General features: G+C 41.8%; 53 protein-coding genes, 1 tRNA gene and 2 pseudogenes (1 of these 56 only partly in view). 17 read left to right on the plus strand and 39 right to left on the minus strand.

Features of this window, described 5'->3' with window-relative positions:
* Positions 1–187: 187 nt before the first annotated feature.
* The 3 genes from RMY00_RS18845 to RMY00_RS18855 form a co-directional block, all read right to left on the minus strand.
* The gene (locus RMY00_RS18845; protein WP_322648995.1) at positions 188–1,483 is read right to left on the minus strand and encodes a folylpolyglutamate synthase/dihydrofolate synthase family protein; all 1,296 of its coding nucleotides are present in this window, start codon (positions 1,481–1,483) and stop codon (positions 188–190) included.
* A gap of 175 nt (positions 1,484–1,658) precedes the next feature.
* Entirely contained in the window at positions 1,659–1,784 is a 126-nt protein-coding gene (locus tag RMY00_RS18850) for a photosystem II protein Y (RefSeq protein ID WP_012411301.1), read from the minus strand.
* A gap of 204 nt (positions 1,785–1,988) precedes the next feature.
* Entirely contained in the window at positions 1,989–2,516 is a 528-nt protein-coding gene (locus RMY00_RS18855) for a gamma carbonic anhydrase family protein (protein ID WP_322648996.1), read from the minus strand.
* A 238-nt stretch (positions 2,517–2,754) separates the two neighbouring features.
* Between RMY00_RS18855 and RMY00_RS18860 the strand changes: the two genes are divergently transcribed.
* The 5 genes from RMY00_RS18860 to map all read left to right on the plus strand — a co-directional run bounded on the left by RMY00_RS18860 (position 2,755) and on the right by map (position 8,587).
* Positions 2,755–3,267 carry a TIGR02652 family protein gene (locus RMY00_RS18860; protein ID WP_100902734.1) on the plus strand — a complete coding sequence of 171 codons (513 nt, stop codon included), beginning with the start codon at positions 2,755–2,757 and terminating at the stop codon, positions 3,265–3,267.
* Positions 3,268–3,339: 72 nt separating this feature from the next.
* The gene (locus tag RMY00_RS18865; protein ID WP_322648997.1) at positions 3,340–3,783 is read left to right on the plus strand and encodes a VOC family protein; all 444 of its coding nucleotides are present in this window, start codon (positions 3,340–3,342) and stop codon (positions 3,781–3,783) included.
* Between the two features lie 139 nt (positions 3,784–3,922).
* Positions 3,923–6,742, plus strand: a complete 2,820-nt coding sequence (locus tag RMY00_RS18870) for a pitrilysin family protein (RefSeq protein ID WP_322648998.1) — start codon at positions 3,923–3,925, stop codon at positions 6,740–6,742.
* A gap of 213 nt (positions 6,743–6,955) precedes the next feature.
* Positions 6,956–7,480 (plus strand): cupredoxin domain-containing protein, encoded by a 525-nt coding sequence (locus RMY00_RS18875; protein WP_322648999.1) that lies wholly within the window; start codon positions 6,956–6,958, stop codon positions 7,478–7,480.
* Between the two features lie 279 nt (positions 7,481–7,759).
* Positions 7,760–8,587: a type I methionyl aminopeptidase gene (gene map, locus RMY00_RS18880; protein WP_322649000.1), complete on the plus strand. Its 828-nt coding sequence runs from the start codon at positions 7,760–7,762 to the stop codon at positions 8,585–8,587.
* 260 nt (positions 8,588–8,847) lie between these two features.
* Here map and RMY00_RS18885 read toward each other — a convergent pair whose 3' ends face one another.
* Together RMY00_RS18885 and RMY00_RS18890 are read right to left on the minus strand one after the other, a co-directional pair.
* Complete coding sequence (locus tag RMY00_RS18885; protein WP_322649001.1) at positions 8,848–9,285, minus strand: hypothetical protein; 438 nt, start codon at positions 9,283–9,285, stop codon at positions 8,848–8,850.
* 198 nt (positions 9,286–9,483) lie between these two features.
* Positions 9,484–10,191 (minus strand): hypothetical protein, encoded by a 708-nt coding sequence (locus RMY00_RS18890; protein ID WP_322649002.1) that lies wholly within the window; start codon positions 10,189–10,191, stop codon positions 9,484–9,486.
* A gap of 291 nt (positions 10,192–10,482) precedes the next feature.
* Between RMY00_RS18890 and RMY00_RS18895 the strand changes: the two genes are divergently transcribed.
* Both RMY00_RS18895 and RMY00_RS18900 read left to right on the plus strand, forming a co-directional pair.
* The gene (locus RMY00_RS18895) at positions 10,483–11,880 is read left to right on the plus strand and encodes an amidase (protein WP_322649003.1); all 1,398 of its coding nucleotides are present in this window, start codon (positions 10,483–10,485) and stop codon (positions 11,878–11,880) included.
* An 8-nt stretch (positions 11,881–11,888) separates the two neighbouring features.
* Positions 11,889–12,587, plus strand: a complete 699-nt coding sequence (locus tag RMY00_RS18900) for a Crp/Fnr family transcriptional regulator (RefSeq protein ID WP_322649004.1) — start codon at positions 11,889–11,891, stop codon at positions 12,585–12,587.
* An 84-nt stretch (positions 12,588–12,671) separates the two neighbouring features.
* On the opposite strand, the gene RMY00_RS18905 is transcribed toward RMY00_RS18900, so the two are convergent.
* The 4 genes from RMY00_RS18905 to RMY00_RS18920 form a co-directional block, all read right to left on the minus strand.
* Entirely contained in the window at positions 12,672–13,076 is a 405-nt protein-coding gene (locus RMY00_RS18905; protein ID WP_322649005.1) for a cupin domain-containing protein, read from the minus strand.
* 240 nt (positions 13,077–13,316) lie between these two features.
* Complete coding sequence (locus tag RMY00_RS18910) at positions 13,317–13,496, minus strand: hypothetical protein (protein ID WP_322649006.1); 180 nt, start codon at positions 13,494–13,496, stop codon at positions 13,317–13,319.
* A gap of 54 nt (positions 13,497–13,550) precedes the next feature.
* Entirely contained in the window at positions 13,551–14,093 is a 543-nt protein-coding gene (locus RMY00_RS18915; protein WP_322649007.1) for a class I SAM-dependent methyltransferase, read from the minus strand.
* 83 nt (positions 14,094–14,176) lie between these two features.
* Positions 14,177–14,716, minus strand: coding sequence for a GNAT family N-acetyltransferase (locus RMY00_RS18920; protein WP_322649008.1), 540 nt, complete (start codon positions 14,714–14,716; stop codon positions 14,177–14,179).
* Positions 14,717–14,837: 121 nt separating this feature from the next.
* On the opposite strand from RMY00_RS18920, the gene RMY00_RS18925 reads away from it, so the two are divergent.
* Positions 14,838–15,266, plus strand: a complete 429-nt coding sequence (locus tag RMY00_RS18925; protein ID WP_322649009.1) for a thioesterase family protein — start codon at positions 14,838–14,840, stop codon at positions 15,264–15,266.
* 100 nt (positions 15,267–15,366) lie between these two features.
* Here the strand turns inward: RMY00_RS18925 and RMY00_RS18930 are convergent, their stop codons facing one another.
* From RMY00_RS18930 to menA, 3 genes are read right to left on the minus strand one after another with little or no spacing between them, the layout of a single operon-like run.
* Entirely contained in the window at positions 15,367–16,791 is a 1,425-nt protein-coding gene (locus tag RMY00_RS18930; protein WP_322649010.1) for a 2-succinylbenzoate--CoA ligase, read from the minus strand.
* Entirely contained in the window at positions 16,776–17,795 is a 1,020-nt protein-coding gene (locus tag RMY00_RS18935) for an o-succinylbenzoate synthase (protein WP_322649011.1), read from the minus strand. Before RMY00_RS18935 ends, RMY00_RS18930 begins: the two co-directional genes overlap by 16 nt.
* A 44-nt stretch (positions 17,796–17,839) precedes the next feature.
* On the minus strand, positions 17,840–18,736 hold the full coding sequence (gene menA, locus RMY00_RS18940) for a 2-carboxy-1,4-naphthoquinone phytyltransferase (RefSeq protein WP_322649012.1): 897 nt from the start codon (positions 18,734–18,736) through the stop codon (positions 17,840–17,842).
* Positions 18,737–19,143: 407 nt separating this feature from the next.
* Between menA and RMY00_RS18945 the strand changes: the two genes are divergently transcribed.
* The 4 genes from RMY00_RS18945 to RMY00_RS18960 all read left to right on the plus strand — a co-directional run bounded on the left by RMY00_RS18945 (position 19,144) and on the right by RMY00_RS18960 (position 22,026).
* Positions 19,144–20,556 (plus strand): isochorismate synthase, encoded by a 1,413-nt coding sequence (locus RMY00_RS18945; protein WP_322649013.1) that lies wholly within the window; start codon positions 19,144–19,146, stop codon positions 20,554–20,556.
* Positions 20,557–20,638: 82 nt separating this feature from the next.
* Complete coding sequence (locus RMY00_RS18950; RefSeq protein ID WP_322649130.1) at positions 20,639–20,875, plus strand: element excision factor XisH family protein; 237 nt, start codon at positions 20,639–20,641, stop codon at positions 20,873–20,875.
* A gap of 104 nt (positions 20,876–20,979) precedes the next feature.
* A complete protein-coding gene (locus RMY00_RS18955) occupies positions 20,980–21,315 on the plus strand; it encodes a XisI protein (RefSeq protein ID WP_322649014.1) in 336 nt (111 codons plus the stop codon).
* 285 nt (positions 21,316–21,600) lie between these two features.
* The gene (locus RMY00_RS18960; RefSeq protein WP_322649015.1) at positions 21,601–22,026 is read left to right on the plus strand and encodes a hemerythrin HHE cation-binding protein; all 426 of its coding nucleotides are present in this window, start codon (positions 21,601–21,603) and stop codon (positions 22,024–22,026) included.
* A gap of 779 nt (positions 22,027–22,805) precedes the next feature.
* Here the strand turns inward: RMY00_RS18960 and RMY00_RS18965 are convergent.
* On the minus strand, positions 22,806–23,798 hold the full coding sequence (locus tag RMY00_RS18965; protein ID WP_322649016.1) for a hypothetical protein: 993 nt from the start codon (positions 23,796–23,798) through the stop codon (positions 22,806–22,808).
* Between the two features lie 561 nt (positions 23,799–24,359).
* On the opposite strand from RMY00_RS18965, the pseudogene RMY00_RS36205 reads away from it, so the two are divergent.
* Positions 24,360–24,476: pseudogene (locus RMY00_RS36205) on the plus strand (chorismate-binding protein); the annotation flags it as partial.
* Between the two features lie 43 nt (positions 24,477–24,519).
* On the opposite strand, the gene RMY00_RS18975 reads toward RMY00_RS36205, so the two are convergent.
* The 5 genes from RMY00_RS18975 to RMY00_RS18995 all read right to left on the minus strand — a co-directional run bounded on the left by RMY00_RS18975 (position 24,520) and on the right by RMY00_RS18995 (position 30,603).
* Positions 24,520–25,470, minus strand: a complete 951-nt coding sequence (locus RMY00_RS18975; RefSeq protein ID WP_322649018.1) for an L-lactate dehydrogenase — start codon at positions 25,468–25,470, stop codon at positions 24,520–24,522.
* A complete protein-coding gene (locus RMY00_RS18980; RefSeq protein ID WP_322649019.1) occupies positions 25,467–25,760 on the minus strand; it encodes a hypothetical protein in 294 nt (97 codons plus the stop codon). The genes RMY00_RS18975 and RMY00_RS18980 overlap by 4 nt, the downstream gene beginning before the upstream one ends.
* A 158-nt stretch (positions 25,761–25,918) precedes the next feature.
* Positions 25,919–27,220 carry a glutamate-5-semialdehyde dehydrogenase gene (locus tag RMY00_RS18985; protein ID WP_322649020.1) on the minus strand — a complete coding sequence of 434 codons (1,302 nt, stop codon included), beginning with the start codon at positions 27,218–27,220 and terminating at the stop codon, positions 25,919–25,921.
* 814 nt (positions 27,221–28,034) lie between these two features.
* Positions 28,035–28,283 carry a hypothetical protein gene (locus RMY00_RS18990; protein ID WP_322649021.1) on the minus strand — a complete coding sequence of 83 codons (249 nt, stop codon included), beginning with the start codon at positions 28,281–28,283 and terminating at the stop codon, positions 28,035–28,037.
* A 25-nt stretch (positions 28,284–28,308) separates the two neighbouring features.
* Positions 28,309–30,603 (minus strand): ATP-binding protein, encoded by a 2,295-nt coding sequence (locus RMY00_RS18995; RefSeq protein ID WP_322649022.1) that lies wholly within the window; start codon positions 30,601–30,603, stop codon positions 28,309–28,311.
* Between the two features lie 287 nt (positions 30,604–30,890).
* Here RMY00_RS18995 and RMY00_RS19000 point away from each other — a divergent pair, with 287 nt between their 5' ends.
* The 3 genes from RMY00_RS19000 (at position 30,891) to RMY00_RS19010 (ending at position 32,449) form a co-directional block, all read left to right on the plus strand.
* The gene (locus RMY00_RS19000) at positions 30,891–31,013 is read left to right on the plus strand and encodes a hypothetical protein (protein WP_322649023.1); all 123 of its coding nucleotides are present in this window, start codon (positions 30,891–30,893) and stop codon (positions 31,011–31,013) included.
* Positions 30,979–31,191: an aldehyde dehydrogenase family protein gene (locus RMY00_RS19005; protein ID WP_322649024.1), complete on the plus strand. Its 213-nt coding sequence runs from the start codon at positions 30,979–30,981 to the stop codon at positions 31,189–31,191. Before RMY00_RS19000 ends, RMY00_RS19005 begins: the two co-directional genes overlap by 35 nt.
* Positions 31,192–31,258: 67 nt before the next feature.
* Positions 31,259–32,449, plus strand: coding sequence for a transporter substrate-binding domain-containing protein (locus RMY00_RS19010; protein ID WP_322649025.1), 1,191 nt, complete (start codon positions 31,259–31,261; stop codon positions 32,447–32,449).
* Positions 32,450–32,574: 125 nt separating this feature from the next.
* Here the strand turns inward: RMY00_RS19010 and mazG are convergent, their stop codons facing one another.
* Together mazG and RMY00_RS19020 are read right to left on the minus strand one after the other, a co-directional pair.
* Positions 32,575–33,399, minus strand: a complete 825-nt coding sequence (gene mazG / locus RMY00_RS19015) for a nucleoside triphosphate pyrophosphohydrolase (RefSeq protein ID WP_322649026.1) — start codon at positions 33,397–33,399, stop codon at positions 32,575–32,577.
* Between the two features lie 3 nt (positions 33,400–33,402).
* Positions 33,403–34,023: a metal-binding protein gene (locus RMY00_RS19020; protein ID WP_322649027.1), complete on the minus strand. Its 621-nt coding sequence runs from the start codon at positions 34,021–34,023 to the stop codon at positions 33,403–33,405.
* A gap of 113 nt (positions 34,024–34,136) precedes the next feature.
* Between RMY00_RS19020 and RMY00_RS19025 the strand changes: the two genes are divergently transcribed.
* A tRNA-Val gene (locus RMY00_RS19025) sits at positions 34,137–34,209 on the plus strand.
* 303 nt (positions 34,210–34,512) lie between these two features.
* Here the strand turns inward: RMY00_RS19025 and RMY00_RS19030 are convergent.
* The 19 genes and pseudogenes from RMY00_RS19030 to RMY00_RS19120 all read right to left on the minus strand — a co-directional run.
* Positions 34,513–36,249 (minus strand): Calx-beta domain-containing protein, encoded by a 1,737-nt coding sequence (locus tag RMY00_RS19030; RefSeq protein ID WP_322649028.1) that lies wholly within the window; start codon positions 36,247–36,249, stop codon positions 34,513–34,515.
* 208 nt (positions 36,250–36,457) lie between these two features.
* A complete protein-coding gene (locus RMY00_RS19035; RefSeq protein ID WP_322649029.1) occupies positions 36,458–37,213 on the minus strand; it encodes a DevA family ABC transporter ATP-binding protein in 756 nt (251 codons plus the stop codon).
* A 106-nt stretch (positions 37,214–37,319) separates the two neighbouring features.
* Positions 37,320–38,486, minus strand: coding sequence for an ABC transporter permease DevC (devC, locus tag RMY00_RS19040; protein ID WP_322649030.1), 1,167 nt, complete (start codon positions 38,484–38,486; stop codon positions 37,320–37,322).
* Positions 38,487–38,508: 22 nt separating this feature from the next.
* Entirely contained in the window at positions 38,509–39,708 is a 1,200-nt protein-coding gene (locus RMY00_RS19045) for an ABC exporter membrane fusion protein (RefSeq protein ID WP_322649031.1), read from the minus strand.
* A gap of 33 nt (positions 39,709–39,741) precedes the next feature.
* A complete protein-coding gene (hemF, locus tag RMY00_RS19050) occupies positions 39,742–40,773 on the minus strand; it encodes an oxygen-dependent coproporphyrinogen oxidase (RefSeq protein WP_416212079.1) in 1,032 nt (343 codons plus the stop codon).
* 299 nt (positions 40,774–41,072) lie between these two features.
* Complete coding sequence (hemB, locus tag RMY00_RS19055) at positions 41,073–42,065, minus strand: porphobilinogen synthase (RefSeq protein WP_322649033.1); 993 nt, start codon at positions 42,063–42,065, stop codon at positions 41,073–41,075.
* A gap of 342 nt (positions 42,066–42,407) precedes the next feature.
* Entirely contained in the window at positions 42,408–43,415 is a 1,008-nt protein-coding gene (gene hemC, locus RMY00_RS19060; RefSeq protein WP_322649034.1) for a hydroxymethylbilane synthase, read from the minus strand.
* A gap of 6 nt (positions 43,416–43,421) precedes the next feature.
* The gene (hemE, locus tag RMY00_RS19065; protein ID WP_322649035.1) at positions 43,422–44,474 is read right to left on the minus strand and encodes a uroporphyrinogen decarboxylase; all 1,053 of its coding nucleotides are present in this window, start codon (positions 44,472–44,474) and stop codon (positions 43,422–43,424) included.
* 208 nt (positions 44,475–44,682) lie between these two features.
* Positions 44,683–45,759 (minus strand): aromatic ring-hydroxylating dioxygenase subunit alpha, encoded by a 1,077-nt coding sequence (locus RMY00_RS19070; RefSeq protein ID WP_322649036.1) that lies wholly within the window; start codon positions 45,757–45,759, stop codon positions 44,683–44,685.
* Positions 45,760–45,912: 153 nt separating this feature from the next.
* A complete protein-coding gene (locus tag RMY00_RS19075; protein WP_322649037.1) occupies positions 45,913–46,977 on the minus strand; it encodes an aromatic ring-hydroxylating dioxygenase subunit alpha in 1,065 nt (354 codons plus the stop codon).
* A gap of 215 nt (positions 46,978–47,192) precedes the next feature.
* Positions 47,193–48,479: pseudogene (locus tag RMY00_RS19080) on the minus strand (glutamyl-tRNA reductase); the annotation flags it as partial.
* Positions 48,480–48,706: 227 nt separating this feature from the next.
* A complete protein-coding gene (locus RMY00_RS19085) occupies positions 48,707–50,296 on the minus strand; it encodes an FAD-binding protein (protein ID WP_322649038.1) in 1,590 nt (529 codons plus the stop codon).
* 201 nt (positions 50,297–50,497) lie between these two features.
* A complete protein-coding gene (locus tag RMY00_RS19090) occupies positions 50,498–51,133 on the minus strand; it encodes an L-2-amino-thiazoline-4-carboxylic acid hydrolase (protein WP_322649039.1) in 636 nt (211 codons plus the stop codon).
* 351 nt (positions 51,134–51,484) lie between these two features.
* A complete protein-coding gene (gene hemF / locus RMY00_RS19095) occupies positions 51,485–52,483 on the minus strand; it encodes an oxygen-dependent coproporphyrinogen oxidase (protein ID WP_322649040.1) in 999 nt (332 codons plus the stop codon).
* A 203-nt stretch (positions 52,484–52,686) separates the two neighbouring features.
* The gene (locus RMY00_RS19100; protein WP_322649041.1) at positions 52,687–53,685 is read right to left on the minus strand and encodes a spondin domain-containing protein; all 999 of its coding nucleotides are present in this window, start codon (positions 53,683–53,685) and stop codon (positions 52,687–52,689) included.
* A 42-nt stretch (positions 53,686–53,727) separates the two neighbouring features.
* A complete protein-coding gene (locus RMY00_RS19105; protein WP_322649042.1) occupies positions 53,728–54,633 on the minus strand; it encodes a hypothetical protein in 906 nt (301 codons plus the stop codon).
* A gap of 92 nt (positions 54,634–54,725) precedes the next feature.
* Positions 54,726–55,787, minus strand: coding sequence for a cupin domain-containing protein (locus tag RMY00_RS19110; RefSeq protein ID WP_322649043.1), 1,062 nt, complete (start codon positions 55,785–55,787; stop codon positions 54,726–54,728).
* Positions 55,788–55,846: 59 nt separating this feature from the next.
* Complete coding sequence (locus tag RMY00_RS19115; protein WP_322649044.1) at positions 55,847–56,983, minus strand: 3-oxoacyl-ACP synthase III family protein; 1,137 nt, start codon at positions 56,981–56,983, stop codon at positions 55,847–55,849.
* On the minus strand, positions 56,980–57,671 hold the final stretch of the coding sequence (locus RMY00_RS19120; protein WP_322649045.1) for a ScyA-related TPP-binding enzyme. It continues 1,129 nt past the right edge of the window; the window shows 692 of its 1,821 coding nt (coding positions 1,130–1,821); the start codon falls outside the window, past its right edge — the gene reads right to left on this strand; its stop codon occupies positions 56,980–56,982. Before RMY00_RS19120 ends, RMY00_RS19115 begins: the two co-directional genes overlap by 4 nt.

The following is a 57,671-nucleotide window of genomic DNA, read 5'->3' on the forward strand; positions in this document are numbered from 1 at the left end:
GCTTAAGTATTTGCAAGAAATGTATAATCATTTGCTGCAATTACTTTAACCTTTGTAACAAATGTTATTCCATATATAAGAAAGGCTTAAGTATTTGCAAGAAATGTATAATCATTTGCTGCAATTACTTTAACCTTTGCAGCAAATGTTATTCCATATATAAGAAAGGCTTAAGCAATTGCAACAATCATTGTAGTGAATTTATAGATATAGCTGTTGCTAAAAAATCGCCGACTAAATAAAGGGAACCACATACAACGATTAAATCGTCTGTGGTTGAGGTTGCGGCTTCTAGTGCTGTGAATAAATCTGGATGGATTTGGCGATCGCTTAATTCGGCACAAATATTATAAGCTAGGTTTGCTAAGTAGTCTAAATCAGCAGAAGTTCTACCTGGCCAAGATTCTGTTGGTATTGGTACTAAAAAAAGGCGATCGCCTGGGCGCAGTAGGGCAGTAAAAATATCAGCATGATCCTTATCGGAAAACATTCCCATAACCCAATTGACTGGCTTGGGGTTAATTGCGTCTAAGCTATCGACATACTGGCGAAGAACTTCGGCGGCGGCGGTATTATGAGCGCCATCAAGTAATAATTTATGGTTTTTCCAAGTAACCCATTGCATCCGCCCTGGCCATTTAGTTTTTGCCATACCGTTAGTTATGGCTTCTTGAGAAATCTGCCAACCTTGTTGTTGGAGAATTTCTAAAGCTGCTATTGCCAAAGCTGAATTTGCTAATTGAATTTGTCCCGCTAATGGCAAAGGGTATTGAATTAACTTTGAATTTTGAATATTTTGATATTCTGCCCATCCTGTAGCGATTTGACGGGCGGGTTGAGGCGTAAAAATCGGGCATTGTAATTCTAAAGCACGCGATCGCACAACTTTCTCTGCCTCTGGTGGCAATGCTCCAACCACAACGGAGCATCCAGGTTTGAGGATACCAGCTTTTTCTCTAGCAATGTCAGCAACGGTAGGGCCGAGTTGCTGCCAGTGTTCCCGACTGATGGAAGTAATGATCGTAACGAGGGGTTCTAGACAAACATTGGTAGCATCCAAGCGCCCTCCTAGTCCGACTTCTACCACAGCCACATCAACTTGCTGCTGGGCAAAATATAACCAAGCAGCCGCCGTAATTACTTCAAACTGAGTTGCCGATTCATCTTCAGGGCGAATAACCCCTTGGACTTGTTGGAATAATTGACTCAATTCTTCAGAAGAAATTGGCTGTTCATTCAGACAAATACGTTCCGTCCAATCGACTAAATGGGGGGAAGTGTAACGTCCTGTACGATAACCAGCCTCAGTAAGTACCGAGGAAAGATAGGCACAGACTGAACCTTTACCATTAGTGCCAGCAACATGAATTACCGGGACTTGCTGATGAGGATTACCAAGATTTCCTAAAAGGTTGAGGATGCGATCGAGTCCCAGATGGACACCAAAGCGTTGCAGGGGTTGTATTACAGAGTCGATATCCAAGGAACGGGGGAGTGGGGAGAAATCAATTTAAAATTCAAAATTCAAAATTCAAAATTGAATAAAAAGACTGGGGAAGATATAGCTTTATCTTCTCGCAGGGTAAGACACAAGGGCACAGGAACAAGGGGCACTACTAAACCCAATGCCTAATGCGCCCCATGCTCGATTAATGAATTTAAGCTTCTCTATCCAAAAAGCCTTGAATTTGTCTTAAAGCCGCAGCGCCAATATTAAATACTGCCCAGCTAGCAGCAATGACAACTGGTGCTAAAACGATCGCTATACGGTAATCGATATCCATATCTAGAACCCCTCTCTTAAGTAGAAATTAAAGTTTTGTCAACTGCTCTCATTTTTATTTTTAGCTGAAGTGGGCAACTTTTCCAAGTAGATATGTAAAGAATGTTTAAATTATTGGGTATTGGGCATCGCTGAAGAATCAATAGTTCTTCTTCCTCTGCCTCCCCTGCTCCCCCTGCTCCCTCTGCTCCCCACTCCCCACTCCCTAAGCCTTACTAAACCCGATATCAGTCCCCTTACCAGCATGAACTAAAGCTAACTTTTGGTAACGTTTAGCGTGTTCAATCTGTTCTGCGGCTTCAGCCTCTGTTACTTGGCGTAGTATTTTGCCAGGAATACCGACAACTAAGGACAAAGGCGGTACATTTTTAGTTACCACTGCACCAGCACCGATAATGCTACCAGCACCCACTCTTACCCCGTCCAAAATCACTGCGCCTATGCCAATCAAACTTCCACGCTCAATATAAGCGGAATGTATCACAGCGCGATGTCCTACAGTGACATGATCTTCTAAAATTGTGGGAAAACCAGGATCGCAATGTAAAATTGCACCATCCTGAATATTTGTGCATTCGCCAATTTCAATGCGTTCCACATCTCCCCTAACCACTGCGCTATACCAAATGCTTACCCCTGCTGCTATATTTACCGAACCCATAACAACAGCGTTGGCTGCGATAAAGGCAGCTTGAGAAAAATCAGGAGATGTCCAGTAAGAAGCGGTAGACACGATAGAATATGAATATGGTACCCAGGAACACTGGAGAAACTCCAACCTTTGAGGCTGGTTGCACAACTAGGATATCACAGCGTCAAGCCTCTACACTGAGGAAAACACTAGTGAGCATTGTTGCTGCCGCAACTCCGTGTCTGTGCAGCAGTGACCAAATAACCCAAAGTGATGGAGCCAAAGTGTATATACAATACACTAGCGCTGGTGAAGACAAAATTATGTTTCTACGCACTTCATGATGAATCCAGGCTTGCAGTACCCGATGTTTGGGCCTGAAATACAGTGTCCCCATTGTCGCCAGACTATTCCGGCGCTGACATTAACAGATACCTATTTATGTACGCGTCATGGCGCGTTTGAAGCTAATCCTAAAAATGGAGAGTTAATCCATTTGCAATCGGGGCGTCATTGGCGGAGGTGGAATAATGAATGGTATAGACAGCATACTCATCCCGATGGTATTCGCTTTGAAATTCACGAAGCATTAGATAAGCTTTATACCCAAGGCTTTCGAGCAACAAGAGTAATTATTGCTCGGCGCTATCAGGAATTGATGAGTGGCTATTTGGAACGCAGCACGCCTTGGCGTTCTGGACAACCAGAAGCTACTGCTGCGCGTTTATACGGTTTACCTGTGGAGTTTAGCCCCGATACCTCAGATGATCCCTGTTGGGAAGTAATTAATTTTGACTTGGAAAAAGAACCTGGCGTCCCTGTACGCTACCCTTATTTCAGGTTGTTTGAGTAATGGTCATTAGTCATTTGTCATTAGTAAATAACAAAGGACAAGTGACTAATGACTAAGGACTAAGGACTAATTATGCACCACGCTTCTATTCGGACTGCGAATATTCATCGAGCGATCGCCTTCTACGAATACTTAGGGTTTACAATCTCAGAACGCTTTACTACAGGCTACACCCTAGCTTGTTGGATGGAAGGATTGGGCGGCAGAATTGAACTGATCCAAATTCCCGAACCAAAACCAGCCCCAGATGCCTTTGCTGACGAGCATTATGTGGGGTATTATCATCTCTCGTTCGATTTAACTGAAATTACACCAGATTTACCTAGCTGGTTGACAAATTTACAAGAGCGTGTATTTCTGGCGGCTGAGAGTCAAACTGAAGAATTACAACCGTTGAAAGTACTTTTAGAACCGACACAACAGCAAATAGGCGATCGCATTTACGAAGTGGCTTTCATCGCCGATACCGATGGCTTACCTTTGGAATTTATTCGGGTTTTAGCAAAACTCCCATAATTTAGCTTTTTTATCACCTTTATTGCTAATATATTGTTTTTCTGTATTGTTACTGAGGCTACAGATTTTTTGGACAGATTAAACTAACGTCACTTTCCAAAATAATTATGTAATTTAATTTACATAATCTGCTAAATACATGTATGGATTTTCCAGATTTTATAAATATCCTTTGCCATTATTATTTTTAAGCTTATGGCTAGTAGCGGTTTTTTTGTTAAGCAATAAACCTGCTCATAGCCAACATGCAGCCATATCTAACAAAGAAAAATATCAATCAACCTTGCTAGTAAAAAGAATAATGCCCTCAACACTGACACAAAATGTCCGTAAGACAGTGCTGGAAAATGGTCTAACTGTCCTGACAAAGGAAGTGCATACTGCGCCAGTAGTGACGGTGCAGGTGTGGTACAAGGTTGGCTCACGCAACGAAGAACCGGGCGTAAATGGCATTGCCCACCAGTTGGAACACATGATGTTTAAAGGTACTCTAAACCGTCCAATTCAATTTGGCCGTTTGTTTAGTGCTTTAGGTAGTGATTCCAATGCTTTCACCAGCTACGATCAAACTGCATATTACGGTACTGTGGAACGAAATAAGCTAAAAGCGCTCTTAGTGCTGGAGGCAGACAGGATGCAAAATTCCCAGATTGAGCCAGAACAACTGGCGAATGAGAAGCGGGTAGTAATTTCCGAGTTGCAGGGTTACGAAAATAGCCCCGAATATCGCCTCAACCGTGCCGTTATGAAGGCGGTATTTCCCAATCATGCTTATGGATTGCCTGTAGGTGGTACCAAAGCTGATGTCGAGAAATTTGAGGTTGAGCAAGTAGAGAAATATTACCGCAATTTTTACAGTCCCGATAATGCCGTCTTAGTAATTGTTGGAGATTTTCAAACTGCAAATACCCTGGAAACAATTAAAGAGGTGTTTGGCAAAGTATCCAGGAGGCAGAGGGCAGAAGGCAGAAGGCAGGAGGCAGGAGTTATTTCTTCCTCATCTCTCTCATCGCCGATAATATTGCGAGAAGCGGGAGCAGGGCGGCTGTTACAAGTTGTGTATCCGCTACCGGATGCAAATCAACCGGATGTGCCTGCGCTGGATGTAATGGATTACATCTTGACAGAGGGACGAAATTCTAGACTTTATCAGGCATTGGTGGAATCAGGTTTAGCTAGTGAGGTTACAGCCTCCGTTAACAGTTTGCGAGAATCTGGCTGGTATGAGGTGTTGGTGACGGCTGGTTCTAAACAAGATTTGAAAAAAATTGACTCAGTGTTCAGTAGTGCGATCGCTAATGTAGCAGAAAAAGGCGTGACTTTTGAAGAAGTAGAACGAGCCAAAACCCAATTAACAGCAGATGTAATTTTGAGTAATCGTGATATCACCTCTCAAGCAATGCGCTTGGGCACTGATGAGACAACAGTTGGTGATTATCGCTACACAGACCGCTATTTAGCTGCTGTCCGTCTGGTGAAGCCGACGGATATTGTCGCTGTAATTAACAAATACCTGACAAAAGAAGCCAGGACAGTAGGCTTTTTTGAACCAACTCAGAAGCTGGTAACAGGAGTTGGTGATAAACCAGACTCAGCCCAAACTACAGAGAATTTTTCTCCTGGCGCACCTGTGCTTCCTTCTGAGGTGATGAAGTACTTACCGCCTGTGGATTTGGCTACAGATGCAATCGCCCAAGTGTTACCACAGGAATTTAAATTTACTAACGGTTTGCGGTTATTACTGTTACCCGATCATAGTACTCCCACCGTTACCTTGAGCGGTCACATTCAAGCTGGGGCGGAATTTGATCCAGACGATAAAGCTGGACTGGCTGCTTTTGTAGCAGATAATTTGTTAAATGGCACAAAGAGCAAGGATGACTTAACTATTGCCAAACTCTTGGCAGAACGAGGAGCGAGTTTAGACTTTCACTCCTACCGCGAAGGTGTGCATATCGAAGGTGATAGTTTAGCACAGGATTTGCCGATACTCATTGAGATATTGGCAGATGTTGTTAAAAATAGTACCTTTCCAGCCAAAGAGTTGGAATTACATCGCCAACAAACTATAACTGACTTGCAACAGGAATTAGATGAGCCATCAGAAGTAGCCAGAAGAGTATTTGTTCAGTCAATTTACCCGAAAAAACATCCCTTACATACTTTTCCCACAGAGGAGAGTTTACAGCAGATTCAGCGCCAGGATGTGATTGATTTCAAAGCTAAACATTATCGCCCAGACACGACAGTGTTGGCGCTGGTGGGAGATTTTGATCTAGACAAAGTGCGATCGCTGATTAAAAATGAGTTTGGTAACTGGGAAGTTAGGGGGCAAGCACCGACATTAAAATATCCTCCGGTGTTAATGCCGCAGAAAATAATCAGTGTCAACCCAGTTTTACCAGGTAAAGCCCAAGCTGTGACATATATGGGTTATACAGGTATTAACCGTTACGATCCTCGGTTTCACGCAGCCTTAGTATTGAACCAGATTTTGGGAGGCGATACCTTATCTAGTAGACTAGGTGCAGAAGTGCGCGATCGCCAAGGTTTGAGCTATGGAATTTATAGCTCCTTCCAAGCCGGGAAGAATGCAGGCACATTTTTGATAGAAATGCAAACTAGTCCTGAAGATAGCAGAAAAGCGATCGCTAGCACCCGGCAAATACTACAACAAATTCATCAACAAGGCGTTACGGCACTGGAAGTAGAAACAGCTAAACGCACTCTCATCAGTAACTACAACGTTTTGCTAGCAAACCCAGAGGAATTAACAGATAGAATTCTGATGAATGAGGTGTATGGACTAGATAAAGGAGAATTGCACGCCTTCACTGACAAAATCCATAAAGTCAGCCTTACCCAAGTTAATCAAGCGGCTCGTGAGTTACTCCACCCAGATCAAATCGTAGTAGTTACTGCTGGGCCATCTGTGTTAGCAGAAAAAAGCGTTAGGTAGTACAATATCTAAGCTATATCTAAGCTATTGAGGGTTTATAGTAAGCACTTTAGTGCTTAAAAACAAGGACTTTAGTCCTTACTACAAACTTCTTTACCCATCAATTTAAACTTGACCAGTAGTAAAGATAGGCATTAGGCATGGATAATATAAAGAATGGGTAAAGTGGTTTGCCCCCTACCTATTAATAGCATTGCCTTTTGATAACTACTGATGAAAATTTACAACCATTTATGTCAAATTATAATTGCATCTCTTACTTTCCCTATTAGTGCTTGGCTGCAAATATTACGGCGGAACTACGTGATATTAACGTTGTTTCTCAGCTTAAATTTCATCGCTACTACTCCAGCAATGGCGGCAAATTTGTCTGGGGATTTACTCAAGCAACCAGCCACAGAAATTACAGTTAGCTTGGGTAATTCAGCCAACGAACTCAAGTTTGAGCCAAATCATTTGGAATTCGAGGCTGGCAAACGCTATCAACTACGGCTTACCAATCCCAGTCAACTGAAGCACTATTTTACTGCTAAAGATTTTGCCGATGGCATCTGGACACAAAAAGTCCAAGCAGGCAAAGTAGAAATCAAAGGAGCCATTCACGAACTCGAACTTAAGCCGGGTGCTGAGGCAGAATGGGTATTTGTGCCCCTGAAATCTGGCACTTATAGCTTACGTTGTCCAATACCGGGACATACCGAAGCAGGTATGACTGGAGAAATTGCCATCAAGAATTAAAAATTATCCGACTCAGTATTTGACAGCGATCTAATGTTTCAATTAAAGAAAATTTATCTCAGCCCTATAGTGTGCAGGGAAAATAATTTATGGCAATTTTGATTCAATCTCAACATATTAGGAGTAGCCGAACGTGTTATTATATATACGTTAACGGCTAAATTGGAAGAATCCCTATCAGGGATTAAAATAATTTAAATTATAGATATTATTTCTCAATTAATCTAGAGAAAGCATTGATACCTCAGCGTCAGAGCCACCAGTAATTATTAATTTCCCATGAACATTTTCAGTAACTTACTTTCCCAAGCGACTCAGCCTGCACCAGCGAAAAAGCAACGTCGAGGAATTGAAATTAAATCGCCGCGTGAAATTGAAATCATGCGGCAATCAGCGAAAATTGTGGCAACTGTCCTAAAAGAAATTTCTGAGCTAGTAAAGCCAGGAATGACCACGGCTGATTTAGATGCTTATGCAGAAAAACGCATCCGCGAAATGGGTGCAACACCTAGTTTCAAAGGATATCACGGTTTTCCAGGTTCTATTTGCTCCAGCATTAACAATGAAGCAGTGCATGGAATTCCTAGTCCCAAGAAAGTAATTCGGGTGGGGGATGTATTAAAGGTAGATACAGGCGCTTATTATCAAGGCTTTCATGGTGATTCTTGCATTTCAATTGCTGTCGGTGAAGTGACCCAAGAAGCTGCTAAATTAATTCGCGTAGCAGAAGAAGCTTTATATAAGGGTATTGAGCAAGTTAAGGCTGGTGTATACCTGCTTGACTTAGCTGGAGCAATTGAAGATCATGTGAAATCTAACGGCTTTAGTATAGTCGAAGAATTTACTGGACACGGTGTCGGTCGTAACTTGCATGAAGAACCTTCAGTATTCAACTACCGTACCCGCGAGATGCCAAATGTTAAACTCCGTGCGGGGATGACGCTGGCAATTGAGCCAATTTTAAATGCGGGTTCTAGACACACCCGGACATTATCTGACCGTTGGACAGCAGTAACTGTGGATAATTCTTTGTCGGCTCAGTTTGAGCATACAGTTTTGGTGACAGAGACTGGTTATGAGATTTTGACTGACCGTTCTAAGGTTTAATTGTTAGTTGTTATTATCTGTTGTTAAGAGAGGTGAAGCTTCAAAAGAAAGCGATTTGCCTCTTAATTTTTTACAAAAATCGAAGGGAAAAGTGTCATTCCTATACTAAAACTCCACATTGCCAAAACTTTCGTTTGTGGCCGACTTAGATGTGGTAGCTTTTGGCTAATGATCGCAATCTAACGTTTAAATACAAATCTTTGCTCATGACCCGCTTTGTGTCACGACGATTTATATCAACATCTGATTCTTCAAAATTCCTACCGAACTAATAATGAATGAGGCGAATTTTGTACAAATAAATTAGCTTCTATTGCTAGTTTTTGGGCTGACTCTAAGTTTGCTAAGGCTTTTTTTTCAATTAACACTTTTTGACTTATAGATTTATAGTTAATTCGATAGTAAGCCAATTTCCTCTTTGCTCGCTCAGAAACTGATGTTTCATTAGGAATACTATCTAATAAGATTATTGCCTGATACCATTTGTTTTGTGCTTCTTGCCAGACTTGTAAAGGATGGGGCGGATTTTGAGCCAGAGAAGCAGCCTCCATACCAAGTTTTTGAGCAGATTTAAACTTTGCGATTGCAGCACTCTCTTCTTGAGCTAAACTTAGACTCATCTGCTGTAATTGTAGACTTTGCTCTTTAATTTTCCAACCACCAAAACCCAAGATTAGTAAACTTGAGGCTATGAACAAAGTTGAACGTACTATTTTTTGGATCGAAAACTTTGTTACTATTTCTACATGCTGGCTAATAATTGGTTCTTTACTACTTCCTTGTTCAATCCTTTTTAGGGTTTGTTCTGCCTGTTCTCTTAAAGTATCACCCTGAATAAATAAAGCAGTAATTTGTTCTTGGAAATAATCACAATCATTGAGAATATCTGTTAATTCTTAAAATTTGCCATCGCTCGATATAATTAATTCGTGGTCATCATCTAACCACTCTAAGGTGAAACCAGATTTTCCACAGAAAGCAGACACACCTAATAGAATATTTAATAAACTACGGCTATTTTTAATAGTATCAAAAACATAATTTAATTTCTGTTGCAGTTCTAATAATTCATTTTGATAATTGCTAATTTTTTGAATTTGACGCTCTAAAATATTAATATTTTCAAAAATTAAGTTATTTTGTAAATTTTCAGCAATAATCTGAAACTTGGTGCGTATGCTTAGATGATTAATATCAGAATTGAGTTGATTTACAAACAGAATATCACTGAGAATATCAGTAGCTATTGCTTGCAAAAAATAACCCCATTCAATCCAATCATCAATTTTTGATTGTAATTCAGTTAATGAAATTTGAGTTTTTAAGTGGCCAAATTTTTCTGCGATCGCAGGATCTACTAATTCCATATTAGGTATAAATAAAGTAGCTACAGTACCTATCCGAGGAAGTGTAGCGATCGCAGAATTTTTGATATTCTCAAATTTCAATTCCTGAGCAATTAATTTCTTAATATTTCGTAGTTGTTCCTGAGCATTATTGATCAGGATAATTTGCTCCATGATTTGATTAGAATCGCCAATAGTCAGTTTTAGGCTCTGAATCAGTGTTGGTAATTCACTAACAAGTTTTTCTAGGTTAGCCATAAATACCCCTTAGGGATTTGTCGAAAGTTTATGCGAAACAATTAAAATGGCTTGAAAAAGACGAAAGGGAGTAGGGACAATACGGTTCGGTTAACAAAGTTATTTGTTGAGGCGAGCAGGGCAAGAGAAATTGCTGAATAATAACTCTCTTTCCTCCCCTGCTCCTCCTGCCTCTTCCTTAGGTGGCAAATCTCAGCAGCTATAAAATGTATAGTTCCCGCAAATGCTGGTAAAGTAACAACTTAAGTTTAAAAATCCCAGAGAAAGCCAAAATTACCCATTCACTAACTTATGAATGAAGTTGATTTAGCATTTACCCCAGCGCTAGAGTTGGCGCAATTAATCCGTCGCCGGGAAGTATCACCGTTAGAGTTAGTGGAAATATATTTAGAACGGATTGGGCGGTTGAATCCCCAATTAGGAAGCTATTTTACGGTGACGGCAGAATTAGCGATCGCAGATGCCAAAGCCAAAACAGAATTATTGACAACTACCTCAGAACTACCGCCATTTTTTGGTGTACCGATTTCCATTAAAGACCTCAATGCTGTAGCAGGTGTTACCTGTACTTATGGAAATCCCGCATTGCTGAACAATATCCCTGATTATGATGATTGGGTTGTGACGCGGATTAAGCAAGCTGGGTTTACTATTCTCGGTAAAACAGCCACTTCCGAATTAGGTTCGTTTCCATACAGCGAGCCTATGGGTTTTCCCCCAGCCAGAAATCCGTGGAATTTAGAATACACTCCTGGCGGTTCCAGTGGTGGGGCGGCGGCGGCGGTAGCAGGGGGATTGTGTGCGATCGCTCAAGGTTCAGATGGCGGTGGCTCAATTCGAGGGCCTGCGGCTTGTTGTGGTTTGGTGGGAATTAAGCCATCCAGGGGCAGGGTAAGTAAAGCACCCGTAGGTGAACGCCTCGCTGGCATTGCCGTCAACGGCCCGATCGCCCGGACTGTGGCTGATGCTGCTGCGCTTTTGGATACTATATCTGGCTATACAACAGGCGATCCTTACTGGTTGCCAGATCCTGAACCATCATTTCTCGCCGCTACTGGGACAAAACTTGGTGCTTTGCGAATTGCCTTTGACACTAGTATTTCTCCTTTGGGAGAAGCTGATGCTAACTGTCAGCAAGGTGTCCGGCAAACAGTTGAGTTATTAGAACAACTCGGCCACCACGTTGAACAGAAATCTCCAGATTTTAGTGGTTTAGTTGAACCATTTCAAATCGTCTGGCAAGCTGGGGTAGCTGCATCAGGACTTCCTGTTGAAGCCTTGCAGCCAGTGAATCGCTGGTTATTTACACGCACAGGTTCTGTTGCTGAGTACCTCAAAGCAGTTTCTCAAATGCAGGTAGTGGCACGGCAAATTGTGGCGTTTTTTGATAGTGTGGATGTGCTGGTATTGCCAGTTTATTTACATTCACCTATCCGCGTTGGGGAATGGGCTTCTCTGAGTCCAGAAGAGACATTCCAAAATATTATTGAGTGGGTTGCCCCTTGTCCGCCTGCGAATGCAACTGGACAACCTGCGATCGCAATTCCTGTAGGTTTTGATAGTAATGGTTTGCCCATGAGTGTGCAGCTAATTGGTAAACCTGCTGCTGAAGCTACACTGATCAGCCTAGCAGCACAATTAGAAGCAGCTAACCCTTGGATTCATCATCGTCCAGCCTTTGCAATATAGGGTTGATCATGCAGGCATCCCTAGAACAACTTTCACAAATAATTGTGTTTACAGGTTTAAAAACACCAGAAAAGATAAGTTTGCAACCTCATACTCAGGTGCAACTGTATCGCAAAGGTGAGATTATTCTGCATGAGGGCGACGTATTACCAGCAAAACTCTATGCTGTTGTAAGTGGATCAATTCAAGTTACCAAAACAGCAACAACAGGTAAAGAAACGATTCTCCGTGCCTTAGCTGCTGGGGAAATTTTTGCGGCTCCTGCTTTGTTGGGAAATGGAATTTCTCCGGCAACTGTGACTGCTGAATCTGATTGTGAAATACTCACTGTAGAGCGAGATGCTTTATTAAAAGCTATTGGGCAAAATCCTGAAATTGCATTACGAATGCTGATGGTTTTTAACAGTCGAATTCAGCAATTACATGAAACAGTCCACGGCTTAGTTTCTGAAAGAGCTATTGTTCGACTTGCAAGATTAATTCAATATTTTGCTGCTGAATCTGGAACTGAATCAACTTCACAAGGCGAGTGCTTAAAAGTCAAATTATCTTATTATCGCATGGCTCGAAGTAGTGGCATTACTTACGAAGAATGCGTGCGATTAATTAAAAGTCTTAAACCAGTAATTGCCTATAGTCGGGGAGGGACGATTACAATACTTGATGCGGATAAATTGGATGCGATCGCATCTGGAAATATAGATTAGAGCATCTGACGAATACAATTCGCGCTTACACAGAGAAAACCTGCGGGGGCAGGTTTCACAAGGTTAATTTTCCGTAAAGAGTTCTCAGACTGCTACAGCTGCTCTATCTTCATCGCGTGCAGCGACAACTAAAACTAAACATAGAGCCGCGATCGCTTTTTGCCATTCTTGCCAAACTTGCGCGTCTTTGACACCTTCAAACATCCCTATCAAACGTGCATTAGCAGGCATAAAGACAAAAACACCAGTTTGAAGTGTAATATCTTCTCCAGACAAAGTAAGTAAACCTCTACCTTCGATTACGTTGATAGTGGCATTACGAGTAGAGGTATGCTCCGAAATATCAGTGTTACCTGCTAGACAAAATAGAGTGTATTGACAAGCGTTATCTTTTAGCAGTACTTTGCTGAGAACTCCCGCGCTAGGGTATTCAATTTTTTCTCGTAGTTGGGTAATAAAACATGAGCTATTTGTGATTGAATTTGTCATAGTATTTTTAGATTATTAACCATAAACAAAGATTGAAAATCATTCAAAAATCATCGGTATTTATCAAGTGATATAGCAGTCCTAAATCATTCGTGAAAATTATATCTCTCTTTATTTCTTTCCTTCCTTTGCGTCCTTCTCTGACGAGACGCTGCGCGAATGCGTCCTTGGCGGTTCGTTTCCTAATCTATATTTTTCACAACCCAAATAGGATTGCTATAGTTTTGGCAATAAATTATCCTACAAGGCAACAGCACACAAAATGATGTAGCCTAATTCGTGTTGGTATTTATGAAAAACTTGGTGAATTTCTAAAACCCGTTTGCGAATATTTCTCAGCGCCAATATATTCCACAAAATCCGAATTGTGTTAAAAATACCTTCATCTTGAAACATCCGCCTTAAATTCAATAAATTCATTGAGCCAGTTTGGCATTTCTCTACTTGCAATCCTGCTGTTCCAAAAGCCGTAATTCAGTTGGATTCGGAAAGGGGTGTAGAATTAACTCGAATTACTCGTGCTAAGTCAGCATGAATTTGTTCTTCTTTGTCAGTGGCTAACAGTTCATGGGAGAGAAATTTACCTCCCGGTTTGAGCCGATTATGAATTTCAGCTAAAATCTTGGCTTTTCCCAATGGGGATTGCATTGTGAGAATGGCTTCTGCCAATACATAATCAAACTTTCCTAAGATTGCCTCTAGGTTGAAAATATTACCTTCAATTATTTCGACTTGATTTTCTAACCCAGCAGCGCAGATATTAGCACGCGCACAAGCTACACTATCAGGATTTTTTTCAACGCCTACTACTTTGACATGGTAGCTTTTTGCTAAAGCGATCGCACTATATCCAAAGCTAGAACCTAGCTCTAAAACTGTTTCTCCAGGCTGAAAGTTTGCCCACTGAAATAATTTCTCCGTGGCTATTCGTCCACCAGGACGCAGATATTTTTTACCTGCTGCTGCTAAAATTTCATGTCCGGTAGCTGTTTGGAAATTGAGGATAGTGTTGGTCATGTCTGTGACCCTCTGAACTTGTCTTATCCTCAATTTCCCAGCAATTTACGATATTGTCTCTGAGGTAGCTCATAGAGACAGTATTACTTTGCTTTCCACTCGTGGTCAAGGATAGCGTAAATAAAATTGTCGTACCACTTGCCTTTAATTAATTCTTTTTTTCTCAGATGACCCTCACGACGCATACCAATTTTTTCTAATACCTTTACAGAAGCAACATTCTGTGCAACACAACAAGACCAGATACGATGCATTCTCAGTTTTTCAAAGCCGAATTTTAAAATGGCTTGTGCTGCTTCTGTTGCATAACCTTGTCCCCAATACTGAGTGTTTAATTCATAACCGATATTTGCTTCCCGCATTTCCGGGTCGTTTACACGGATACCACAATTACCAATAAGCTGATTTTCTGCTTTGAGGATAATAGCTAACTGAAACTTTGTTCTAGGTTGCTCTTTTTGCTGATCAATAAACATCTGGACAAATTCACAAACATCCTTTTGTGTGCGATGCGTCCAATAGCTGTAACGCAAGTACAAAGGATCGGATTGATAGGTAAAAACCGCCTGCCAGTCTGCCTCTACAAAATCACGCATTAGCAAGCGGTGGGTTTCTAAGATCATGTTTTTTCTCTATACGCAACTTAGCGATCGCTTCTGGTAGAATACTTAGTTAAAATAAAATTGGTTTGTACAGGCGATAAACCTGCTATTTTTTTATATTTAATTAATTTAATTGTCAAAAATGTCTTTTACTTATAACCGCACAGTTCGTTTTCAAGACACTGATGCTGCTGGGGTAGTTTATTTTGCTAATGTTTTGAGCATTTGTCATGAAGCTTATGAAGAATCTCTCGAAGCATCAAGTATTAATCTCAAAGATTTTTTTACTAATCCATCTGTAGCTTTCCCTATTGTTCATGCTAGTGTCGATTTTTTGCGCCCTATGTTTGGCGGGGACAAGTTATTGATTAGCTTAATTCCCCAAAAAATAGGTGGTGATAAGTTTGAAATTACTTACGAAATTACAGTGGCTGAGGTGATAGTTGCTAAGGCTATTACTAGGCATGTTTGTATTGATGCAAGTAGTAGAAGTAAGCAGCAATTACCTGATGAGGTTATTCAGTGGTTGGAAACAAACCACAGAGATGCAGAGAAGCCAGTGCGTTGGTGAGGCAGTCCGGTCTTGGGGGTTTCCCCCAGAAGGAACTGCCGAAAGGGTTCCCCGACTTGAAGCAACTGGCGCGGCGCAGAGAGAAGAAAGTCGAGAGAGGTTATGTAATGGAATTTTGCAGGAATTCTCTGGCTATTTGCTGTAATTGTTGGCGGTTAATTTTACCTTGGGAGTTGCGAGGTAGGTTTTGCTGAGAAATCCAATATTTTGGAATTTTAAATTTGCTGAGTTTGTCTTTGAGTAGGGTTTGGATTTTTAAAGCAGAGGTATTTGGTTTTTTGGGAATGTAAATTGCTGTTAGAGCTTGTCCCCAATGTTTATCTGGGATGCCGATTACACAAATATCGGCAACTAATTGAGTTGCTTGTATAGCTGATTCAATCTCTGCTGGGTAAATATTTTCTCCACCTGTAATAATTTTGTCGCTGTTACGCCCAACAATATTTAAATGACCTTGCTCGTCTAAAAAGCCTAAATCATCTACTTGAAAATCAGCTTGATTTTCTCTGGTTGTAGGATAGTACCCAAAGGCTAAAGATTGAGCCTGAATGGTGATATTTCCGATTTGATTGTAATCTAAAATCTTGCCTTGCTGATTGCGAATAGTTACTTTTGCATGGGGAAGAATTTGACCACTACTAATTTTACCGTTGAGAAAATCATCTGGTTTGAGGGTAGCAATTTGAGAGGCTGTTTCTGTCATGCCATAAGTAGGCGCTAACCGAATGCGATGAAATCTAGCTTTTTCTAGTAGTTCGTTCCATGCTGGCGCACCTCCCAGAAGTACAGTATTAAATTGGGTTAGCCATTGAGTTAATTCGGGATTTTGCAAGATTCTTTGTAACTGCGTTGGGACTAAAGATATTAAAAAATCTGAATGTTTAATATTGAATATTTGACCTGTTTCTACTGCTTTGAATGGCAGAATAGCCAGTTGACCTCCGGTGGTGAAAGAGCGCATAAATTGCATTAAACCGCTAACGTGGTAAAGCGGTAATACACAAAATGAATTGACTTGTTTTAGTTGAAAGTATTCTGTAAATCCTTGTACAGATGCGATGAGAGTTTCCCAATTATGAATGGCAAATTTAATCTGTCCCGATGAACCACCTGTGGGAATTAGGATGAATGGGGAGTGGTGGGATGACGGGGATATGATAGTAATTTCTTTGCAATTCCGATTTTCTATTCCCCATTCCCTATTCCCTATTCCCCACTCCCTATTCTCCATTCCCCAAATAATATCTGGTTTTACTAAATCAAAGACTTGCTGCCATTCTTGTGTTCCCCAGTCGGGATTACAAAGAAAAATTGGACAATTAGCTGCACAAGCGGCAATGAAACTTGCTAGAAATCTTAATGGTTCGCGTTCGGCTAAGATAATTTTTGGTGGTATTTCACACGCTGATAATTGTGTTAGTTCTAAATATAATTCTTGAGCTATTTGATTAAATTGATGGCTGTTATAACCGATAAGCCAATCATTTTCAGCTAGGTTATTAAGACAGTTTAAAGGTCGTTCCATAGACTTTGAAGCCAGGTATCTTTTTGTTCAAAAAAATGGTCGATGCCAAAACCAACTGCCCTATTGTTTCGGGATAATTCTGCCGCTAGCTGGAGTGCTGCAAGTCTACCGATCGCAGTTTCAAATACTGACGAAAATACAGTATCAATTTTATGCTGGTAACAAAACTTTCTCAGACGAGATGGCGATCCAACTATCCCAGGCTTAATCACAAAAATCCCTCGCCAACCTTGTTGATGACAGGCGGCGAGTTGCCTAAGTGTGGCGACAGATTCATCTATAGCGATCGCAGTTTCATAACTTAGACTCAATTTCAACATCTGCTGAAATTGCTCAACGGGTAACGGTTGTTCGATAAATTCAATTTCTACGGGTAGTTCTGCATTCGCCTTAAAATTGTCGCAAGTTTGCAGCCATAAGTTAGCCTCTTCATAGCTGAGTCCACCGTTAGCATCTAATCGCAGTCTGGTAAAGACTGGTAAGGTGTGTATGAGTGACTCAAAAATTTCTAGTTCATCAGCGATCGCATACACACCAATTTTCCACTTAAATGTGTGATATCCCTGCTGCCATAGAGTTTTCCATTGATTTAAAGCCGCTTTCCCAGATGTTAATAAACCGCTATAGCGCAAGGAGTGAAATGCTGAGGATAAATTTAAATTCTTCTCCTCTGCTCCCTTGCTCCTCTGCTCCTCTGCTCCTCTGCTCCCCCACTCCCACCCTGACTCAAAGCCAAATTGACAAGCAGGTAACTCATCTGGGATGGAGAAAATTATTTCGTCTGTGATTTCTTCTGGGAGTTGGCGACAAAAATCTAAGGCTTGTTCTAGGGTTTCGGAACCGAACCAGCTAATAGGGGCGATTTCTCCCCAGCCGATTTTACCTGATTCATCAGTAAGCCGGAGGATAATACCTTCACGAATATCCCAATTACCATGATTGGTAGTAAGCCGCACAAATCTTCGCTGATAAGGACGAAATTCAAATCTGTAGCCATTAGTCATTAGTCATTCTCCCTCTGCTTCAATGCCTAATGTCTAATGTCCAACTAAAGCATAAATCCTAGTCCAAGTAGCAAACAAGCCCAGAAATGCACGGCTACGGCGATGAATTTACAGTTACTAACTTTGTCTGGCTGGTTGTGATTTTCTTGGACATGGCGGCATAATTTGACAGCAAACGGTAAACTTACCCAACTTAATAACGTCCAAGCTGGAGAAATTCCCAATAGCACAAACAGCAAGGTGAGGGGATAAATACTACCAGTAAACCAAACTAGGAGTTGGGCCCCTTTCGCTGTTCCTAGACGGACGATAGGCGATCGCTTGCCTGCGGCTATGTCATCCTTAACTTGGTGAAAGTGTGAGCAAAACAAAATTAAGGTTGTGGCAATCCCGACAATAACTGAGACTGCTAAACTTGTCATTGACCAAGTTTGGGTTTGGCTGTAGTATGCTGCTTCCACTGCCAAGGGGCCAAAGGCAAAAAAGCAAAGAATCTCGCCTAAACCCTGATATCCTAAGCGAAAGGGAGGCCCTTGGTACATATAGCCTAAACCACAGCATAGTAAAATGATGCCAATAACAGTTAGGTCTTGTTGCCAAAGAGCGATCGCTAGTATGCCCAGCAACCCCAAACCTAAACACAAATTTCCTATCCAAAATATTAATGGCTTATTGTCTGTTAAATTAACCAGAGAATGGTGCTTATTTTGATCGATACCTGTTTCGGAATCAAAAACATCATTACTGATATTTTCCCAGGCGAGAATTAAGATTGCCGCAGCTATAAAAGTAGAAAATACTGTACCATTAAAAATTTTAGTTTCGGCAAATGCTACTGCTGTTCCTACCCAAATGGGCATAATGGCAACACTGTACATTGGCGGTTTAATCGCTGCCATCCATAACTTAGTGTTGGGATATAAAATCTGCTTGGTTGTCATTAGTCGTGATTAATTAAATTACCTGAAAATTACTTACACTTGGGATTTTATAATTTAAAGAGACGTACCGCTACGCGGAAGTCAAAAGTCAAAAGTTAAAAGTCAAAAAACTTATGATTTGGCTTTTTGAACTGTTGGGATGGTAGCTTTTTTAGGTTGTGCTGTACTAGATATTTATGGGCTAAAAACAACTGCTACTTTGACTGTGGCTCGTTAACCTTGTGTTGTTAACACTCTACTCTCATGTTCCAGCTTGGGCTGGAACTGGCTTGTCAGAGACTGGGAACACCATAAACAACGCAAATCCTACGCTGGTGAAATGATAACTTAATATGTTACCTGTAGAAATACGACCACGATTAATTACACTTTAGGAAGTTAACTTAAAAAAAATTTACTATAGATCCATGACAGTTTCACCATGTCGTAACAACCTCTTTGTACACAAAGATTTATATCAATTTTTGGTAGCAGTGCAAGAAAAGTGCGTCAAAAGTAATTGCAGGCAAATTGTCAGTATCTCTCAGGAGATCGATTTAGTTGACCCTTTACTTGTATTAGATAAACTAACACAAGCAAATGAAATAAATTTTTACTTTGAGGATAAAGGTAAAGGAGAAGCGATCGCGGCAATTGATGCCGTGGCAAAATTACAAATTGATGGTGTAGATCGTTTTACTCAAGCTGAATATTTTATCAAATCTTGTCTAAAAAATATAATTAATTTTAGTAACGCTAACCAAGGATTTTCTGGGCCTCACTTTTTTTGTTATTTCAGCTTTTTTGATCAAAATGTCCAAGTAGATTATCCTTTTCCATCTGCTACCATTTTTCTTCCCCGTTGGCAAGTAGCTGTGAAAAATCAGCGTTGCATATTAGTAACAAATATAATTATCAATAAAAATGCAAATATTCCAAAGTTATTGGAGAATCTGCAAAATAAAATTCAATTTATCCGATCTTTAGAATACTATTCTACTAATATTGATTTTTTTCCAGCAAAATTATACAAGAAATCTATTACTAATGCTAATGGATTTAAACGTTCAGTAATCTCTGTTTTGGAAAAAATTAAGTCTAGTCATTTAAGCAAGATTGTCCTCGCAGATATATTAGATGTAAAATCAAGCCACAACTTTGACTTAGTTAAATCTTTAATTAATCTTAGAAAAATACATCCTAATTGTTATATTTTTTCTACTAGTAATGGCAAAGGACAAAACTTTATTGGTGCAAGTCCAGAAAGATTAATTAGTATTAATAATCAGCAGTTAATCACGGATGCTTTAGCAGGTTCTGCACCACGAGGTAAAACCCCTGCTGAAGATGCAGCTAATGCCAATCGATTGCTGAATAGTGAAAAAGAAAAACACGAACATTCACTAGTGCTTGATTTCATTACACAACGCCTATGCCAGCTAGGTTTATTACCGCAAATATTAGCACCACGGCTGCGACAATTATCGAATATCCAGCATTTATGGACACCAATAAGTGCTATGGTTCCAGCTAATATACATCCATTAAAAATTGTCGCTCAATTGCATCCGACACCAGCCGTTGCTGGTGCAGCACGAGATATAGCTTGTGCGGAAATTCGGCGTTATGAAAACTTTGAAAGAGGTTTGTATGCTGCGCCTCTGGGTTGGATAGATTCTCAGGGAAACTGCGAGTTTATTGTGGGAATTCGTTCAGCATTAATTGATGGCGATCGCGCGAGATTGTATGCTGGTGCTGGTATCGTTGCTGGTTCTGATCCTGACAAGGAGTTTGCAGAGGTGCAGCTTAAACTTCAGGCGTTATTGAAAGCATTAGTTTAAAGTTAATTACTAATCTTGTATGCCAGCTAAAGATGTTTATTACAATTCTGTTAGAAACGCCCTTGAAAAAGAGAGTTAGCATATTACCAATGATCCATTTATCTTAAGATGGGGTGCAAGAGATTTATATATTGATTTAGGTGCCCAAAAGCTAATAGCAGCAGAAAAAAGCGGACATAAAATAGCAGTAGAAGTTAAAAGCTTTATCGGTGCTTCTCCAGTAACCGATTTAGAAAAGGCTTTGGGACAATATATTTTATACTACGATATTCTCAATCGTTTAGAACCAGACCGCCGTTTGTATCTTGCTATTCGTTAACAAACATACTCAGAATTGTTCCAAGAACCAATTGGTAAGATATTGATAGAAAATCAGCGTCTTTGTTTACTCGTCTTCGATTCAGAACTAGAGGTGATTCTAGAATGGATACCTTAGATAATTATCGCAAAATAATTGAAAAAATATTAGCCGAATATGCCCAATTTCCCTACGCTCATGGAGAATTAGAAAGACAGCTAATTATTGATGAAAATGCAAACCATTATCTGCTACTCACACTTGGCTGGGAAAACAAACAACGGGTACATGGATGCCTTATCCACATTGATATTATCAACGATAAAATTTGGATTCAAAGAGATGGAACCGAAAATGGTATCGCTAATGAACTCGTCAGTGCCAGTATTCCTAAAGATCATATCGTTCTAGCCTTTCAACCTACCGAGGTAAGAAAGTATACTGATTTTGCTGTTACATAAATTTTAAATCTAGCGATCGCGCACTAAACATACTTACCAAACTTGATATAAATCTTTCTGAAGAGGGACGGACTTACTCAAACCTCACGAGAATATGGAAAAAGTGAGTTTGCTTTTAATAACCAATAAAATCTGTAGTCTGGAGTTAATAATACAATGGCCGATCTGACAAATATAGCGACTAAGCTTGCCGATCTAAAGCTTTTTCAGAATGTTCTGTTGGAAAGTGAGCAAAAGTTAATAGAACAGACGGACGACAATACGATTTGCGAGCGGCTCGAAAAAATGATAAGCACCGATCGCGAAAATCTCGGCATCATCGAAGCAGTTGTTTCTAAATACGACAACGCAGCAGAACCTCGCGACATTACTCAACAACATGCCCAGAAGGTAAGCCAAATGATGAGCGGCTCTGAGCTAACTCTGTATGACAAGTACCTACAGCTTGAGTTGCTAAAGCATCAACAGACAATGACTGGGCTGGTTCTACACAAGGTTGCCCAGTCCTTGAACGATGATCTTCAAAATTTGATGGAACCGCTCAACCGAGTTAATTTTGAAAATCGCGCTCACCAAGAGATTCTTAAAGGCGTTCTTTACTTCGTCGGAACGCGAGAGATAGCTGGTAAGGAACCTGATATGGGTCTGTGGGCTAGCATTGAACAGGGAATTGCCGCCCTTAAGGGTGTTGTAAGCAGCGCCGTAAGCTAGTAACAATGAGTGGCAGAGGGCGCGTCATTCATGAAACGTAATAGATTCAGATAATTTATGCTACATTGAAGCATATTTTTCAGAAGAACAAAGCGATCGCCTCAACCTTGAACGCTTTGTAGAGAGGGCATTTTTTGAGGCAGGTAAAGCATTGGCTCAATTGCGCGTTGTCCTTGACGTTGCCGGGGATTAGGAAAAATATTTAGCTTTTAGCAGTTCCTAATCCTTAGTCTCTAATCCCTTGCCATAGAATAAATTGCAAGGCTTAAGCTCGACTTTATCCATTTTTGATTTACTCAGGCAGCGTAAACAGCAATATCCCTCAAACGCTCAAATAAAAGACGAGGGACTTTTATTTGAGTGGTTTCGGAAGATGTGGAAAAAGTGCTGCGAGCAAAAAATCACCTAACTAAAGCCAATGCATCGGAAAAAGTAGGCAAAGCTTTGGAGTACCAAATTGTTTGATTGTGCAAGAAAAATTATACTTGCTCACAACGGAGGTTAAGAATCAACGAAAAATCAGCATTTATCGTTTGATTTATTTTCACAGCTTCAAAGCGATGTCTATGACGAGCTATGCCTAAATTTTTGTCAATAAGCATCGACTAATGCGACTTTTTTTGAGTTTGTTCAGAATTACAGGGTCTTGTTGAGATAATGCGTTTGTCCTGATTTGATACTGAGTAAACTGCTAGACCCCTAATTAGTTGCTGGAATACTTATGTGCTTATATTTTGTTAAATTTTAAAAACAGTATTTCTTCAGCTGTAAATAGTGGGTCACATCAGATTTACACAAAAGATTTTAGGCAAAGAAGCTGCTATCTGCTTCCACGTAAAGCCAGCATCATTCGAGAGGAAGATTTGACCATCACAAGTTCCGAAAGCAGCTATATTCCTGAAAGTGGCAAGGGTTCCTGTGTTGATATTATCTTTTAACCACTCTGGTAGCCCTGGCTCACACTTCTCAAATGTGCCTGGCTCATCAAGTAGACGGCGATAGATGGCTGCTTTGTTACCTGATGGGCCCATAGAAACAGTCATCAAAATTGTCTCACCACATACTGCCACGACTCGTGAGTAGTTAGCATGTATATTTGTGCGATCAAAGCTCCAAGAGTTCCCTCTATCTTGACTAATCGCTAGCCCCTCAGCCGTAGCCGCCAACACCAGATCCCGACGAGCCGGAATGGTTCGTATCTCGTGAACATCTGCATGAAGGTCAATGGTGGGTTGCCATGACTGTCCCTGGTCGTCAGAGCGCAGAATGCCTCCGACATGCACATTTACATAAAGTTCGCCGGATTCACCTACTGCCATCGAACGAACATCTGGAGGTCCTCCCCACGGTGTATACCATTGGGAACGTCCTTCAGCCGCTTCAAAGCAATTGATCCGATTCGTGCTTCCATCATTAGTAATGCGGAGGAGATGAGCTTGCGACGTTCCTACCAGAACCGCACCCTCAATCGGCAGGATGCAGTTCAATCGCAAATCATTTATCATAGTGACTTGATGCCACTTGCCGTTAAGGTCGCGATGCCATATTGAATTGCGATCGGCGATCGCCCACAGTCCATTTTGGCTCAAGGCAAGAGCAGTGATGGAATAACCTTCAAGTTCTACATACTGTTTGGAGTCAATAAACAGCAACCCATCAGATGTTCCTGCTATTACTAGAGGTTTAGGCATCGCCTGCTCGGCATTGGCAAAGTCTGTATTTGTTTGCTTGTGCTCAATCGGCTTCACGATTTGCTGCTCTGTCTTGTTCATAATCTGAATCTACCTTAAGTACTGTCATTATTTGTTAACATCAGTCCTACAGCACTTGTTCTTATGTCAACGAACACTGTCTGATTGACGAGTTTCTTTATTGATGCAAAGCTTTAGATTTGCATAAGTAAGTCGGTGCAATAAAACCAAACTATGTGAAGAAAAGTTAACTAAGCTAAAATTTTCTTCACTCCTGCCTCCTGCCTCCTGCCTTCTCTCAACGATAAATTTTCCCACCCTAGCTATTTAGTCCGTCTAGCTAGAGATACCTAAGTTTCATGTTATTAAGGGCTTTACATGTGTTCATCTTTCTTGAGAAGTAACCTATATAGAGCTTTTGCAGGATTTAAAGCCGTAGTCACATAGGTTAGGACATAAGTATGGGGTGAATGCTAAAGTTAGCAACAGTTATTACCTCCACCAAGAACTGCCCTCTGCCTCCTGCTATAAAACCTCGTTTCCAGCCTCTGAGTGAAAATGCTTCTCATTGGGCTGCTTGCCGCAAGTCAAGAGGCAGCAGCTCACCATCAGGCATTCCCAGTCTGCAACTGGGAACAAGACAATGGCGATCGCGCGAGATTGTATGCTGGTGCTGGTATCGCTGCTGGTTCTGATCCTGACAAGGAGTTTGCAGAGGTGCAACTTAAGCTTCAGGCTTTGTTGAAAGCATTAGTTTAACATTCAAAAAAGGACGTTTTTAAACAGACTATTTGAGTTGATTTTAATTATCCAAAGAATTGTAGGCTTCATTCAGTTTGGTGGCTGACTCTTCTAATAAGCGTTGTTCATGAGCATTTCTTGGTAATACCAGTTGGCGCTCAATACCTTGGGAGCTAATAATACATGGAAGTCCAAGAACAACTTCACTACCAACTCCATACTTAGAATCTGCTCTCACCGATACTGGAAATATCTGCTTTTCATCTCGCAAGATGGTATCAACTAACTGACAAACTACTGTTGAGATGCCATAGCTAGTATTTCCTTTACGTTCAGAAATGTTATAGCCTCGCCTACGGGTTAACTCTGCGTACTCTTGGTGAATTTGCTCCAGCGTTGCTCCTTGTGGGATAGGAAATTCAGTTAACGCAATTACCCCAATAAATGCACTAGACCAAACGATAAATTCACTGTCTCCATGCTCTCCAATTACATAAACATGAACGTCTTGTTTATTAACGTTCAGTTGCTTGCCAAGTTGATATCTCAGTCTAGCAGTATCAAGAACGGTTCCCGAACCAAAAATTAGGTTTTCTGCTCTTGTGGAATTGGCGATTGCAATCCGTGTTAATACATCCACTGGATTGCTAACAATAAGTACGATTGAATTTGGTGCAACTCGATCCAATTCTTTTATTGTTGAACGCATGATCTCTGCATTATTGCTCAATATATCTAATCGGCTTTGTCCTTTTTTTCGCTGCACCCCAACAGTCACGACAATCACATCAGAATCAGCTAAATCTTCATACCGATCTGACGCTATAATTTCCATCTCTTTAAGTAGAGGAATAGTGTCTTCAATATCCCATGCTTGCCCCTCAGCTTTTGATAAGGTTCGGTCAAAAAGGACGACTTTTACACATTTACCGAGTAGCACTAAAGCATTTGCAACGTTTGCACCCACATTCCCCGCACCAATGACACCGACCTTGGATGTTTTGCTACTCATGCCAAATCTATTTTTTTGTAACTGGCCCAATAGGTTAATGTTAACTCCAGAACTAACCCTTTCGAGTCAAGATTCTTGAAGCGATCGCTTCGTCTCAAAGATTTAATATGTTGACGCATGACAGAATTGATCAGTGTTTTGTGTTCGACACTCTGCAATTGAAACCAAGCTATCATATCTGGAACAATCTGAATTAAGTTCTGTGCTTGAGTTGCTGGCAATCTCAACATTGCCTTCTCGAAAAACTCATCGTTTAATAATGGAATATCCAGAATAATCAATGTCGTCATCTGACATCGATTTCAATGCTTCCCAATTAGGATGTGAGATATTGTTCAAATCGTTGGCGCTCATTATGTTTTAGTTTCAGTATCGTAGATGCTTTATGAAAATCGAAGTGGTAAAAGCTACTCAACAACAGAAGAGAGCATATACTTTTGATGATGTTTTACAAATCCTGATGAGTAAAAGCCTTTGCATTAGCCCCAGTGTAAGTAGCTACAATATGACCATCGCCAGTCATTTGATATTTATATGTAACTAATCCTTCTAAACCAACAGGGCCACGAGGAGGCATTTGTTGTGTACTAATTCCTACTTCTGCACCGAAACCATAGCGGAAACCATCAGCAAATCTAGTAGAACAATTGTGGAATATATTAGCTGAATTGACTAATCCGAAGAAACTTTCTACAGATGTCGAATCTTCAGTAATAATCGCGTCGGTATGACGAGAACCATATTCGTTAATATGCGCGATCGCATCTTCTAAAGAATCTACAATCTTAATAGACAAAATAAAATCGCTGTATTCTGTTTCCCAATCTATTTCTATTGCAGGTACGATATTAGGCAAAATTTCCAAGGTGCGTTGATCGCCTCTTAATTCCACATGGCGTTCTTGCAAAGCCTCAGCGACTTTTGGTAAAAACTCTCTAGCAATTGATTGGTGAACTAGCAAAGTTTCAATTGCATTACAAACAGCAGGATATTGCGCTTTCGCATCTACTGTAATCAGAACTGCTTTAGAAATATCAGCCGATTTATCTATATAAAGATGACAAATTCCATCAGCATGACCTAATACAGGAATCCGCGTATTTTCTTGGACAAAGCGCACAAAGGAATTAGAACCTCTAGGAATAATTAAATCTACATATTTATCTAACTGCAAAAGTTCTAAAGTTTCTTCTCTAGTTGTGAGTAACTGTATTGCATCAGGGTTAACAGCAGTTTGAGATAATCCTTGTTTAATTGCTTTAACTATCGCTTCACAAGAACGTACCGCTTCCCTTCCACATTTAAGAATCACACCATTACCCGATTTAATCGCTAAAGAAACAATTTGAATCGCCGCTTCTGGACGTGCTTCAAAAATAATTCCTAAAACACCTAAAGGACAAGTAATTCGCTTGAGAATTAAACCAGAATCAAGTTCGCGGTGAATCTGCACTTTACCGATAGGATCAGCTAGCTTACCAACATCTCGTACCCCTGCGATCGCATCTCTTAATTTATGTTCATCCAACTGCAAGCGTTTATAAAGTGGCTTGGGAATTCCTTCAGCATCAGCAGCTTTACAATCAGCAACATTTGCTTGTAAAATTTCATCTCTAGCTGATTCTAAAGCTTGAGCGATCGCTTCAATCGCCTGATTTTTTGCCTCAGTGGAAAGAATCGCTAGTTTGCTTGCAGCTTGGCGGGTTTGCCCTGCGATCGCAATTAGGGGAGAAATGTTAACAATAGTCATAGTACAAATATTTACCTTTTCCTCATCTTATCAATGTGAGTTAATCATTGCTTATCGTCTTCCCCCAATCGGGTGAACCATTTGGGTAATTAGTAATTACTCTAATCGGGTGAAGCAAAACTTAGTTCAAAACATTTATTCTATGATTATCGAAGGCAGATAAAGTAAAGGTACTAAACTTACAGCAATTAAAAAATTATAAGTATTATTACATAGCTTATTTGAAAGGCTTAAAAATGATTTATGCGTACCGGGGGCTAGGGAGACATCGTAATGTATGTTTCTCTAGTCTTTTCCTTAAGTAAATAATTTATACTACTAATACTTGAATTTTTACTAAATTGTAATGACGAACAAGCAGCAGAAACCGATATTCTCACTCTGATGTCAGATTCCTACGCTTCATCCTTGACAGTGGATCGATTATCCTGGGAATGGTCTTGATTATGTTCTTGAGCAGCTAGCTGAGTTTCTAGCCTGCTGTTAAAGCATTTCTCAGTCCATCCAAGCTTTAATTTGTCGGGAGGTAGTTAGTAACTACCTCCTTTTTTTATGTAACTTAATAAATCAAACCAATTCACGAAAACCCTGATATATATAAATTTACCGTAGGGGTATGGCATTGCCCCAATAGGCAGCAGGGGGGCAGGGAGCAGGGGGAGCAGAGGGAGCAGAGGGAGCAGAGGGAGCAGGGGGAGCAGGGGGAGCAGAGGGAAAGAATTTAAAGATAAATCATTTGTATCAGAATTTTCGTGAATTGGTATAAGCTACTTTTAGCTTTTGTGGACAGCTCCCTACTGGGGTTAGGTCTTTGTTATATCAGCGATCGCATTTGCTTGTTGAGCGACAACATTTGCTTGTTGAGCCACAACATTTGCTTGTTGAGCGACAACATTTGCTTGTTAAGCGACAACATTTGCTTGTTGAGCGACAACATTTGCTTGTTAAGCGACACCATTTGCTTGTTGAGCGACAACATTTGCTTGTTGGGCGACAACATTTGCTTGTTGAGCGATCGCATTTGCTTGTTAAGCGACAACATTTGCTTGTTGGGCAACAACATTTGCTACCAAAAGCTTACTTGTGCATTAAACTTGTTGGCTATCTTTAACCAGGTTCGCCACCACAGTTACTAACTTATCTGGCTCAATTGGCTTGGATAGATGAACGTGGAATCCAGCTTCCAGAGCCAGCTTTGACTCTTCATCTCTTGCAAAGGCCGTCAGTGCTACAGCTGGAATTTTTTTTTCTCGAGCTGCTTCGCTGATTCGCAAAGTGCGAATCAGCGCATAACCATCTTCATCTGGCATTCCGATATCACTGACTAAAACATCTGGCTTTAATCGTACCAGCGCTTCTAAAGCTTCAGCTACAGAGCTAACCGATATTACCTCTGCTCCAGACTGTTGCAGAATAAAGGTAACTAACTCACGAGTATCGGGACTGTCATCTACAACGAGTATTTGCAAACCTCTCAGCGCTGAAAGATTATTGGTTTTTACTTCACTCTCTTTAATTTGCTGCTCTTGTTGCAATTCTATAGTTGGCAACAACACCGTAAATGTTGCTCCCCGTCCTTCACCTTCGCTAGCTGCGTGGACTGTGCCTGAGTGCATTTCTACTATGTAGCGCACAATTGACAGTCCCAGCCCCAAACCACCCTCTGCTCTAGTAGTTGTGCTATCAGCTTGACGAAAGCGCTCAAATATAAAAGGTAGAAAGTCAGCACTAATTCCCTTACCTGTGTCAGACACAGTTATCTGGGTATTTGAGTTTACCTGCTTTAGATGTACTTCAATTCGCCCTCCACTCGGCGTAAATTTGACAGCGTTAGAGAGCAAATTCCAGACCACTTGTTGCAGGCGTTCTACATCACCCATAACCTTATCAACAGAAGAATCAAGGTTAGCTTCAACTTGAATATCCTTAATTGCAGATGTAGGATATATAGCTTCAATGGCTGCGTTAATTACAAGTACCAAGTCAACTTTACGGAGATTTAGGTGGATTTTACCTTGGATAATGCGGGAAACATCCAGAATATCTTCAATCAGTTTCCTCTGAAGTTGAGCATTCCGCTCGATTGTCGCCAGTGCTTTAAAGGTAGTTGCCTCGTCCAATCTTCGATTACGGATTATTTGAACCCAACCCAGCATAGAGTTGAGAGGTGTCCGAAGTTCGTGAGAAACGATCGCTAAAAATTCGTCTTTAATTCGGTTAGCTTCTTGGGCTTGGCGATAAAGCTGTGCATTTTCAATGGCAAACGCTGCCCGTTGGGCAAGTTCTTCAGCCATTGCTAAGTCTACAATCGTATAATGCCGTCCTGGTTGTGCAGACGCAAATACAATTGTCCCCAACTTGCATTCACGCACCAGCAATGGCACAGTCATCTGAGACTTAAGTTGGAGTTGGTGCAGCAGAAACAGTTGTTCCTGGTTTAACGCACTTTTTTGTAATGAAGACTCAAGAATGGTTGTAGCCAGTTCCGACTTACCACTTCTTAAAACCTTCGCTGGCCCATAATCAGCATCAACAGAAATTGGATAGCGTTGGCGCAATTCTCTTACTAGGGCTTCCTTCTGCGGTTCAGATGCAGCTATCACTGGGTTATTGAAGACCGTCAAATTATTTTCAACGACATCTACAATACACCAATCGGCTAGGGTAGGCACTGCCAATTGCGCGATGCTGGTTAAAGTGGTACGGTAGTCTAAAGAAGATGCCAGTACACGACTTGCTTCAGCCAAAAAATTAGAACGCCTCTGTGCTTCTTGCGCTGCAATTCGGGCAGCTTGTTCACTGGCAAATAACTGTTCGCGCTCCGACTCTAAACGCTTACGCTTGGTAATGTCGCGCATTAGCCAGCGTAGAGCAACTGCCTTACCTTCCTCGTTACGGACGGTAACTACTGTTAAAGCAACATCAAAACAGATTTTTTCTCGTGGTTGTAAACACACTTCCCATTCCCCGCCCCGGTCGAGATGCTGCAACTGAGTTAGGTAATTAAAAAAATGTTGATGATCTGCTCTGGCGATGAAAGTAAGTAGAGGTTTGCCAACCAAAAATCGCTGTAAAACATTGAGGTGTATGGTAGCGGCTCGGTTAGCTTCTAGGATAATCGCATTCGTATCAGTTACTATATAACCATCAGGCGCAAAATCAAATAATTCTCGGTAGCGCTGACGCTCTTTTTCAACTACCATTCGTGTTGCTTGGAGTTCCTCAGAGGCGATTTTCAGTTCTTCCAAAGTGATTTTCAGTTCTTCAAATGCTTCAGCTGTTAGCTCTAGTTGCGAGTCCGGCTCATTTGCAGTACTATGCAACAATCCCTTCACTCGTGAGCTAAATGTCTCTATTTGTTGACTAAAATCGTCTACATTCATGTTGCTCACTTTGCTAAGACTAAAACGCGCACGCCACAGGAAAAATCAAGCAATTGTTAAGCCTAACTGTACGCTAAAAGCTGATCTCAAAACTATTGCTCAAAAGATAGAGGTTTGTTTTGACAACGCGAGTTCTACAGAGTGAGTTAGACACAACATATTTGTCTTAACCTCTAACTACTATTTTAAGATAAAGAATTCGTAAATAAATCCACCTAAAGGGCTGTACAGTAACAAACATAATAGGTAGATTTAAGCAAATTTTTTTATAGCTTAAGGAGGGCCTGATGGTTACAGCAACAGTACCAGGACAACAGGTTAAAGTTGGCCCAACCCAATTGTTGATCAATAATGAGTGGGTAAATAGTCTCAGCGATGTCTACGACGGGCTTACGCCTACGCCGATTTGAAACAATCAACCCGACTACAGACGAGGTAATCTGTGAAGTCTCACAAGCAGACGCCGCAGATGTAGACAAAGCAGTAGAAGCAGCCCGTACTGCTTTCACTAGCCTGCCCCCTGCTCCCTGCCCCCTTGCCTCTATAGCGATGGTATATTTTTTATTTGGAAGTCCCTTAGCGGGATGATGAACGTGATATTTAATATGGGGTGGGCATGATAAATAGACTTGCATACAACCCCTAGAAAATTCTGATGATGAATGCGATCGCTACTAAATTGCGCCAAATTATCGCTGAGAGAAAAAGCCCAATAAGCAGATATGACCGTAAAAACAAAACCAGGCATTCCTTAGCACTGTATACCTGCATAGGATTATTAGGTGGGATTCTGGCATTATTGTTAATGACATCCCCAGGACTGGCCCAAAAACCACAACTCCAACAACCGTTATTAGTAGCTACACGAGTTATACCGCCCTTTGTGATACAAGACAAAGGTGAGCTATCAGGATTTAGTATCGACCTCTGGCGCAGCATCGCTAACCAAATAGGTGTAGAGTCGAAATTTATTGAATATCCCTCTGTGCCGGAACTACTTTCTGCTATTAAAGACAACAAAGCTAATTTGGGGATTGCAGCTATCTCCATTACAGCCGAACGCCAGCAGAATTTTGATTTCTCATTACCTATTTTGGCTGGGGGGCTGCAAATTATGGTACGAAACTCAGAAACCAACAACAGTAACTTCCCAAATATTTTAGAATTATTTTTCTCTACTAGCCTCTTGCAGGTAATAGGCCTTGCCCTAGTGTTAATTGTTGTAGCAGCCCACATTATTTGGTTATCTGAGCGCCATCATCAAGATGGGATGATTCCCAAATCATACTTTCCTGGCATTTTCAAAGCTTGTTGGTGGGCAGCTGCCACATTAGCAACCCAAGCTGATGAAATGCCCAAGGGAGTACTAGGACGCTTAGTAGGCATTGTCTGGATGTTCATCGGAGTCCTTTTTGTTGCCTACTTTACAGCCAGCGCTACTACCTCATTGACAGTACAACAGCTTCAGGGCGATATCAAGACTATAGACGATTTACCCGGCAAGATAGTGGCCACAACAGCCGGTAGCACAGCCGCCGCATATCTACGAGAACATAAGATTTCAGTTTTAGAAGTTAGTAAAATTGAGCAAGCTTACAATGCTTTGCAAACAAAAAAAGCTGATGCTGTGGTGTTTGATGCACCTGTACTTCTGTTCTATGCAGCCAACGAAGGCAAAGGGAAAGTACAAATTGTTGGCAGTATCTTACGTGAAGAAAGCTACGGCATCATTCTGCCTAATAACAGTCCCTACCGCAAACCAATTAATCAGGCTCTGCTGAGTCTCAAAGAAAATGGTACTTATCAATCGCTATATGATAAGTGGTTCGATGCGGAAAAAGGTTGAAGAAGGGGTGGGAAGTGGGGGAAGCAGGGGAGCAGGGGGGACAAGGGGACAAGAGGTGAGAACTTCCAATAAGTCTTTCCCCTTGTCCCCAATTCTCCTTGTCCCCAAGTCCTCTTCCCCACTCCCTACTCCCCACTCCCCTCTTTAGCAATTTGAGCTTTTGCCTGTTGCCATAACTTTTCCAATTCATCCAAACTGTAATCAGAAAGGGGGTGATTGACAACTGCCTCCATTTTTTCTAATCGCTGGACAAATCGTTGATTTGTGCCTTGCAAAGCGGCGCTGGGGTCAAGATTATGCCAACGCGCTAGCTGAATCACTGCAAACAGTAAATCGCCTAATTCTGCTTCTTGCCGTTCGGGTGTTTCCTCAGCTAAAGCCTGTTGAAACTCCCCCAACTCCTCATGAAACTTATCCCAAACACCTTGAATATTTTCCCATTCAAACCCGATCGCCGCAGCTTTTTGGGAAATCTTCATCGCCGCCGTCAGTGGGGGAAGAGTGCGCCCATAACGAGCAAGTTTCGCACTAAGTTTTTGCGCCTGTGGAGATTCGCCTTTCTCCGCAGCTTTAATCTGTTCCCAATTTTGCCGCACCTCATCCACACTTGCCACCGATACATCACCAAACACATGGGGATGACGGCGAATCAACTTTTGGGAAATCCCCTGAGTTATTTCTTTGAGAGAAAATTGTCCAGATTCGCTAGCGATTTGGGCTTGCAATACCACCTGTAATAATAAATCGCCTAACTCCTCTGCGATCGCATCTTTATCCCCACTCTTAATTGCATCCACCACCTCATAAGCTTCCTCAATTACATAAGGGGTGAGGGTTTCAGGAGTTTGAGCCAAATCCCAAGGACAACCACCATCAGGCGAGCGCAATTTTGCCACTACCTCAATTAATTCCTGCAACGCCGCCAAAGTATCAACATTGTCATTTGTCATTTGTCATTTGTCCTTTGTCGTTCTTCCGTTGCTCTTTTTGCTAACTGTAGCTCGACGATTACCGCGAGTTGTAACTTTCCGCTTCTTAATTTTGCCACTAGGAAGCAACCCACGAATGCCCTGTTTTTGAAAGCGCTTGTATGCCGAACCGCCCCAATCGCTCAGAGAATGACTCATCGCACCGAGTTCTAAACCCAAGAAAAGGGCGATATATTCAATATCGTATTGTAGGAGCGATCGCCCCACAGTTTGTCCCAAATCCTGCCAAGTAAAGCTTAGATGCCATAACCTTTCGGCGATCGCCAAAACAAAAATTGCCACAATAGCAAGCAAACACCCCAGATAAAGTATCCGCAAAATCGTGCCAATAATCGGCCCGTGAGATAAAAAAGAACGATGCCGCAGACTTTTTTGATAAGGTAGCCAAATCCAGCGCAAGAAACCCCAGCGTTGAAATTGCACAGAGTATATATCCAAATCGGGGCCAAACATTAGCCCACCAAAGAGAAACCCGCCTGCAACTAACAAAGTCGCATTACTACTGCGAGTTTGCCAGAAAGTAACGCCCGCCACGAACGGCAGAGCATACATAGTAATGCGATCGTGCGTCCGACCAGAGGGCATCCTAAATCCTGAGTTAACTGAATACTGAGTCAGTATAAGAGAAAAAAAGATTTTCTTGAAACTACTAGCGCAATGCGAAATGTTTTGCTATATTAGTTAAGGATTAGTAAAACGGGCGGTTAGCTCAGTTGGTAGAGCGCCTGCCTTACAAGCAGGATGTCATCAGTTCGAGTCTGGTACTGCCCATATTTAAAAAGCCGCCACTTGGCGGCTTTTTAATTGGAACCATAAGCTTGCCGTTGTGGCAAGCTTATGGGTTCTTGGCAACTTTTGGCGATCACATAGTGGGCTGGTTTAGGCAGAGGGCAGAAGTAAGAAAGAATAAAATTACAGAAAGCCCTGTGGCATAAGGGTTACAGAATCTCTACATCACAAGAAAAGTCTTCAAGTTGGATCTGGATCTTTGTCACAAGTTCTACGACGAACGACGAGAGGCAAAATCTCAAAACCCTTCTGCCTCCTGCCTTGTTTCTCAGAAGAGCCATAGTGTTAAACAATGGTAAAATCGGCACTTGTGATAGTACTGGCCTGTACCCCACTAAAGATTGTCAAAAGCTCATTGCTGCTGGTAATAGTAATCAAAGTATCGTTTGCACTATTAGCAGTACCTTGAATAATCGTCAGGTCAGCAAACGTTAGACCACCTGAAAGCCCAATGAAATCTTCACCATGAGTAAAGTCAACAATAGTATCAATCCCATGTCTAGGTGCAAATACAAACAGGTCGCTGCCACTACCGCCAATTAAAGTATCTGCACCAAAACTGCCGACAAGAGTATCATTGCCAGTACCGCCCCGTAGCAGGTCGTCTCCACTTAACCCTTGTAAATAGTCATTGCCACCCTGACCGTTGATAACATCATTAGAATTGTCAAAGCCACTGGTATTATTGTCTAGGTCGTTGAGGAAAGTAACCGAATTTTGATTGAAAATACTCTGGCTTTGTTGATTTGCATTAAAAACATCAAAGCTGTCTTGAAAGGCCGTCTGCCCATTAAACAGAATATTGCCGATGTCCAGCGACGCACCTGTAGTCTTACGAAGATTATCTAGATTTTCGAGAGCAAAATTCTGTAGAATGACCCCAGTATCCTTAACACCCTCGAAGGTTATGAGCAGGTCACTTCCATTCTGAGTCAAAAGCATATTTCTGGTGGTTAGCCCATTACCCTCAAATTTCAGAGTATCTATTTCCTGAGACACCTTTTCTAATGGGTTAATTCCTCTTCCTACACCATCAAAGTCAGTGATTGTATCAATGCCGTCACCAAGATGAACTGTAAATAGATCAGTATTTCCACCACCAGTCAGGGTATCATTTCCTTTTGTACCTATAATGTTCTCAATGCCATCCCCACCCGTAAGGATGTCATTACCGTCACTTCCGGTTAAAAGAACGCTGTTTTCCCCCTTGGGTCGGGCATCATTGTCCAAAATTGTCAGCGTAGCCTTATTTTGTAACAGTCCAATGATTGCGCCACCTGTAGCGTTGGTCAAGGTGAGGTTGATAGTCTTATTACCCTCGATAATATCATTATCAACGATGGGAATGTCTACGGTCTTGATTCTCTCCCCATCTGCAAAGTTGATTGTTATCGGGGAAGCGTTGAAGTTTTTAGGGCTTGTAGCAGTGCCATCACTTAAAAGAATTGTGGCACTAACTGCCCCTTTATCATCCAATGGGCGAAATACGGTGATTGGTGCTACGGGTGTGCCATCCTCATTAACACTGAATTTATTGGCAGTAAAGATTAATGAGTCTAGCGCTACTGAATTATTCTTGGCAAAGGTTTCTACAATTTTATCAAGAAACTCATCTGAAGGTGGAAAACCAGCTGGGTCTGAGAAAGGTCGGCTTGTATCCTGAATCAATTTGTCAAGCCCTGAGGGAACGCCTTGCAATATAATTCTCGCTGGTGTCGTTTCAACATTGCGATATGCGTGGATTTGACCTTTAGGAATGTCAACAAAAGTTCCAGGAGTTGCAGTTATAACTCGGTTATTTAATTGAAACTTTATTTTTCCCTCTACAATATAGAATCCCTCTTCTTGTGCAAGGTGGATGTGCGGTGTAGTTCCAACATTTGGTGGAACGTATACATCAAATAAATCGTATTTATAATTAGTATTTTTGCCAGTTGCTATAAACTTAACTGAGTCGCCAACTACCCAATATGATTGTTTTGATGAATTAGATAGTGTGTTTTGAGAAGAAATTCTTTCCATTGTAGTTTTCCTTTTAAGAGAGTTTGTTTTGCAAATAATTCTTAATGGCAAAATATCTGTTTCAATCCCATTGCATTAAGCGATCGCTCCAAATCTGCAATAACTTGGGTTGAAACACAATTGACTTGTCCTGGTTTTGATAAAAAACAAGAAAGGGTGCGCTCCAAAAAGCTTTTTATGGTTCATCCTTTGATTTGAGCATGAAATTTTATATTTTCTGTTCTTTGGACTCCTTTAACAATCGTCCATCTTCCATGTGAACTATGCGATCGGCAATATCAAGGATTCGGTTGTCATGAGTAACTAATAAGATTGTGCATCCCTGTTCTTTGGCTAAACGCTGCATAAGTTCTACAACATCACGTCCTGATTTCTTATCAAGGGCAGCCGTCGGTTCGTCTGCAAGAACAATTTGGGGATGACTAGCTAAGGCACGAGCGATCGCCACTCGTTGCTTTTGTCCTCCAGAAAGATTGTCTGTATAATAATCGACGCGATCGCCTAAACCAACTGTGTTAAGAATGTCGCTTGCCAACTGATTCATATCTTGCCCTAAATACCTGTTATGCAGTTCTAAAGACATTCGTACATTCTGTTTTGCTGTTAAAAAGGTCAGCAAGTTATGTGCTTGAAAAATGTAGCCAATTTGCTTCCGCACTTGCATGATTTGTCGCTTATTTGCACAAGACATCTCCTGCCCTAATATCTTGAGGCTACCTTCTTGCATTGAACGTAAACCTCCTATCAACGTTAGTAGTGTGGTTTTACCAGAACCGGATGGCCCAGTCATAATCACAATCTCACCTGGATAAATATCGAGATTAATATCAAACAAGGTCTGCTTACGAAGTTGTGCTAAACCAAAGTAGTAGTTAAGCTCCCGAACAGAAATAACAGGCTTTTGATAAGAATTTTGAGTTTTAGATTTTGAGTTTTGAGTTTCTTGAATAGTTTCTTTTAGCATGAATATTCAATAATTACGATTTTCAGTTTTTTATAGACAATTAGTATCAGTAGAAAGTTATGAGTTGAGATGTGAAGCTTTGACAAACTTCAACCCAATTAAAAATTTAGAAGATATCAGCAGGATCAGCAGCTCGTAGCTTTCGCATAGCGATCGCTCCGGCTCCAGCACACATGATCATAGTCAACATCAGCAGCGCGATCGCACGGTTCAGTTTCATTGCGATCGGCAGAAGCGTTGCAGACCTAAAGAGAGTATAAAGTCCATTTGCAAGTAGAAAACCTGGTATAAAGCCCAGAATTGCTAAGAAAAGCGCCTCTTGAATGATAATCCCAATTAAATACCCATCACTGTAGCCCATTGCCTTCAATGTTGCATATTCTGGCAAATGATCAGAAACATCTGTGTATAAAATTTGGTAGACGATGACCGCTCCGACTAAAAAACCGACTGCTACGCCAAGTCCAAAGATAAAGCCGATAGGAGAACCTGTTTCCCAGTATGTGCGTTCACGGGCGGTGAATTCATTAAGAGTTAGCACCAATAAATCATTAGGCAAAATTGTTCGCAAATTTGCCTGCACTTGCTCAATTGATGTATTAGGTTGCAGTTTAATGATCCCTACATCAATTTCATCCGCTTTCCGACGAGTAAAGAGTCTTAAAAAAGTAGAGTCACTCGTGATGAGATTGCCCTCAGCAGAAAAGGAAGAACCGAGTAAAAATAATCCAACAACCTTAATTTCAAAGTTATTCACCTGAACGGAAATTGGGTTATTCTTCTTTAATAAAGCAGATACATTTCCTAGTTGAGGAAGCCCTCCTTTGTCGAACAGCGCTCGATTTAATAACTTCAGTTTATCCAAGTTTTGATTCACATCTGGAGAAATAAAGGCTGAACGATTTGGATCAATCCCATAAACAAAGACTTGACGACTAGCTTGGCTGTCAGGATTTCGCCATGTTGCTTGACCAATATACAACGGTCTAACGGATGCTACACCATCAACACCTAATGTTTGATAGAGCTTGTCTCTTGAGAAACTTTTGACTGATGCAAGGTTATCAGATAACTTATTAACTAAAAACAAATCTCCTTGAAGTGTGGCGTATGGACTAACCTGTGAATCAAACAATGCATCCCTGATACCAAGTTGAAAAAACATCAAAAAATCGGCAAAGGTAATTCCCGCGATCGCAGCCAGCAGACGAGTTTTTTGGCGACTCATTTGCAGCCAAGCTAGCGGTGTTTTACGGAATAATTTACGAAACATAAAATTTTGATATTTAGAGTGTCTACTGACTATTGCTTGATAAAGCCTTGGGTTGAATAGCGACTTGTACCTGCAAGTTGGTTAAATTCGCAACCCGTCGGCTATCGTCAGGATTAAGTTGAATTCTCACTTGAATTACCTTGCGATCAAGATTTTCTCCGGGTTCGCCACTAGTCACTTCTTGAGGGATGACCTGCAATCCAATTAAACGAACGGTTCCACGAAGACTACCAGAAAATGATTCGCTTGTGATCATGGCTGGTTGACCTTGCTGAATTTTCTCAATATCAGTCTGATAAACCTCTGCCACGACTTGCATCTGGTTAGTTTGTCCTAGTTCAGCAATGCCATTTGTGCCAACGACTTCTCCAGGTTTAGCGTTAATATCAAGAATGCGACCTGCCATCGGTGCGCGGATGTATGCTTGGGCTAAGTCACCATTGGCCTTTTTAACTTCTGAGATTGCCTTATCTACCTCAGCTTGAGCTGCCTGTATATCAACCGGACGCACCTCAGTAATCTTCTCTAAGGTAGCTCTGGCTTGTCTGATTTGCTGCTCTATTGTATCTGCGGTTTGGTCTTGTTTAGCTTTAGCTTCGTTAAGCTGTGCTTGTGTTGTTTCTAAAACAAGCAGCTTTTGATCTCGCTCTGAAGAAGCGATCGCTCCTTCTTTGTAAAGTGAGAAATAGCGATTGTAGTTAGAGTTGGCAGTTCGCACCTCAGCTTCCCAACGAGCAATCGTGGCTTGTTGACTAGCAATTTCGCCTTTTAACTGCTTTTGCAGGCGAACAATTTCAGCTTTTTGGGCGGCAATTTCCCCAGATTTAGCGCCAGCTTTCACCTTTGCCAATTCTGATAGCGATACCTTAACCTGTGCTTGCGTTTCAAATAAGGCATTTTGCAAACGAGCTTGTGCATCCATGATTGCAATGACCTGGCCTGCTTTAACGCGATCGCCCCGTTGCACTAGTAGTTTAGCTACGCGCTCATTGCTCAGAGTTGCAGGTACAGAGACTTTGATAACTTCCGTTGCTGGTTCTATGCGTCCTAAAGCAGTGATTTTGCGAACGATTGGAGCAGATTTTACAACGACCGTTGGCTGGGCATTCTGTCTTAATTGGGAAATGCTATAGAAAACAATTGTGCCTGAGATGGCAGTGGCAGCAATAATCAGGGCAAACGTCCATTGATGTGAACGCTTTGATAATACTTGGAAGTTCATCTTGAGTTCTGTGTGGAGTGATTAATAGCTCTTTTATCTGACCTGAGATGTCCAGTCAGCCCAATCTTGAGGCTTTAAAAAAGTTTCATACAACTCGGCTTCTGGTGTATTAGCTTCTGGTTTATAGCCGTATTCCCAGCGTACTATAGGTGGTAGCGACATCAGAATTGACTCTGTGCGCCCATTTGTTTGGAGACCGAAGATTGTTCCACGGTCATAAACTAGGTTGAATTCCACGTAGCGACCTCTGCGATACAACTGGAAGTCACGCTGGCGATCGCCATATTCCATAAAGCGTCGCTGCTCTACAATCGGCACGTATGCAGGTAAAAAAGCTTCTCCACAGCTATGCACGAAAGCAAATAGTTCTTCCCAAGTACGTGGTTCTATAGTTCCAATTTGGTTACTATAAATAGCTGCTGGATTTTCGATATTGGGGCCTCGATACAGATGACCTTGACCATCTTGGTAGTCAAAGAAAATACCGCCTACACCCCGCATTTCCTGACGGTGTTTCAGATAAAAATACTCGTCGCACCAGGGCTTAAACACTGGATAATACTCAGGATGATGAGCGTCACACGCGCGTTTGAGCGTGGAATGGAAATGAGCTACATCCTCAGCAAAAGGATAGTAAGGTGTTAAATCTATACCACCACCAAACCACCAAACTGGCCCTGCTTCAAAGTAGCGGTAATTGAGATGAACCGTTGGTATATAAGGATTGCGAGGATGCAACACTAGAGAAATGCCTGTGGCATAAAATTTATGTCCAGTTGCCTCAGGACGTTGTGTTAAAATTGAGGATGGAAGATAGGAACCCCAAACTTCGGAAAAGTTGACTCCACCTTGTTCAAAAACCGCACCGTCACGTAGAACGCGCGATCGCCCACCACCCCCTTCAGCCCGTTCCCATGTATCTTCCTGAAATGTGGCTACGCCATCGAGTTGTTGCAAGTTCTGACAAATGTTATCTTGCAATTGCTGCATGAATTGGCTGACTCTGGCCTTTGCATCAGCTGGAGGTAATTTGGATTGGGTTGCTTGAGAAGTCGAAGCAGTCATTATCATCTCAACTTAATCTCCTAATCGTGTTCAGTGAAAGACTTATCATTAGAACCGCAGGGGAGCAGGGGGCAGAGGGCAGGGGGATCTTATACCATTTAACGAAAAATCTGATACACATGCAAACCTTGAAAGCATTGCTGTATCTAAGTTTTTTAATTGCGTTAGCGTAGCGGTAGCGAGCCTGCGAGCGTCATTGCGTTAGCGTAGCGGGGCGTTCGCTTTTAGCGTCTCGCAGAGAAGCCCATTGTGAATTGGTATGAATTATTCCCCTTGCTCCCTGCTCCCCTGCCTCTTGTTCAATTGCCAAGTTTAGCTAACCAACGAGCAGCATCTTTGGCATGGTAGGTCAGAATTAAGTCAGCACCAGCCCGTTTAAAGCCAGTCAATGTTTCCATGACTACTCGCTGTTCGTCTATCCAACCGTTGAGTGCTGCGGCTTTAATCATGGAATATTCGCCAGAAACGTTATAAGCAGCAACAGGTAATTGGCTTGCCTGCTTCACGCGCCAGATAATGTCCATGTATGCCAAGGCTGGCTTCACCATGAGCATATCAGCCCCTTCAGCAACATCAAGTTCAACTTCTTTGAGGGCTTCACGGGTATTACCAGAGTCCATTTGGTATGTGCGGCGATCGCCAAATTGTGGCGTTGACTCAGCAGCATCTCGGAAAGGGCCATAGTAAGACGAAGCATACTTTGCGGTATATGAAAGAATCGGAGTGTCAAGGTAGCCAGCTTCATCCAACCCAATCCGAATTGCCTGCACAAACCCGTCCATCATCCCCGAAGGAGCGATGATATCTACACCAGCTTGAGCTTGAGAAATCGCTGTTTTCTTCAGCAACTCTAGTGTTGGATCATTCAAAACGCGCCCAGTCAAGTCACCAACTTCCAGATAGCCGCAGTGTCCATGACTAGTGTATTCACATAAACAGGTATCAGCAATGATAATTAGTTCTGGCACTGCTTGTTTCACAGCACTAGCAGCTTTCTGCACAATACCACAATCATGCCATGCGCCCGTTGCTTCTAAGTCTTTATCTTGAGGAATGCCAAATAGGATAATTGCAGGGATGCCAAGGTCGTAAACTTCTTTGGCTTCTTCCACAATTTTATCTACTGACAACTGGTAAACACCAGGCATGGATTTCACTTCTTTGGCAATTCCTTTACCAGGTACGGCAAAGAGGGGATAGATAAGATCACTGGTTGTCAAAACAGTCTCACGCACCATCCGACGAAGTTGCGGATGACTTCTCAGGCGACGAGGGCGATGAATTGGAAACATAGTGGTGATTAAAGATAAAAAAGGACGGTTTGTAGAGGCGAGTTTTGTGATCAAACCTTGATTCGATTAAAGTTTTATCTGCTAAACCCGCCTTTACTATTAGTCATCCATCAAACGGATTTGATGTAACGAAACAATGCAGGTTATTCTACGTTCTTAGTAAATATGCTCTACCAGCAAGTTTCTTATACCATTTCACGAAAAATCTGATACAGATGTAAACCTCGAAAGAATTGCTGTATCTAAGTTTTTTAATTGCGTTAGCGTTCGCGTAGCGTCTCGTAGAGAGAAATGAGCGTCATTGCGTTAGCATAGCGGGGCGAAGCCCATTGCGAATTGGTATTAGCCCCGGTGGACTGTCTTAAAAATTTCCTCCAAAATGTCCTGCGCTCCCTGTTGCCGCAAACTTTGAGCCAATTGAATTCCTAGCTGTTCTGCCTCGTTAACAAAACCAGTCACAGAATCTTTTACTACCTGTTTACCATCCACACTGGCGACTAACCCCGTTAACGTTAGTGTATCTGCCTGCAACTGGGTATCAACCCCAATTGGCACTTGACAACCGCCTTCTAATTCCCGTAAGAATGCACGTTCGGCAAGAACGCGATCGCGGGTTGGGATGTGTTCAATTGCCTTAAGAAGGGACAGCACTTCCAGATCGTCGCTACGGCATTCAATGCCCAAGGCTCCTTGTCCGACAGCATAGAGAGAAACGTCAGTTGGCAAAACTTGATGAATGCGTAGGTGCAACCCGGCGCAGCCATCGCTCATCCCTAATCGCTGTAATCCGGCAACTGCCAAAATCAATGCATCGTACTCCCCATCATCTAGCTTTGCCATCCGCGTATTCAAGTTTCCTCGCACATCTTTAAACGTGAAGTGGGGAAATTGGTGGCGCAACTGTGCTAGCCGTCGCAGGGAAGATGTACCAATCACTGCACCTTCTGGTAGCGTATCAATTTGCTTATCTTTGTATTTTTCATGCACAACTAAAGCATCTGCTGGGTTTTCCCGTTCTGTTACAGCCGCTAACATTAACCCCTCTGGCAAACGAGTCGGCAGATCCTTAAGAGAGTGAACAGCAAAGTCAATCTCTTCGTTTAGCATTGCCAATTCAAGTTCTTTAGTGAAGAGTCCCTTGTCCCCAATTTTGGCTAAGGCAACATCTAAGATTTTGTCACCTTGGGTGGACATAGTTTGAACTTCAAAAGAAATATTAGGAAAGCGTTTCTGGAGTTGTTCTTGCACCCAGTAAGTTTGAATCAGAGCTAGTTGGCTTTTACGAGAACCAATGCGAATTGTGCGAGTAGAACTGTAAATCGTAGATGAAGTGGAATGGAGTGTAGTCATATAGCGTTAGTTAGAATTATTGCATAAATAGTTGGATTGTTTAACAGTTTCAAAAAAGAAAGCAACATTCTCTTCTGGAGTGTTCTGTAGAATACCGTGACCGAGGTTCATAATGTGTTTTTGGTTCCCTGCTTTGTTTATTGTGTCGAGAATGCAGTTGCGGATAAACTCTTGAGAACCAAATAACGCACACGGATCAATATTTCCTTGAACTCCTATATCTGCACCGAGCCGTTGCCGTGCCACTGCCATATCAACAGTCCAGTCTACGCTAACGATATCTACGCCAGAGTGTGCCATGAAGTCCAAAATTCCAGCACTGTTGTTGATATACAGAATCAGGGGTGTGTCTGGGTGGGTTGCTTTGACTTGTTGCACGACCTGTTGCAGATAAGGTAAAGAGAACGTCTTAAAATCGTGAGGGCTGAGTTGTCCTGCCCAAGAATCAAATAGTTGCACTACCTGTGCCCCAGAATCAATTTGATAACGCGCGTAAATAGCGATCGCATCTGCAAGTTTTGCGAGAAACTGATGCAGCATGGTTGGCTGTGAATAAGCCATACCCTTAATAATGGCGTAGTCTTTTGAACTTTTACCTTCAATGCAATAAGCAGCTAGCGTCCAAGGAGCGCCAACAAACCCCAAAATAGTTGCTTGACCATTCACTTCTTTGTGCAGTGTTGTTAGAATCTCACGCACAAATGGCAAACATGTTTCGGGATCAAGGGGTGTGAGCGCATCAATTTGCGCCTGTGTACGAATTGGGTTTTCAAATACTGGGCCCTTGCTTTCGATAATATCAAAGGGTATGCCAATACCAGGTAGCGGCGTGAGAATATCTGAGAACATAATCACCCCATCGGGCTTAAAGGCATGGAAAGGTTGCAAGGAAATTTCCACTGCCAAATCAGGGTTTTCAGAACGCTCTCGAAAAGAGGGATATTTTTGGCGTAAATCCCGATAGACTTTCATATAGCGACCCGCTTGGCGCATAATCCACACAGGTGGACGATCCAGTACTTCACCTCGGGCTGCTTGCAATAACCTATAGTTTTGCATATATCAAAGAATTCCTTGTTTAGTTGTTTACCAATTCGTGCAGATCATCAAACAAATGGATTGTCAGACAGAAGACAAAATGACTTGTGTAAATACAAACTCACTAGAAAGTATCATCAATTAAGTAAGCTGGAATCAGAACAATCTATGACAAATGTGCCATAAACTTTTTGAGCGCGATTTATTTGACTTTTCTATGATGTGGAATCTAATTCACCAACACAGCAGAATGTTTTGCCCAATGCCCGTTTGAATCATCTGATTTGCCCTGAGACGGCTCTAGACTCCAGCCCTTTGCCAGATATTTTTGCTGAAGTTTACGCAAAGTGATATTAAGAGCATCAGCAGCAACGTGAAGTTCTTCTGATGGTTCAGGAAGTGACTGAGGAATTAAAGTTTCGATAACTACCGTATCTTCCTGAGCTAGTAGACAGTCAAGGTTGATGAACAACTTATCTAGCCAAGGTAGGGGTAGAGTGTTACGGAACAAAATACGTTTGACAGAAGTTGTGTTTTCATCAATTGGGCAGTAACCTGCTAAAACAGCGAACTTAATCGGAAATCTAGTATCTCCACCTACATTAATTTCAGCTAGGGTAAAGTTAGGTAGGTAAAAGCTCAATCTTAGTGTTACTTGCGGGCGTCCACCTAGTAAAAAGTTCAAGATTTTTTTGGGATTATTTAAGGAAGCATAGGTGAATTTAGCAACAGCGCTCCAGTCATCCTCCTCAACTTGGTATCTAACAGTTGAATTCAGTGGAATTCTTTGACCAAAACTTTTCCGATGGATAGCAATGACATGAGCAAAATCAAGATTCGTTTCCATGAGACGGACATAATTAGCATGATCGAGATCCACATGGGGAGCAGGACGCATACTTGTAAATAGATATTCTGGAAGATTTGAGGGCAAAGGCGGACGTTCTGCTTCTGGTAACTCTCCTAAAAACATCCAAACAAACCCATATTTTTCCTGAATTGAGTAAGTTTCGACGCGAGCTTTTGGAGGAATAGGCGTTTCCGGTGCGTTAGAAGGTATATCAACACATCTCCCATCTGCTTGGAATTGCCATCCATGATAAGGACAGCGAATGCAGTCGTTGTCAATCCAGCCCATAGAGAGAGCAGCACCGCGATGAGGACACTGATCTTTTAGGGCTACGACTTGTCCTTGAGAATTGCGATAGAGAACAAATCTCTGCTGAAACATGATGATTTGTTTGGGTTGCTTAGTGATATTTGTACTGAGTTCACAAGCGTACCAAAAGTTTTTTAAGTTCTTCATTACTTTTAGCTCCTGCTTTAATGAAAAGTTGTTTTGGTAATTTGATATAAGTTGCACTTACCAGGTTGAACTAATGAAATAGATGTAATCAACAGTGAAGCAGAGCTTAAAAGAAATACCTTCATTGAATCTAGCGGACTATAAGATAAAACTCTAGTTCACCAATGCAGCAGAAGAGGGTTGTACTAGATTTCCATTCGAGTTGCCTGATTTGCTCTCACACGATTCTAAACCCCAGCCCATCTTCAGATATTTTTGACGGAGCTTACGATAAGCAAGAGATATAGCATCACAAGCAACATGAACTTCATCTGTCAAATCGTCAGGTATAGCTTTAGGATATTGAGACTCAGCTACTACTGCATCTTCCCTACTTATCTTCAAGTTAGACCTTTGGAATATGGGATCTGCCCAAGAGTAAGTAAAGAAGCTGCGAAACTGAATCCGCTTAATAAGTGTGGTAGTTTCATCAATAGGAATGTGAATGCCAAAATTAATAAGCTTACCACCACCAAAATAACCTTCCATCTTATTAATGTTGGGCAGATAAAAGCTTATTTTTGAAGTAACATCTGTGGTTCCTGAGTGATGGAAAAACTTTAAAAAACCTTTTGGTCTAGAGTGTTGTTTGATAACAACTGTGGAACTTGCACCAAACTCTTCTACATTAATCTCGTATTGTCCAATTGTTTGGTCTCGTTCAAACCCTTTGCCAAAAGAATTAGCATGTACTACACGGGTATGAGCGTAGTCCAGAGAATTTTCTAAGGTGCGAGTGTAATGAGTGTTTACTTTATATTCGTAGAAAAGGTGATGAAGCCCTGGTTCTTCATATTCTGGCAAAGGTGGAATTGGCGGACGCTCTGCTTCTGGTAAATCTCCATAAAACATCCAAACAAACCCATATTTTTCTTGCACTGGGTAAGTCTCGACACGAGCTTTTGGAGGAATAGGAGTTTCAGGTGCATTAGAAGGTATATCAACACATCGCCCATCTGCTTGGAATTGCCATCCATGATAAGGACAGCGAATGCAGTCGTTGTCAATCCAGCCCATAGAGAGGGCAGCACCACGATGGGGACACTGATCTTTGAGGGCTATCACTTGTCCTTGAGAATTACGATAGAGGACAAATTTTTGCTTTAGCATCACGATTTGCTTGGGCTGGTTGGTGACAGCTTTGCTGAATTCGCAAGCGTACCAGAAATTTTTTAACATCCTTAGTTCCTGCAATTTAGATATGGGGAATTCTTTGTTTTTACTTTTGAATGATTTCTAAATAATCAGAGGTAGTAAGTTGACGTGATAACTTTTGTTCTAGATGTAGTTTCTCAATTCACACCGATTCAACCGACTTTTTAACCAGCGATTCATCAAATTTTGGTGATTATTTTAGTAGTAGTAGTAGTAGTGATCGTGGTTGTTTTACTAATAGAGCGATTTTGAAATTCGGTATCTAGGTTAAACAACATTTGCAGAGTCCGAACCGCAAGGCGTTGGGCTTCTAGATCCTGTTGTGTGCGAAGTTGCACCATCGGCTCATGCAGGATTTTGTTAACAATGCCTTTGGTGAGTGCTTCGATCACTTCTTGATGCTTTTTAGCAAACTCTGAACCAAGGCGTGACATTGCTTTTTCTAACTCTTGCTCACGAATGCTTTCTACTTTTTCTCGTAAGCAGCTAATTGTAGAAATGGCTTCTAGCGATCGCAACCAGGCACGAAATGCTTCTACCTCTTTTGTAATCAACCTTTGAGCTTCCATTGCCGCCTGCTGTCGGCTTTGATGGTTCTGCATTACAACAGCTTTGAGATCATCGACGTTAAACACTTGAACATGAGCCAGCTCATTTACATCAGCATGAACATTGCGTGGAACGGAGATGTCAAACAACATCAGTGGTTGATTAGCTGCTAATATCATCTCCAGTTTGGCTCGATCTAGTAGCGGTTCTGTAGAAGCAGTGCTAGTAAACACCAGATTAGAGGCAGCAATAACCGTCATCATTTCGCTAAGGAGATAGCATTGCAGTTGAGCCTCGCTGAACTGATTAGCTAATTCCTGTGCCCGTTCGATAGAACGGTTGATGATTGAAATGCGGTTTGCTCCCTTAGATAACAGATGTTGCACCAGTAATCGAGACATCTTGCCAGCACCCACGATCGCCACTCGATAGGCTGACAAATCTTTCACTTTGACTTGAGCAAGTTCTACTGCTGCCGCACTGATTGAGATTGCTCCGCTACCAATCGAAGTTTCTGTTCTGACTTTCTTAGCAACTGTTAGCGATTGTTTAAAGAGTTGATTGAGAATCTGTTTAATGCCATTGTGCTGTTGACCTAGTTTGTAAGCATGTTTGACTTGAGCGAGAATTTGTCCTTCTCCGATGACCAAACTATCTAAGCCAGAAGCAACTTGCATCAGGTGCATCACAGCATCCTGCTGAAGCAAGATAAATAAATGATAATTCAAATCTTGGCTAGATAATTTACTATGCTCTGAAAGAAACTGAGTCACTTCTAAGATCGCTTGCTCTGCTGATAGGACAGCCAGATAAATTTCCAATCGGTTGCAAGTGCTAAGAATAGCAGCTTCTTGGATATGGGGATAGTTGCATAGACAAGCGATCGCCTGTTCAATTTTCTCTTCTGGAATACTCAGTTTTTCACGAATTTCAACCGGAGCAGTCTTGTGACTAAGACCGACGGCGATAATATTCATCCTTCCTCCTTTTACACTTTTATTAACTGGTTTCTGCTGAGTTATACCATTTCACTAAAATCCTGATACAAATTCTTTCCCCTCTGCTCCCCTGCTCCTCTGCTCCCCTGCTTGCCTAAATGTATCAACCTTAAAGTGAAACGGTATTAGAGGTAAACACGAGTTTCAAAAAGCAAAAGTTTGTTTGTTGTAGATTCCACTCACGAATTTGCATACCAATCAACAGATTAAAGCGGATACGCCTGACCGGATAAGGGTACACCGAACAGCAAGAAAAATAGAATTGCTAAGGCTGCTAGAGCGATCGCTTTAGGAGAAAGGGTTAATCGAGAATCAGACGATGCGACCACAGGAATATCTTTGGTGAGAGGAACTGGCAGTAATTCAGAGACAACCGCTTGAGTAAACGGAGTGTGTAACTGCTCCATCTCTGCATAGGTTATGTCTTCATATTTGATAAACCCTGGGTTCAAGATTCCCTGAGGATCGTATTTCTGCTTCAATTCATTAACTTGCAACCAATAATCACCAAACTGAAGTCGCCACTGCGCTAAATCCAATTCAGCCCAACTTGCTACATACCGCTTACCACCCATTTGGTACGCTAGATTAGTAAACAGATTCAACTGCTCTAAAATAGGCTGAATTTGAGCTTTGGGAACGGTGGGATACATCCCAAACCCGATAACCAACTCTTCTTCTGGTAAGGCGAACATAGGCATATTGGTATTGTGAGAAACCAACCCAAAGGAACCGATGGGAGTAGTCCTGAAGTCAATAAACCCGGGAACCTGTTCAAGAACCGTTTCAATATATTCTTTTGCGGTCGATCCTGGCAAAAGCACATCAATCCAAGGATTTGCCGTTCCGGGAAGATGAGGAACCTGGATTACAGGTTGCACAAACTCCTCAAAAGTCAAATTTTCGGTGTAAACATGACGATAGAAGTTTAGACTTGAGAGCAATTTTTCCTCATTGATGCCGTTGAGTGAATCAACTTCTAAGGTAATCTGCATCCTGTAGAACCACTCAATGAGCGGTCGTAGTCCTTTTTCTCCAGATCTAGCCACGCCCATAATGCAAGGAGAAAATAACGCCAGCAACCCATCCACCTGATCCTCTGCTATTAGCAATTGCTCATCCTGTAGAAAGGTATCTAAGTCGTCGTAGCAGAGGAAATAGGTACGGGTGAGAGGACGGTAGGGCCTAAGCCGATGCTGGACTTTTGTAATAATACCGAATTGTCCGTAGCCGCAGAGTGCATGATAAAACAACTCACTGTTTTGCTTTGGCGTACACCAGACCAACTCTCCTGTTCCAGTAACCACTTCTAGCCCCAAACAATTATCGGCTTGGGAGCCATGACGAAACGAACTCTGCCCTAGTCCTCCCGCCGAATGGGTTCCCCCTATAGTGACATCAAAGTAATTGGTGAGAACAGGAGGAATCAGACGGTGCAAAATTGATGCATTCACAATTTGTCGCCAAGTTGCACCAGCATCTGCCTTAAAACATAATTGGTCTGCATCAAGGTCATGAACTTGGTTCAGCCTCCTCATATCTAAGAGAATGCCTCCCTCGTTTAGGGATTGACCACTAAGCGAATGTCCTGCCGCCCGCGAAGAAACCGTTATCCCCTGCTTGGCAGCATATTGTATTGATTTCGCCACATCAGTTGCATTCTGAGGACGAACTACAACTTGGGGTTGTTTTTGAATAATGCCACCAAAATCTTGAGAAACTGCGACTAAATCTTCTTCTATGCCGCTAACTTCACCTTCGATGATGTGTTGTAGATCTGAGATAACACTGTTCATGATTTACCTTGACAATGCAAAAACTCATAAAGAGAGGCTAGACACTGATAATGTGCGTATGATTTAAACGTTTTGACTCACCATCTCTCAAGCTGACAGAAACGTGCGATGGACATAAAGCCAGTTTTCAACTGTGAGAGCACCAGATTAAGTGCATCAAAATAATTTTGGACTACTACTAAAATTGTTCAAAACTACCACTTAATTAGAAAGGCGAATCTTGAGCATCTTAATACCGATCTGAATAAGAACGGGAACTACTCGAAACAGATTTATGACTTTAGAAAAGATGCTCGATGTATTTTTCGTGGATTGTGTCACCTGTTGTTCTGGTCTTTCATACTTAAATACACAAACACAGTCGCCTTCAGCTTGTTTACTAAGAATTGAAGCTTTCAAGCCAGGAAAAGCTCTTCTGGCTGCTTCTTGTTCCATTTCGCAGAGCAGATAGCAAGGCGTTTCAAAACCATACTCTTTAGCAAGAGATAAAGCTGGGCAAACTCTTTGAATTTCAAGTGTAGCGTCTGTTCCATTCTGGGAAATATCTACTATTTCCGTAACAAAGCCCATCATTTTCAACAGGGGAATTGGTTTCTTGAAGCCTTCGGCTAAAGTAGCGTTATCAATAAAAGCACCCATTAATGCTTTCTGCTGTTCAGGGTACTTTTCCATCATTTTTTCAAAAGCGGCTTGATCTCCCATTTCCTTTGCCAGCTTTTTATATCTGACAAATCTATTCCGGAACAAGCTCATAGCTTTTGATTCATCTATGTTGAGGATGTCTTCCATCCGTAGATCGCCTGCACCTATCTTATCTACACCTATCTTAGTTTCCATCTTCACTTCCCTATTATTTTACAATAATCACAAACAAAAACTAGTTTTATGGATGAACATTAACTGTGGAAAAGAGGCAATAAATGATCAAGACAATCAGAAAATATCTGAGAATATCACGACAAGCTAATACAAGATCAACTTCAAACTCATTTATTACCAACCAATAAAGCTTTATCGTCTGTAAAATAACATTGCTTCCTCCTTTTTGTGGAAATCTTTTGTAGATTTTCAATTGAGGTTTTATCCAAGTCTTAACTTTTGATCGCTCCATGTTCAGCAGTTGTGTTATTTTCATGTCACTCAACAGCTACCTTTACTGTGTTGGCTGTCTTTATCAATTCCGAAATCCTATACCCACTCTCGTGGAGTTCTCAAAACTTCTCTTAAGATTGCTTCTTGGCTACCAAGAGTGGGTTGATCGTTATATGCCCAAGAAGCAGCCGGAGGCATACAGTTGAAAACACTTTGATGGTTCACCATGCCACTGGCTATACCAAAGCGAGCACCGCGATCAGAAGTTAGAATGAACTCTACATAACGTCCCCGAACAATTCGCTGCCAGTACTTGTTCTCTTCTGTAAAATTCATATCCTTACGCCTCTCTACAATCGGTAGGTAGGCGAGAGCAAATGCCTCAGTGCAGTCTGTAACAAACGCTAGAAGTTCTTCTACAGGACGATTGTTTAGATGATCGAAGAAAATTCCACCAACTCCTCGGCTTTCACCACGATGAGATACATGAAAGTATTCATCACACCACTTTTTAAAACGTGGGTAATAGGAAGTATCGTGTTTATCGCAAACATCCTTGTGTATTTTATGAAAGTGAACTGCATCTTCTTCAAACAGGTATGCAGGGGTTAGATCCGCACCACCACCAAACCACCAATAATTTGGCTGGTTGCTATGACCCAGTTGGAAATAACGGTAGTTGACATGGGCGATTGGAACCATTGGGTTATGGGGATGGATAACAAAGCTAGTACCCGTAGCAAAATAGGGAGTACCTTTATCGCCAAAAGTTTTATCCGCTTCACTTGTTGCCAAAGCTCCTGACTTTTCAAAAGTCATTCCGGGAGGCAGTTCACCTTTGATCGCTACATAGTTGACTCCAATCTTTTCAAAAACATTGCCGTTGTCTAAAGCTCGGTCAATATAGATTGAGTCTCCACTACTCTCACCACCCACCCAAGTGCCGTTATTACGTGTCCACGGTTGTTCAATAAATTTACCCTTGCCATCAAGTTGTTCAATCATTTGACAAGTGTTATCAAACATTTGTCTGAACACTTTTATTCCGGGCATTTCCAGTTTTTGTGTGATTGATCGTTCTAAAATTTTAGACATAGTTGCTTCTTTCGCCACGATTGATTGGGTTAAAGTTTGCGATATTTAGTCTTTAATGGACTTAGCTCAAGGAAATTTCTAGGTGAATAAATTGTTAATGTAATTTTCTGTTGGTGTAGGGGTAGGTTTTATTAAAAAGCCTGCAACGAATCAGAGGTTTGTTACAAAACCTACCTCTACACAAATGTCAATCAACGATAATTTTACGAATGAGACAAATTTAGGTGAGGATTTCGTTTCATGCTCCGACGGACTTGACGAAGCAAGATTAAAAGTCCACCGAAGGCGATCGCTCCAGTTGTAGATGGTTCTGGCACAGACTTGGTTACTTCTGTGATTTTAATCCGCGCTACTTGGTAGCCTGAAGCTTTAAAATCTGCATTGGCAAAAAGTTGATTTCCGCCAAGAGTATAATCAAGGACGCCGCCGGCACCAAGGGGTTTAAAGCCTGGGTGGGGTTGGATCGTCCCATTTTCGGGAATGCCACTACCAAGTGCGCTAAACTCAAATCCTCTCTCAGATGGGAATCCGATGTTAGCTCGGTCTTCGGTGTTCACCTCAGTACCAGCATCCAAGACTTGATTTCCGAGAACGATAAAGTCAGCTCCGATGAATTTACCGCTAGCATCAAAGATTTCGATTGGTTTCTCATTACTGATGAAAGCATCATTACTAGGAAAGACGTATGAGGCGTAGCTAAAGTAGCGATGGCTGGTAGTATCGCCATTCAACTCAATCGTCTTTGTGGCAACCTGACCTGGGAAAGCGACTGGAGCATTCGGGTATAACCAATCAGCGGGGTTAGGGAAGAGTAGGTCTTGAACACCACCGTTCTTAGCTGCTGAACTTTCAGCAAACAAACCGCCAATAGTCGATTTTTTAGGTATAACTCTATACAATACATTGCTAAGGAAATCCGACTCACCAAAAATGTTGCTCTCAAGACCTGAAATGCCATCCTCAGCCATATACTTGATTCCTGATGAGGCAGGAGCACCTACATCGAAAGTATCAAAGCTACCATCTTGAAAAGCAACCCAGATTGGAGGCAATAGAGAGCCACCGCTTGGCCCAAGATTTTCAACAGAAACCTTTAATGTGACTGCTGTCGCAGCTGATGCTATTGCAATCATTGAGCTAACTGCGATCGCTGTAGCTGTGATGGTTCCTCGAAGACTTTTGAAAATTTGTTGATTTGCCATAATATTCTTCTTATGTTGGTAAACAAGTAGAGTTTTCCAATGTTATTGCTGAACTAATTTCTGTTGTTTCAGTTTGTTTTTTTGCAGGAAAACTGCACTACAAGTAACAAGTCCTAATAGTCCCCATGTAAAAGAGGGTTCAGGGACGGAGCGAAAGGTCAATCCACTTAGCGATAGTTTGTATTCTTGGCTAGTCGGATCAAAGCTGACGCTATATTGGGTTGGATAATACCCAGTCTTAGGATAGGAGATAGGTACTTTAATAGGTTTGGTAATACTTGATTGCGTCTCAAGGAAAGCTTTTGTAGCTCCAAAGGATGTCAAACTAATTTGACCATCGAAGAACGCATAGTCATAAAGCGTGTTAAATGGCTGCTGTCCTGTAAAGATAGGTAATGCTGCCTCAGGATCAAAATAGCGCTCTCCGAACCCTGGCTCAACAAATCCAGTTGGTTGCATCCCTTGAGGAATAAATTCTGGCTTTGGTGGCTTTAGTGCTTGTGCCAATTCATCACCAGTACAAACAGGTTCTGAACTATTTGTACCAGCATTTGGGCAGATTAAAGCTATTTCTTGAGGGGTAAGTAAGAAAGCATCAAGTGTGATTCGGGGGACACCAAGAGCTTCTGGAATTCCTGGAACACCATGAGTGCGATACTTCAATAAAAGAGAATCAAATACTGTTGTTGATGCCTCAGATGGTAAAGAAAGCGGAATGACAATATCAGATGTATCGTTACTGACAGGTAGTGATAGGCTTCCTTGGGTAAGTATAGCACCAACCTCTGAAGGATGTCCCTGGTCATCAAGTGTGACAAAAGAGCGAACAAAGCCTTTGCCTAAGGGTTGTGAATTTCCTAAATATTGAGTTGCATTTGCTGCACTTGCAATTCCTACAGTATATAATAATGCGCTTAGTGCAGCAAGCGATAAATTTGTTCTATTCATATATTTCCTGATTAACAATCTGTTGATAAATTGAGATGCAATTAACTGCTGATTTATTGCAAAACAAAAATCAATTCATATACAAAGTCTACTTACCCCAAAGGTTGCTGTTGATGCTTGCGCTTGAGTAGAGAGACCGTACCACAAAGCCCAAAAATCAATAGACTTACTGTAAAAGCAGGCTCTGGAACAGAGGCTGGCTTACTGAGTAAAAGCGTTCTTGCTTTGCTAGTTCCCTGATTTTGGAAAGCGTAAGGTGTTCCTTGAGGAACGTAGACAAAGGTTCCTGGAGTGCCTACTATACTTTGGTCATCAATTTGGAACGTTACATCTCCATCTAAAACGTAAAACGACTGGCTTTCCTGGTCGTTGCTCATTAGTTGTTCAGAAACAGATTGCGGGGTAAGAGAAATATCGAACAGCGAGAATTGCCCGTTGGTTTCTTCGACACTTGCCAAAGAGGTATATAGCCCACCTGCTTTACTAAATGAGGGACGATTTGATGCGTTTGGTGGCACTACCACAAAATTAAAGTCTGGAGGCAAGTCGGTAGTTTCAGGCGACAAAGCGAGTTGCGATCCGTACTTTGCAGCGATTTGCCCAATTACTGCAAAATCCCTCAATGGCTCTGGTGGATTTGAACGATCTGTAACCAGTGTGTTTCGTCCCTCTTCCCTATAAAACCCCTCAAACCCTGAGGGAGTCGTAAGCAATAATGCCTTTGCAGGCGTTGTCCCAATGTTTTGATAGGTGTGGCGTCTACCTTTAGGAAAATAGACAAAGGTTCCAGGTGTCCCGATAATGCCTTCGTTCCCTAGCAAGATAGACATTTGCCCATCTAGAATGTACAGCCCTTCGTCTTGTTGAGTTTGGATAATAGGTGGAGGCCCAGCTTGCGGTGGAACAGTTAGATCAAATAATGAAAACTGTCCACCAGTCTCTTTACCAGTTGCTAAAAAAGTAGCTAAACCAGTTATTACAGAGTAGGTTGGGCGATCAAGTGCATTGGGTGGTACAACCAACACATCTTGTCCTACTGTTGAAAGGGGCAAAATATTATTAGAGGAGTCTTTTGGTTGTGCCTGTGCAGCTTCTAAACCCAAACATAGCGTGGAAAGTGCTGCTCCAGCAATAACCATTGATAATTTTTTCACAGTAGTTGTCCTTAAGATTATCTGAACGCATAGCAGCCTATTATGGGTGAATCTTATACTTACCCAGTTACCATGAAAACTTTTTCTTCTTGACGGTTGACACTAGTTGCAGCAGCAGGGAGAGGTCCTAATTTAACATCGCCCCAACGCATTACTGTTGCAGCAGCAGTAGATGCTGAACCGATTGTATAGACAAGAATCAGATCATTTTCTTGAATTTTCCCCAAATGTGCGCCATAGTACATATTGACAATCGGGAGTACTGGCCCAATGTTTGCATACTGCGGATAAAGATTGATTGTCCGTTCCGGATCAATCCCTAGTGCTTGTATACACAAATTTGCATACCAGGCAGTAGGTGTGTTGAAAGCAAAGAATTTTACCTCATCAAGAGTTATACCAGCTGCTGCAACAGCAGCTTCACTACATGTACGAACAAACTCAACACCCGTGTCACGGATCTGTTGACTGGCATTTTTTCCATTCTGAATACGCATCCGTGGGTTGCCTTCGGTATCTGTTGTCAGTTCATTAAAGAAGGCTCCGCAGGTGGCAGCAGTATGAATGATTTTACTTGCCAAAACTCCTTGATTGGGTTTGAGCGCACCGACCATAAAGGCTCCTGCACCGTCACCCATAAACCAAGATAGGGTATCATCCTCGTCTACAAAACGAGAGTAAACGCAAGAAATAACCACCAACACATTGCGGTAAGCTCCCGTTTGCACCAATGAAGTGGCAGTCTGGAGTGCAACCAAAGCACTAGAGCAAGTTGACTCAAGATTCCAAGCGGGGCAACGCAAGCCCATTTCGCCAACAAGGAAAGCAGCGTTGCCTGGTGCAATGCGTTCAGGGAACAGTGAGGTAACAATCATCAAATCGACATCATTGGGTGACATTTGTGCAGCAGCGATCGCATCAAATGCCACACGCTTCTCTAATGTTATAGAAGATTCACTTGGTGCTAGTACTCGCCGCTCGACGGCACCACGGAATGGATCTGACAAATATGGTGCCATTTCGAGATCGAACTCATAGCTTTTGGTAGTGGGTGCAGTAGCAGAAAATAGTTTCGCTAATGTTTTTTGCTCGGCTTGAGCCACTAATTCTGGATAATGATTTTTCCAATAGTCGTTTGTACGTAAAACGCTAGGAAAAGTAACTGTAAGTGAGCGAATTCCTACTGCCTGATTCATAATGACAATTCTCCTTTTATTTCTTTAGCCCCTTGTTTAATCAAACTTTGAATCCGATTCCCAAAAGGTGCAGTCTGATTTGGGTCGATAATTACATCGACCACAAACGGTACCTTTGAGGCAAGCGCTTTTTCTAGTGCAGTCTGGAGTTCGGTTTCTTCCTCGACACGGATGCCGTCAGCTCCCATTGCACGGGCAATTGCCACAAAATCTGCTGATGGTATCTGCGTGTCTACGCCGTTGAATCCCAACAATGACATACCTTGAGTGCACATATTGTAGTGTGCGTCATTCAAGACAATCCAGACGGCAGGAATCTGATATTTAACGGCGGTGTTAATTTCGTTGTTCATCAGCATTGCACCATCTCCAGCAATGGCGACAGCTTTACCATTTCGTGCTAGGGCGGCACCCACAACACCTGTGGTGGCATGTCCCATTGAACCAAACCCCGTACTGACCCGATAGCGACCTGGTTCAGTAAATCTCAGGGTGTGAGTTCCCCAAGCAAATGAGTTACCTGCTTCGGTCAACACCACTGCATCGCTGTCTTCGACAAATACCTGTTGAATTGCATCCATTAACACATCGGGGCGCACCGGCCCTTTGGAGCGGGGACTAGTTATTGCACTATGGGGATGAGGCAGTACAGGGCACTGACTGGCACGCTCGGGAAAATATTCTAGTA

It is taken from the genome of Nostoc sp. ChiVER01, assembly GCF_034531155.1.
Lineage (GTDB): Bacteria > Cyanobacteriota > Cyanobacteriia > Cyanobacteriales > Nostocaceae > Nostoc.

Excerpts from the sequence above, each read along its gene's own strand:
- RMY00_RS18975 (WP_322649018.1), bottom strand. The coding sequence starts at position 25,470 with ATGAGTAGCAAAACATCCAAGGTCGGTGTCATTGGTGCGGGGAATGTG.
- RMY00_RS18955 (WP_322649014.1), top strand. The coding sequence starts at position 20,980 with ATGGATACCTTAGATAATTATCGCAAAATAATTGAAAAAATATTAGCC.
- RMY00_RS18895 (WP_322649003.1), top strand. The coding sequence starts at position 10,483 with ATGAATGAAGTTGATTTAGCATTTACCCCAGCGCTAGAGTTGGCGCAA.
- hemE (WP_322649035.1), bottom strand. The coding sequence starts at position 44,474 with ATGCAAAACTATAGGTTATTGCAAGCAGCCCGAGGTGAAGTACTGGAT.
- RMY00_RS18965 (WP_322649016.1), bottom strand. The coding sequence starts at position 23,798 with ATGAACAAGACAGAGCAGCAAATCGTGAAGCCGATTGAGCACAAGCAA.
- RMY00_RS19115 (WP_322649044.1), bottom strand. The coding sequence starts at position 56,983 with ATGAATCAGGCAGTAGGAATTCGCTCACTTACAGTTACTTTTCCTAGC.
- RMY00_RS18935 (WP_322649011.1), bottom strand. The coding sequence starts at position 17,795 with ATGACTAATGGCTACAGATTTGAATTTCGTCCTTATCAGCGAAGATTT.
- hemF (WP_322649040.1), bottom strand. The coding sequence starts at position 52,483 with ATGTCTAAAATTTTAGAACGATCAATCACACAAAAACTGGAAATGCCC.
- RMY00_RS18910 (WP_322649006.1), bottom strand. The coding sequence starts at position 13,496 with ATGAATTTATTGAATTTAAGGCGGATGTTTCAAGATGAAGGTATTTTT.
- RMY00_RS18875 (WP_322648999.1), top strand. The coding sequence starts at position 6,956 with ATGAAAATTTACAACCATTTATGTCAAATTATAATTGCATCTCTTACT.
- RMY00_RS18905 (WP_322649005.1), bottom strand. The coding sequence starts at position 13,076 with ATGACAAATTCAATCACAAATAGCTCATGTTTTATTACCCAACTACGA.
- devC (WP_322649030.1), bottom strand. The coding sequence starts at position 38,486 with ATGTTTCGTAAATTATTCCGTAAAACACCGCTAGCTTGGCTGCAAATG.
- mazG (WP_322649026.1), bottom strand. The coding sequence starts at position 33,399 with ATGACAAATGACAATGTTGATACTTTGGCGGCGTTGCAGGAATTAATT.
- RMY00_RS19075 (WP_322649037.1), bottom strand. The coding sequence starts at position 46,977 with ATGTTAAAAAATTTCTGGTACGCTTGCGAATTCAGCAAAGCTGTCACC.
- RMY00_RS18870 (WP_322648998.1), top strand. The coding sequence starts at position 3,923 with ATGTATGGATTTTCCAGATTTTATAAATATCCTTTGCCATTATTATTT.
- RMY00_RS19045 (WP_322649031.1), bottom strand. The coding sequence starts at position 39,708 with ATGAACTTCCAAGTATTATCAAAGCGTTCACATCAATGGACGTTTGCC.
- RMY00_RS19000 (WP_322649023.1), top strand. The coding sequence starts at position 30,891 with ATGGTTACAGCAACAGTACCAGGACAACAGGTTAAAGTTGGCCCAACC.
- RMY00_RS19070 (WP_322649036.1), bottom strand. The coding sequence starts at position 45,759 with ATGAAGAACTTAAAAAACTTTTGGTACGCTTGTGAACTCAGTACAAAT.
- RMY00_RS19005 (WP_322649024.1), top strand. The coding sequence starts at position 30,979 with ATGTCTACGACGGGCTTACGCCTACGCCGATTTGAAACAATCAACCCG.
- RMY00_RS18925 (WP_322649009.1), top strand. The coding sequence starts at position 14,838 with ATGTCTTTTACTTATAACCGCACAGTTCGTTTTCAAGACACTGATGCT.
- RMY00_RS19085 (WP_322649038.1), bottom strand. The coding sequence starts at position 50,296 with ATGAACAGTGTTATCTCAGATCTACAACACATCATCGAAGGTGAAGTT.
- RMY00_RS19010 (WP_322649025.1), top strand. The coding sequence starts at position 31,259 with ATGATGAATGCGATCGCTACTAAATTGCGCCAAATTATCGCTGAGAGA.
- map (WP_322649000.1), top strand. The coding sequence starts at position 7,760 with ATGAACATTTTCAGTAACTTACTTTCCCAAGCGACTCAGCCTGCACCA.
- RMY00_RS18960 (WP_322649015.1), top strand. The coding sequence starts at position 21,601 with ATGATAAGCACCGATCGCGAAAATCTCGGCATCATCGAAGCAGTTGTT.
- RMY00_RS18945 (WP_322649013.1), top strand. The coding sequence starts at position 19,144 with ATGACAGTTTCACCATGTCGTAACAACCTCTTTGTACACAAAGATTTA.
- RMY00_RS19090 (WP_322649039.1), bottom strand. The coding sequence starts at position 51,133 with ATGGAAACTAAGATAGGTGTAGATAAGATAGGTGCAGGCGATCTACGG.
- RMY00_RS19105 (WP_322649042.1), bottom strand. The coding sequence starts at position 54,633 with ATGAATAGAACAAATTTATCGCTTGCTGCACTAAGCGCATTATTATAT.
- RMY00_RS18985 (WP_322649020.1), bottom strand. The coding sequence starts at position 27,220 with ATGACTATTGTTAACATTTCTCCCCTAATTGCGATCGCAGGGCAAACC.
- RMY00_RS18990 (WP_322649021.1), bottom strand. The coding sequence starts at position 28,283 with ATGTTGTTGCCCAACAAGCAAATGTTGTCGCTTAACAAGCAAATGCGA.
- RMY00_RS18890 (WP_322649002.1), bottom strand. The coding sequence starts at position 10,191 with ATGGCTAACCTAGAAAAACTTGTTAGTGAATTACCAACACTGATTCAG.
- RMY00_RS18900 (WP_322649004.1), top strand. The coding sequence starts at position 11,889 with ATGCAGGCATCCCTAGAACAACTTTCACAAATAATTGTGTTTACAGGT.
- RMY00_RS18980 (WP_322649019.1), bottom strand. The coding sequence starts at position 25,760 with ATGACGACATTGATTATTCTGGATATTCCATTATTAAACGATGAGTTT.
- RMY00_RS18850 (WP_012411301.1), bottom strand. The coding sequence starts at position 1,784 with ATGGATATCGATTACCGTATAGCGATCGTTTTAGCACCAGTTGTCATT.
- RMY00_RS19035 (WP_322649029.1), bottom strand. The coding sequence starts at position 37,213 with ATGCTAAAAGAAACTATTCAAGAAACTCAAAACTCAAAATCTAAAACT.
- menA (WP_322649012.1), bottom strand. The coding sequence starts at position 18,736 with ATGACAACCAAGCAGATTTTATATCCCAACACTAAGTTATGGATGGCA.
- hemB (WP_322649033.1), bottom strand. The coding sequence starts at position 42,065 with ATGTTTCCAATTCATCGCCCTCGTCGCCTGAGAAGTCATCCGCAACTT.
- RMY00_RS18930 (WP_322649010.1), bottom strand. The coding sequence starts at position 16,791 with ATGGAACGACCTTTAAACTGTCTTAATAACCTAGCTGAAAATGATTGG.
- RMY00_RS18860 (WP_100902734.1), top strand. The coding sequence starts at position 2,755 with ATGATGAATCCAGGCTTGCAGTACCCGATGTTTGGGCCTGAAATACAG.
- hemC (WP_322649034.1), bottom strand. The coding sequence starts at position 43,415 with ATGACTACACTCCATTCCACTTCATCTACGATTTACAGTTCTACTCGC.
- RMY00_RS18995 (WP_322649022.1), bottom strand. The coding sequence starts at position 30,603 with ATGAATGTAGACGATTTTAGTCAACAAATAGAGACATTTAGCTCACGA.
- RMY00_RS19030 (WP_322649028.1), bottom strand. The coding sequence starts at position 36,249 with ATGGAAAGAATTTCTTCTCAAAACACACTATCTAATTCATCAAAACAA.
- RMY00_RS18915 (WP_322649007.1), bottom strand. The coding sequence starts at position 14,093 with ATGACCAACACTATCCTCAATTTCCAAACAGCTACCGGACATGAAATT.
- RMY00_RS19020 (WP_322649027.1), bottom strand. The coding sequence starts at position 34,023 with ATGCCCTCTGGTCGGACGCACGATCGCATTACTATGTATGCTCTGCCG.
- RMY00_RS19100 (WP_322649041.1), bottom strand. The coding sequence starts at position 53,685 with ATGGCAAATCAACAAATTTTCAAAAGTCTTCGAGGAACCATCACAGCT.
- RMY00_RS18865 (WP_322648997.1), top strand. The coding sequence starts at position 3,340 with ATGCACCACGCTTCTATTCGGACTGCGAATATTCATCGAGCGATCGCC.
- RMY00_RS18920 (WP_322649008.1), bottom strand. The coding sequence starts at position 14,716 with ATGATCTTAGAAACCCACCGCTTGCTAATGCGTGATTTTGTAGAGGCA.
- hemF (WP_416212079.1), bottom strand. The coding sequence starts at position 40,773 with ATGACTGCTTCGACTTCTCAAGCAACCCAATCCAAATTACCTCCAGCT.